The following is a 57,228-nucleotide window of genomic DNA, read 5'->3' on the forward strand; positions in this document are numbered from 1 at the left end:
TGCAGAAAGTCTCCGCGCGCCAGAAAAAAGCCGCCGGCAACGCCGATCAGGAGTCGCAGCGTGGTCAGATGATTCGGGGTAACACGCGTGGGTACAAGCGGGGTAACGAGCCAGCGCGCCGCGCGAGCGTCCCACGTACGTGGCAGCGGCACCGCTTTCGGAGCCATTTTTACAGGTTTATCTTTTTTGGTCATAACCGCGCAATATATACGCCTTCCAGAAATCTTGCAGGTATGGCGACGTTCGCCCCGCTTTTTGCTTTCGATTCTGTAAGGAAAAGCGGCGGATCGGCTCCCACAGGGCCGCCAAGCGAAGTTGTCCGAACACGCGTAGAGTGCAACCCTTCGCGCCAGCCCGGGCGTTGTGCGCCTCGCCGAAACCGGCGCGGCGCACGCACTTTCGCCATTCACGCAATGAAACGCTTTACTTTTGCCGCCCTTTTTCTCGCTGTCCTGACGCTTCTGGCCAGCAATGCCGAGGCCGCCGTCATCGACGATTCGCTGACCTGCAGCGAGTCCGCACACGAGTTCATCTCGGGGCTGATCACGCAAAACCTGATCGATCCGAAGCCCATGAAGGTCGAAAGCAATTCGATCAACGCATTCTGGCCCGCGCATGGCCAGCGCATGACCGCCTATGGCTTCAGCGTGTTCGCCATCGTGGGTTTCCAGAAGGACGACCCGCTCTTCAAGACCGGCGACGGCACGCCCATCGCCCCTTCCGCCTACGGGGCCGTCGTGGTCGGCACCCAGGCCAGGGTGCAGGCGGCCCTCACGGCGGCGGGCAATAACGCCATCGTCCACCATGCCGGACCGCTATTGACTGCGATCTTCTGCAAGCAGGAGTAAGCGGGCAGGCTTTGAGAGTTACTCGATACGCCCGAAACCGCCTTCGGCCCAGGCCTCGGCGCGCGCCTTCGTGAGCTTGAAATTCGGCGCGACGCGCGCCTGGGCAAGCTGCTCGCCGAATGCGTCGATCGCGCTGACGAGCGCGTAGGGCTCGTACTCGTCGGGAACGATGTCGAGCGTCACGTCCACATCGCCTTCGGCGGTGTGCACGCTCACGCGCTTGTGCAGCAGCGCGCGCAATTGCTGCTCGTGCCGGCGCAGCACCTCCGAAGCGGTCTTCACGAGCGTGTTGAACGCCGACGTATCGAGCGGCTTGGGATTCTTCTTGTCACGGCCCATGGTCCAGGGGCCGACGAGTGCAGGCTCCGGCTCGCCGTCCTTGATCATTTGGACGGCCCAGCCGTCGTCGTCCTCGTTCTTGATCACGCGCGCGGTCCAGCCGTCCTTGCGCCACAGGCGCGCTTCCTGGATCACCTCGGCTTCAGCTGCGAGGTCATCGGCGGGGAAATTGGAATCGGTTGCGGGTGAGGAATCGGTCATGGCGGGGTTTTCATCGGGTTCTGCGGGGGGACTTGCCCGTCGCGAGGCAAGGGCAAGATTCTACCCGGATCGCGTCGCGCGTCGGGCGCCACGTCTTCCTATCCCGCCGGCTTGATTATTCCACCGCCAAACCAGAATATCGACTGGCGATTTTAATCGTTGCGTTTTCCGCAACGCACCATTCCGCCTTGCGCATTAATTTAAAATAATTTTCCGCAGGCAAAAAAAACGCGGCCCGAGAGCCGCGTAAAAACAGATGAAAAAAGACCACCCTTGGTCGAGGGCTGAAGAAATTGTACCCCCGCAATATGCATGTGATCAGCCCATGATCTGGAACAGTACCTTTCACCAAACGACAAGAATCGCGCTTGAAAAAGCGTTGAATTCGCGCTAGGCCATCTGCTGAGCGGATTTGTCGCATCGTCGCGGGTGCACAACGGATTATCCGGATGGACCATTTTGTCGCACCTGATAATCCGATAGAAAAACTCTTTACATGCAGTCACTTACGGAGATTAATGCGGATCGCGAAATGAGATGAATGCATTGTTGCGTCGATTTGCGTAAATACATTGCATACCGAGCCTACACTTCGTTGCGAATCATCCGGGCACGAATTCGATTTTTAGAATATTCGGCCTGAGATTCCCCAAGTTCTGACCGGAGAAAAACATGAAAAAAGCACTCATTGCTGCAGGCGCCCTCAGTGCATTTGCCATCAGCGCCCATGCGCAAAGCAGCGTCACCCTTTACGGCTCGCTCGACGCCGGCATCGTCTACGCGAACAACGTCGGCGGCCACAGCCTGTGGGCTCAGGGCAGCGGCGCGCTCTCGAACAACTACTTCGGCTTTCGCGGCGCCGAAGACCTGGGCGGCGGCCTGAAGGCGATCTTCACCCTCGAGAGCGGCTTTAATCTCAATAATGGCGGCTACAAGAACGGCGACAGCGGCTTCAACCGCCAGTCCTGGGTCGGCCTGCAGAGCGACCGGTTCGGCACGCTCACACTCGGCCGGCAGTATGACTCGATGGTCGATTACCTCTCGCCGCTCTCGGAAGCCGGCGCGGGCTTCGGCAACAATCTCGCGGGCCACCCGTTCGACAACGACAATCTCGCGCAAAGCTATTCGATCAAGAACTCGGTCAAGTACGCCAGCGCGAACTACGCAGGCTTCCGGTTCGGCGGCCTGTACGGCTTCAGCAACGACGCGAGCGGCTTCGCGAATGGCCGCGCGTGGAGCGTGGGCGCATCGTACGGCAACGGCCCGCTGAACTTCGCAGCCGCCTACTCGCAACAGAACAACTCCGGCAGCCTCGGCGCCGCCAACAGCGCGGCTTCGGCCGACCAGAACATCTCGGCACGGCTGCAGCGCTCGCTCGGCGCGGGCGTGAACTACACCTACGGCCCGGCACAGTTTGGCTTCGTGTGGACGCACTCGCAAATCGACGGCATGCAGGGTCTCTCGAGTGGCGGCAGCGCGCCGCTGCCGGGCCTCTCGGGCCTGAACCTGCACGTGGACAACTATGAGATCAATGGCGCTTACCATCTCACGCCAGCTCTCGCGTTCGTCGGCTCCTACACGTTCACCGACGGCACGGTCACGGGCAACGGCAGCAACAACAGCCCGAAGTGGCACACCGTGGTCGTCGGCACCGACTACTCGTTGAGCAAGCGCACGGACGTCTATCTCGCCGGCGTCTACCAGCACGCTTCGGGCTCGCTCGGCTATAACGCCGACGGCTCGGGCATCGCGAACGTCGCTGCGATCAATACGCTTTCGCCCTCTTCAACGAACAACCAGGTCGCCGCGACCGTCGGTCTGCGTCACCGCTTCTGATCGCTCCGGGTTGGGCAAATCCGGCGCGACCCGCCACGCTGCCTTGCCTTTGCGAAACGCACATGTGCCACGAGCGCATGTGCGTTTTTCCTGTTAGCTGTTGCATCTTTTTACGTCTGCGTGGGCCTTGATCCAGATCAGGGTGCGTATACTCATTGGCATAATCCGCTGTTCGATATTGTCACTTCGCCTATGAAAACGCTCACGCAACGACTCCTTGCCGCGACTCCGCTCGCGCTCATCGCCGCTTGTGGATCGACGCCGCCGTCCGGCACCGCTTCGAACGGCGAACCGATGATCTATGCTTCGTCGGCGCGTTCGGCGTCGTCGGTCGCGAGCTGCCTCGAAGACCGCTTGCCGCACGTGCACAGTTCGCGCGACGGCAATACGACGGAACTGAGCGTAGGCTCGCGCTCGGACGCGTCGTACTTCGTCACGCTCACGCCGAACGGCCACGGCTCGGTCATTCGCGTGACGCACGGCGCTTCCGCGTCGAACGATCCGCCTGAAGAAGAACTGCGCTTCGACGTGGCGCGCTGCACGACCTGACGCGTGAACGAATGGCGCCGGCACCGCACGCGCCATTCGATGTACCGCATGTCGCCCGCGTGGCACCCCTGTCATAACGGCGACACATCTGCGAAGATTGCGCCCCCTTCGACTTCGCAACACACCGCTTCATGGCATCAGGCACCGCACATCACGCGACGGGTTGGGCCGCCGGCGTCATCGCCGCCGCAATCGTCACGCATCAGGGCGCCGATAGCGCCTGGCATCTCTATGCCGCGCTCGCGTTCGCCGCGGGTGTCGCGGGCGGATCGGCGCCCGACTGGCTGGAGGTCGCATGGTGGCGCAAGAAGCGGCGCCTCTGGATCACGCATCGCACGTTCACGCACTGGGGCATCGGCTGGATCGCGTTGCTCCTGTGGTCGTATCACAAGCTCGGGCACCTGCCGCTTGCGGCGCCCGCGTTCGGCTTCGCTTGCGGAGGCGTGATTCACCTGTTCGCCGACTGGCCCAATCCGCTCGGCGTGCCGTGGATCTTTCAGCGGCACTCGCTGAACTGGTGGCGCAGCGGACGTTGCGATCTGATCGTCGTCGCGGCGTCATGGGTGGCTGCGTGGTTTTTCGCCGTGCATGGCGTGCCACACGACTGGTCGCTCGCGCCGTTGCGTCGGCTCGTCTGATCGATCGGATTTGCCTGGAATCAAGCGCCTGCACGCCGGGCGCCTGGAAGCCGATGAAGCGCCGATTAACAATCGTCGGGACTGATCAGGTGCCACACCGCCCATTAATCAGGGCAATGTTTATTATCGTGTTAGTAAAGCAAAATAAAAACGGCGTCCTTTTAAAAGGACGCCGCCTCTGAATCGCGTCACGCGGTAATCAGGCGTTCTCTTCGCACTCCGCGCGGCCCATGCGGTAGCCGACGATAAGGCCGGCGTCATACGCCGACTCCAGCGCGCGGCCAATGTCCTCCGCGCTCACGAGGTGCGCGTCGGCGGTTGGCTTCCCGGTCAGTTCGAAGCTCTCGATTCCGAGCGTCCTTCGCGAGATTGCCAGCAATAACTCAAGTCGTTCGTCATGCATTTTGCGCCCTCCATTTGATCCACATCATCTGATTACAATGATAAATATCAAAATCCGTGAGAGCCGCGGCGCATGGACGCATATTGAGGCGTCACTCTAATATCAAATCCAGAAAATCTTTAAAGTTTGTTAAATCAGCGACGGATTAATCTTTAAAGATCGTTAAATCGAATCGTTTTAATTCGCAATTGAACAGGGTGTCAATGCATGGCGGCTCGCCGATGGCGCCGAACCGGCGTCGCGGCACGCCTCGGAGCGGAGCGGCCCGGGGCGGCCAGGCGCGGTCAGCGTTTCCCGCGGGCAACCGTTTGATATGATCGGTAAGACATCGCGGGGCCCAACCAGGGCTTTTCGTCAGCATTCGAACGTAGCCCATGGACTCCACGCTCACCCCATCCGCCAGCACGGCGACCACCGAACTCGGCCGCCGCGTGCGCGCCGCGCGCGTCGCCCAAGACCTGACGCTCGATACGGCCAGCCGCCTGTGCGGCGTCTCGCGCTCGACTCTGTCGAAGGTCGAAAACGGGCTCATGTCGCCAACCTTCGACGTGCTCCAGAAGATCGTCGGCGGGCTCAGAATCGACCTGGCCGAGCTGTTCGGCACCCCGCCCCGGCTCAATGCCGGCGGCCGCCGCGCGCTCACGCGCAACGGCGCGGGTCAGCGCCACGCCTATCGCGGCTATCAAATGGAGTTGCTCGCCACGGATCTCGCGCATAAGGCGATGCTGCCGTTTCGCATCCGCATCACCGCACATTCGCTCGACGCGTTCGACGACTGGGGCCGCCACGAAGGCGAAGAATTTCTCTACGTGATCAGCGGCAGCGTGTGCCTGTATTCGGAGCTTTACGCGCCCACCTGTCTGGAAGCCGGCGACAGCCTCTACTTCGACAGCCGCACCGGCCACGCGGCCATTTCGACGAGCGAAGAAGACGCCGAAGTGCTGTGGATGGCCACGAGCGCGCGCCTGCCCGGCGTCGCCCCGGAAGCGTCAGCAACGTCGAAGTCGCGCGCCAGGCCGAAGCTCGCGGCCGGCTGAATCCGGAGCGCGGCGTTGGGACTACAAGATCCGTGTAGCCTCAGCCCCTGGCATCGGGCGAACGCTTCCCAGTGGAAGGGCCTGCAGCACGCGCGCGCCGCGTCCGCGGTGCGCCGGAGACATCCGGCCTCACATCGCGCTCGCGCGCCGCACGCCGCACGGCCTCGATCAACGCGCGACCTACAGGCGTGGGCTGGGTATCGGTGCGCTGAATCACCCCCACGGGCTCCTCGCCGCCCGCGGAAGGCAACGGCAACCGCACCAGCGTCCCGCGCCGCAGGTCGTACTCGACGGCACCGGCGGGCACGAACCACACCGCGTCGTTCTGGAGCGCGAGCGCGCGTCCCACCGAAACCGAAAGCAACTCGACGAACGCCGACAGCGGCGGCGCGCCCCAGGCGGCGAGCAGACTGTCCGCCGCCTGGCGGATCAACGTGCCGAACGGCGGCAGCACAAGCGGAAACGATGCGAGTTGCGCCGGCAACCCTGCCCCCTGCGCGAGCGGATGCCCGGCGCGCACCACGACGGCGAGCGGCTCGTTGTACAACTGCTCGAAGCTCAGGCCCACCATGCGCTCGGGGTCGGCCAGGCGGCCCACCGCAAAGCTGATCGCCCCTGTCTTCAGCCGATCGAGCAGTTCGGTGTTGGCCCCTGTCATCAGCCGCACGCTCACGCGCGGCCATTCCTCGCCGAAGTGACGCAACGCGCCGGGCAGCAGCGCCGTCGCTACAGTAGGCAGCACGCCGATATCTAGCGTGGCGGCCACCGCGCCCTCGTCGCGCGCAAGCAAAGCCACGCCCTGGCGCAGCGCGCTCATGCAGGCGCTCGCGTGCGGCATAAAGAGCTGGCCCTCGCGCGTGGGCACGGCGCCGTGCCGCCCGCGCTCGAACAGCTTCACGCCCAGCACAAGCTCCAGTTCGGCGATCGTCTTCGACACCGCGGGCTGCGTGACCGAAAGACTCTCGGCGGCCTGCTGCACGCTCCCCATCTGCGCTACGGCAAGGAAACACTGGAGATGGCGGAATTTGACGCGTCCGTCCGCGAGCCGGTTTTGCATAACGATTCGTTATACGATGTGCGAAAAAACATCATTTTGCATAACTTTTCGCTTTGGATAAAGTGGCTGCATCGGCTCGTAGCGACAAATCGCTGCAGGCAACGCGCCCTTCGCCCAATAATCCAACCAGGAGACACCCCATGGACGAGTCCATCCTGTCGCCGCGCGACTTCGACTCGCACCCCGCGTACGTTTATCCGCCGTACCGTTCGTCGGTCAAACGCGGCCCCACGCTCCCGCTCATCCCCCTGAAGGAAAAGCTGCGCAACCAGCACGCGCCCGTGTACGGCACCGACGATCTCGGCGCGCTCGATCACGACCTCACGCGCAACGCGGCCAAAAATGGCGCGCCGCTCGGCGAGCGCATCATCGTGACGGGCCGCGTGCTCGACGAAGGCGGCAAGCCGGTGCGCAACACACTCGTGGAAATCTGGCAGGCCAACGCCGCCGGCCGCTATGTCCACAAGCAGGATCAGCACGATGCGCCGCTCGATCCCAACTTTCTCGGCGCCGGCCGCGCGATCACCGATAACGACGGCCGCTATCGCTTCCTCACGATCAAGCCGGGTGCGTATCCCTGGGGCAATCACCCGAATGCGTGGCGTCCGAATCACATTCACTTCTCGCTGTTCGGCGACTACTTCGGCTCGCGTCTCGTCACGCAGATGTATTTCCCCGGCGACCCGCTGCTCGCCTTCGACCCGATCTATCAGGGCACGCCCGAAGACGCACGCGAGCGCATGATTTCGCGCTTCTCGCTCGACACCACCGAAGAAGGCTACGCACTCGGCTACGAATTCGACATCGTGCTGCGCGGCCCGCACCAAACCCCCACGGAGCGTTGAACCATGGCACTCAAGGAAACGCCTTCGCAAACGGTCGGCCCGTACTTCGCTTACGGCCTGTGCCCGCAGCAATACGATTTCGACTTCAAGAGCCTGTTCACGGCCAACGTGGTCGGGCCTGAAACGCCGGGCGAGCACATCACGCTGATCGGCCGCGTGATCGACGGCGACGGCAACGCGGTGTTCGACGCGATGCTCGAGTTCTCGCAGGTCAACGCAAACGGCCGTTATCCGGCTTCGCGCGAGGAAATCGCCAAAGACGGCTTCCGCGGTTTTGCACGCGTGGGCACGGGAACGGATGCGCAGCACCGCTTCATCGTGCACACCGTGAAGCCGGGCGTGGAGAACGCCGGCGAAGCGCCGCATTTGAATGTGATCGTGATGATGCGCGGGATGCTCACGCACACCTTCACGCGCATCTACTTCGAAGACGAAGCCGCCGCCAACGCCGCAGACCCGGTGCTCTCAGCTGTGCCCGCCGCGCGCCGCGACACGCTCATCGCGCGCCGTAGCGAGCGGGCCGGCAGCATCGTCTACACGTTCGATATCCGCATGCAGGGTGAACAGGAAACGGTGTTCTTCGATCTTTGATGCATTGACGGATACGCGAGACGACTCGCGCGAACTTTCACGTGGCTTTCATGAATTGGCCCTATGATCGTGCCGCTGCGATCTGATCGCGGAACTCCGAGCTGTACCTTGTGAAGCCTGCCATGCGCAGGCTTCTTTTTTTGGAGGGCGCCTGCGGCTCGCTGCGTCCTCAGCCGAGCGGCCGCACGCCGATCAGCAAGCCATGCAGCCAAAAGGCGAACACGGCCCAGACCACGAGCCCGACCACGACGACGATCGCATCGCGCGACACCTCTCCCGGCGGATAGACCACTCCGGCTTCGCGATCGCGCCGGTTCTCGCCCCGCAGCTCGAACAACGCCCAGACGAGGAAAACCCCGAAGAGGATGATGTCGTTGAGCGTGCCGTTCGCGAGCAGATGCGCGAACGCCCAAAGCGCGACGCCGCTCACGAACGGCTGGCCGACCGCGCGCTTGAAATGATTACCCGGCACATAGGCCGCGACGATCAGGATGAAGGCAATGGCGGTGAGGAGTGCAGTGACATGCGCCATCCAGAACGGCGGCAGCCAGATCGGCACGGGATAGTGGCGTGACCGACCGTAGCCATAGACGATCAGGACGAAACCCAGGATGGAGAGCAACGCGAACGCGCCTCGCCAGGCACGCGGACCGAGGCGCTCGATCTGCGCGGCGCGCCAGGGCCCTGCCACGATGCGGATCGAATGGACGCCAATGAATATCACAAGGCCCAGCACGAGTATCGCCATGACTACCTCCCTGCCGTAGCAAGAACGCAATGGGCGAGATTGTCGCGCAGCTTGATCGCGCAGCCAACCGGAGTTTTCAAAAAAGCTGACTAATTACGCGCGCAAAAGCCAGCAAAAAAGAATGCGTAAATGATTGCACGCCTAAACCGGGACGGCACATTGGGAGGCGGGATTAATCCCGGCTCACGCCGAAAGATATTTTAAAATTATGCTGAATAATACTGGGCGCCGCGCCAATGCGCGGGCTTTGCGGCATGCGCCGCGAACGGTCTGGCAGTCGAAGGGCAACACCGGCGCGTACTCACGCACCGTCATGGCTAGCAGCGAAAATGCTCGATATCCTGTCCCGCGTGCTTATAGCGCAACAGCCAGGCCGGCATATCGCCCTCGCCATTCCACGTATTCCCGTATGCGTCGCGGTACTTGGGTATTTTTTCGCTTTCAGCAATAGACGCTTCAAGCTCTTCGAACGTAATGCCGTACTCTTCCATGCGGCGTCGAATCCACACGATGAGCCGTTCGCGCGCCTCTCCATCGAGGTCGAACATCGATTAATTCCTCTCGCTTCGTCAAGGGCAAGGCACCGATACAACGATCGGCACAGATGGTCTTCCCTGAAAAGACAAAGGCTTCGCGAACGAACTGCGAAGCCTTGCTGCACTAATGAGGTGGTCCGGGTGTGGAACCCGCGACCGGTTCGGAGGGGATCTGCAGTCCGCTGCTCCGCTCTCAGGTAACGCCGCTACAGGTGAGCGAACGTTTGCTGCAAGCGGAGCCCATGATACCTTGCGCTCGCGGCACAGATCAAGCGGTTTCAAGGCGGAGCGGGCCTTTGCGGCCGGCTCCGTTCCTTCAGCGCGAAGCGGCCGCGCCGGTTGCGCGCCGCTCTGGTGCAGGTTTGCTTTCGGCGGCATTCACGTCGCCTTGGCCACGCGCCAGCACGGGCGCGAGCGCCACACCGGTATGGCTCGCCCGCACCTTCGCGAGCGCTTCGGGATCGGCCGCGGCGACGATCGTGCCGCCGCCCACGCCGCCTTCGGGCCCGAGATCGATGATCCAGTCGGCTTCGGCGATCACGTCGAGGTCGTGCTCGATCACGACGACGCTATGCCCCGCGTCCGCAAGACGATGCAGCACGCTGATGAGGCGAGCCACGTCGGCCATGTGCAGGCCCACCGTGGGCTCGTCGAGCACGTAGAGCGTGTGCGGCGCCTTCTGGCCGCGGCGCGTGATGTCGTCGCGCACTTTCGAGAGCTCGGTCACGAGCTTGATGCGCTGCGCCTCGCCGCCCGAGAGCGTCGGCGAGGGCTGGCCGAGCGTGAGGTAGCCGAGACCCACGTCCTTCATGAGCTGCAGCGGGTGCGAAATACTCGTGATCGAGCCAAAGAACTCCACCGCCTCGTCGATTTCCATCGTCAGCACTTCGCCGATATTCCGGCCGCGCCAGGTCACCGCCAGCGTTTCCGGATTGAAGCGCTGGCCGTGGCACACGTCGCACGGCACCTTCACGTCGGGCAGGAAGCTCATGCCGATGGTGCGCACACCCTGGCCTTCGCACGCGGGACAGCGTCCGTCGCCGGTATTGAACGAGAAACGCGACGCGCTATAGCCGCGGGCGCGCGCCTCGAGCGTATCGGCGAAAAGGCGGCGGATCGCATCCCACACGCCGATATAGGTCGCGGGGCACGAGCGCGGCGTTTTACCGATTGGCGTCTGGTCGACTTCGAGCACGCGGTCGATGCTTTCCCATCCGCTAATCGAATCGCAGCCCTGCCACGTATGCGAAACCTCGAGCTTCGGCTTCGCGCTCGTGCGCGCGAGCACGCTCGACCGGCGCTCCGCCGCGCTCGGCGCTTTGTCCTTCACCGCCTTGCGCGCGCGGCGCTCGGCAGGCGAAGACAGCACCGAACGCCCCACGGCGTCGAGCAGATTGGAAAGCAGCACGTCGCGCGCGAGCGTGGACTTGCCGGAGCCGCTCACGCCCGTAATCGCCACGAGGCGTCCGAGCGGAATCTGCGCGGTGACGTTGCGCAGGTTGTGCAGTTTGCCGCCGTGGACGGTCAGCCATTGGGCCGGCACCGCCTCGCGTCCCGCGCGCGCAGGACGCACTTCGCGGCGCGGCTGCAGGGGGTGCCGGATCGGCTGCGCGAGATAGCGGCCCGTGAGCGAATCGGCCTGCGCCGCGAGATCGGCGACGCTGCCCTGCGCGACCACGCGGCCGCCGCGCTTGCCCGCGCTCGGACCGATGTCGATGATGTGATCGGCGCGCCGGATCGTGTCCTCGTCGTGTTCGACCACGACGAGCGTGTTGCCCTTCTCGCCGAGGCTGCGCAGCGCGTCGAGCAGGATCTGGTTGTCGCGCGGATGCAGGCCGATGGTCGGTTCGTCGAGCACGTAGCACACGCCCTGCAGATTGCTGCCCAGTTGCGCGGCGAGACGAATACGCTGTGCCTCGCCACCCGAAAGGCTGGGCGCGGCGCGATCGAGGCTCAGATAGCCGAGCCCCACTTCTTCCAGGAACTGTAGCCGGCTGCGGATTTCGCTCACCACGTCGCGCGCGATCTGCGCGTCGCGGCCGCCCAGCTTCAGCGCATCGATCCAGCGGCGCGTATCTGCCACGGTCCACTGCGCGACGTCGACGATGGGATGTGCGTCGAACGTCACGGCGCGCGCCACCGGATTCAGGCGCGTGCCGCCGCAATCGTGGCACGGCTCGTCGACCATGCCTTCGGGTTCCTGCTCTTCCGAAGGCAGCGTTTGCTCGCGGCCGCGGCCGTCTTCGGCGACGATCGTGTCGTCGTAGGCGGCGCGCTGCTCGCGCGTGAGCGCGAGGCCCGTGCCCACGCAGGTCGTGCACCAGCCATGCTTGCTGTTGTACGAGAACATACGCGGATCGAGTTCGGGATAGCTCGTGCCGCACACCGGGCAGGCGCGCCGCGTCGACAGCACCTTCACCTCGCCGATGCTCGCCGTCGAACCGCCGTTGCCCAGCACGTGATCGAGGCCGTCGAGCGGCGCGAGCAGATGCACGATGCCCTTGCCCGCTTCGAGCGTCGCGCCGAGCAGCGTCCGCAATTGCGCCTCGTTTTCTGGCTCGATCACGAGGTCGCCCACCGGCAACTCGATCGTATGCTCGCGGAAGCGGTCGAGCTTGGGCCACGGCGCGACGGGCACGAATTCGCCATCTACGCGCAGATGCGTATTGCCGCGCGCCTTCGCCCACTTCGCGAGATCGGTATAGACGCCCTTGCGGTTGACGACGAGCGGCGCGAGCAAGCCGACATGCTGGCCGCGATGCTCGCGCAGCAGTTGCGCGACGATCGCATCGACGCTCTGCGACGTGACGGGCGTGCCGTCATGCACGCAGTGCTGCACGCCGAGCTTCACGTAAAGCAGACGCAGGAAGTGCCACACCTCGGAGGTCGTGGCGACCGTGCTCTTGCGGCCGCCGCGCGAAAGGCGCTGCTCGATCGCGACGGTCGGCGGAATGCCGTACACGGCATCGACTTCGGGGCGGCCCGCGGGCTGCACGATCGAACGCGCATACGCGTTGAGCGATTCGAGATAGCGCCGCTGGCCTTCGTGAAAGAGGATGTCGAACGCGAGCGTGGACTTGCCCGAACCCGAAACGCCCGTGATGACGTTGAAGCGGCCGTGCGGGATATCGACGTCGAGCGCCTTGAGGTTGTGCTCGCGCGCATTCACGATGCGCACCACATCCTCGCCCTGTACCTCGCGGCGCGCCTGCGCGGCACGCAACGCGGTTTGCAGCGCCACGCCCTCTTCTTCTGCCAGCAGTTCGACGCTGCTGCCAAGCGCGGCTTCGTAGCGCTCGAGCGCCGCGCCGGTATGCGAACGCGGACACGCGATCACGTCTTCGGGCGTGCCGACGCACACCACTTCGCCGCCCGCGTCGCCGCCTTCGGGGCCGAGATCGATCAGCCAATCTGCGGCGCGGATGACGTCGAGGTTATGTTCGATCACGAGCAGCGAATGACCGCCCGCGAGCAGCTTGCCGAAGGCGCGCATCAGCTTGGCGATGTCGTCGAAATGCAGGCCCGTAGTCGGTTCGTCGAACATGAAGAGGCGGCCGCCCGCCTCCTTGCCGCGCGACTGCGCGGTTTCCGCGAGATACCCCGCGAGCTTCAGGCGCTGCGCCTCGCCGCCCGAAAGCGTCGGAACGGGCTGGCCGAGCTTCACGTATTCGAGGCCCACGTCCACGATCGGCTGCAGCACGCGCAATACTTCGGCATCCTCAGCGAAGCATTGCACTGCTTCGCTCACCGTGAGGTCGAGTACGTCCGCGACTGAAAGCGCGCGGCCCGCGCGCTCGATCTTCACCTCGAGCACTTCCGCGCGATAACGGCTGCCGTCGCAATCGGGGCAACGCAGGTACACGTCGCTCAGGAACTGCATTTCGATGTGCTCGAATCCCGAGCCGCCGCAGGTCGGGCACCGGCCTTCGCCCGAGTTGAAGCTGAACATGCCCGCCGTGTAGCCGCGCTGCTTCGCAAGCGTCGCCTTGGCGAACAGCTTGCGGATCTCGTCGAACGCGCCGACATAGCTGGCCGGATTCGAGCGCGCCGTCTTGCCGATCGGCGACTGGTCGACGAACACGGCGTCGCTGATCTGCTCCGCGCCGCTCAGCTTGCGGAACGTGCCCGGCGCTTCCGTCGCCTTGCCCAGATGCCGCGCGAGCGCGGGATAAAGCACGTCCTGCACCAACGTCGATTTGCCCGAGCCCGAGACGCCCGTCACGCAAACCAGGCGCTGCAGCGGAATCTGCACGGTCACGTCGCGCAGGTTGTGCTCGCTCGCGCCTTCGAGCAGAAGGTTCGGCGTGGACGCGTCAACCGGGCGTCGCTCCCAGTGCGAAGCATCGGCAACGGCGCGGTGGCCGCCCAGGTACTCGCCCGTCAGGGTGCCCGACGAGCGGATATCGTTCGGCGTGCCGTCGTAGACGATCGAGCCGCCGCGCTCGCCGGGGCCGGGACCCATGTCGATGAGGCGGTCGGCCGCGAGCATCACGGACGGATCGTGCTCGACCACGACGAGCGTATTGCCCGCGTCGCGCAGGCGATGCATCGCTTCGACGATGCGGTTGAGGTCGCGCGGATGCAGGCCGATACTCGGTTCATCGAGCACGAACAGCGTTTTCGTGAGCGACGTGCCGAGCGCCGTGGTCAGGTTGATACGCTGCACTTCTCCGCCCGAAAGCGTGCGGCTCTGGCGGTCGAGCGTCAGATAGCCGAGACCCACGTCGCAGAGATACTTCAGGCGCGTGCGCACTTCCTCGAGCAGTAGCTTCAGCGCGTCGTCGAGCAGTGCTGAGGAAAGCGAAAGATTGTCGAAGAAGCGGCGAATGCGCTCGATCGGCAGCAGCATCACGTCGTGCACGGTGAGGCCCGGCAGCGCTTCGAGCTGCGCGCGTGTCCAGTCCACGCCGTGCGGCAGGAAGCGTCCCGATGGCGCGAGCACGTCGTCCGCGTTCTGCTGCGTGCCGAGGCGCCATTGCAGGGCCTCGGTTTTCAGGCGCGCGCCGCCGCAGGTTTCGCACGGCGTGTAGCTGCGGTACTTCGACAGCAGCACGCGGATGTGCATCTTGTAGGCCTTCGACTCCAGATACTGGAAGAAGCGCTTCACGCCGTACCACTGCGTTTGCCAACTGCCCTTCCAGTCCGGCGCGCCGTTGATGACCCAGTCGCGCTGCGCCTGCGTCAGCTCGGACCATGCGGTATCGCGCGGAATGCCGGCTTTCGCGGCATAGCGCATCAGGTCGTCCTGGCATTCCTTCCACGCCGGCGTTTGCAGCGGCTTGATCGCGCCGCCGCGCAGCGTCTTGCGCTCGTCGGGGATCACAAGGCCCCAATCGACGCCGATCACGCGGCCAAAACCGCGGCACGCGTCGCAGGCGCCGTAGGCCGAGTTGAACGAGAACAGCGCGGGCTGCGGGTCGGAGTAGCGCAGATCGCTGTCCGGGCAATGCAGCCCCGTCGAGAAGCGCCAGATCTGCGGCTCGGCCTGCGCGTCATCGCTGCTGGCCAGCACGTAGACGTTCACGCGCCCCGCGCCGCGCTTGAGCGAGGCTTCGATCGCCTCGATCGCGCGGCTCTTCTCCACGTTCTGCAGGCGGAAACGGTCGGCGACCACGTCGAGCAGCTTGCGCGTGCCTTCGGCCGTCTTCACCTCGCGCTGCGCCTGCACGCGCGTATAGCCGCTCGCGGAGAGCCACTGCGCAACTTCTTCCTCGGTGGTCGTATCGGGCAACTCGACCGGAAACGTGACCACGAGACGCGGATCGCCTGCGGCCGTGCGCGCCATCAATTCGGCGTAAATCGTTTCAGGCGTGTCGTGGCGCACGGGCTGCGCCGTGACGCGGTCGAACAGATTCGCGGCGCGCGCATAGAGCAGCTTCAAGTGGTCGTTCAGCTCCGTCATCGTGCCGACCGTGGAGCGCGAACTGCGCACGGGGTTGGTCTGGTCGATGGCGATGGCGGGCGGCACACCGTCCACGCGATCGACCTGCGGCCGGTCCATGCGGTCGAGAAACTGGCGCGCGTAGGCGCTGAACGTTTCGACGTAGCGGCGCTGGCCTTCCGCGTAGAGCGTGTCGAAGACGAGGCTCGACTTACCCGAGCCCGAAGGCCCGGTGACGACCGTCATTTCGCCGGTGTGCAGGTCGAGGTCGAGGTTCTTGAGGTTGTGCTGGCGGGCACCACGGATTCGGATGGATCGGTTTTCGCTCACTTGCGCTGGCATTCCGGCTGGATCACACGCTTGGGGCCGGACGGCGCGCGAAATTGGGCAAAACGCGGCGCGGCCCGGCAACTTGCAGCGCGGCGCGCGCGGGAAATCGGCGCGCGGCCCTGGCTGTCAGGCTAGGATTCTACTGTATATTTATACAGCACGCTGGATGGCCGGCTGGCTGAGTCTCCGCCGCCGGTTGCCCCTATTTACGCGCCAGATCGCCCTGGTGCGCCGCGGCGCGCCACATGCCTTCGTAGGCCGCCTCGACGCCACGCGCGAAGCATTCGCCGTCCATGAGCGGCGAGTGCGCCATGCGTTCGCGCAGCGCCGCGCGCAGATTCGCGAGGCGCCGCAGGTCGTTTGCGAGACTCACCGCCGTTTCCACGAATGCGTCGTCGGAATCGGCGGCCAATTCGGGAAGGCCGAGATTCGCGAGCTGGCTCAAGCCCGCACGCCCCGCCACGGTCGGCCCGATCCGGGTGACGACGGGCACCCCCATCCACAACGCGTCGAGCGAGGTGGTATGGCCGTTGTACGGCAAGGTGTCGAGCCCGAGGTCGACCTCGTGATAGCTGCGCAGATAATCCGCGCGCGGCCGGAACGGCAGGAAGCGCACGCGCAACGGGTCGATGCCGGCCCGCGCCAGCCGCTGCGCGAGGCGGCGCCTCGCTTCGCCCTCGGCGGCCATGAGCACGAGGCGCGCCGCAGGCAAGCGCGCGAATACACGGGCCCACAGGTTCAGCGTCGTATCGGTGAGCTTGCACGGGTTGTTCAGGCTGCCGAACGTGACGTATCCCCCGCTCGATGCCGGCAGCGCATTCACTTCGGGTTCCGAAGCAAGCGGGGCATAACACCAGAACGTGTGCGGCAAACGCCACGACTTTTCGCTGTAGTGGCGATCGTGCGCAGGCGGATCGAGCCAGGGATCGGTGAGCCGCCAGTCCATCGCGCCGATTCCGGTCGTGCCGGGATAAGCAAGCCACGCGACTTGCACCGGCGCCGGCTTGCGCGCGAACAGCAAAGGCCGGCCATTGGACATGTGCATCGTGAGATCGACGAGGATATCGATGCCATCCGCGCGGATCTGGTCCGCCAGCGCCGCGTCGCGCAACGTCCGTACGTCGTGCCACTCGTCGACGTGCGCGGCAAGTCGCGCAGTCGTCGCATCGGGCCTGACCACGCTCGAATATGCGTGAATCTCAAAGCGCGTGCGGTCGTGGTGAGAGAACAGCGGCGTCATGAACAATGCCTGGCAATGCTCACGAAAATCGCTCGATACGTACCCGATGCGCAAGCGCCGTCCCGCGGCCGGTTCGACAGGCGCCTGCGTGCGCTGCACGCCAAGCGGTGCTTCGTGCTGCGCGGACCAGCGTCTCGCCTCGTCGAGAATCATCCACGGATCTTCGGCCTGGAAAGACAACGCATAAAGAAGATTGCTGTGCGCGATGAGGTTGCCGGGCTCGCTCGCCACGGCCCGGCGAAAGCATTCGATGCCTTCGTCCAGGTCCCCGCGGTCCTTGAGCACGTTGCCGAGATTGTTGAGCGTGGCCGAACGCGACGGATCGAAGTCGAGGGCCTGGCGCAAGAGCGCTTGCGCCTCGTCGAGGCTGCCGAGCGTGCGCATCAGGTTGGCGGCGTTGTTGAACGCGTCGACGAAATCCGGCCGGGCGCGGATAGCCGTTTCGTACGCTTCGCGTGCAGCCGCGTAATCGCCGAGATCGCGGCAGACATTCCCAAGGTTGTTCGCCGCTTCCGCATGCGCCGCGTCGAGCGCCAGCGCTCGGCGATATTGCGCTTCGGCCTCACGCAAACGGCCGCGCGCCTGCAACGCGACGCCGTAGTTGTAGGCCGCGTGCGCGATCTGCGGCTCGATGGCCACCGCGCGTTCGAGCAGGGGCAATGCCTCGTCCAGATGGTCGAGGCGCGTCAACAGCACCCCGAGGTTGATCATCGCGACAGCGCTTTCCGGCGCGGCCGCCAATGCGGAACGCAAGCTTTCGAGCGCCTCCTCGTCCTGCCCCGCTTCCTGCAGCAACGTGCCGAGGTTCGTCAATGCGTTGACATCGCCCGGCTGCAAGGCGAGCGCGCGGCGATAAGCGGCCTCGGCCTCGACGGATTCGCCCAGCAGACGCAGGCAATTGCCGAGGTTGTTCCAGGCGTCGGCGCGGTTCGCCTCGCGCTCCAGCGCCGCCCGCCACGCTGCCACCGCTTCGACCAGCGCACCCTGCGCCTGCAGCGCCGAGCCGAGCCCGAACCAGAGATCGGCGGACGACGCGTCGTCCGTCAGCAGAGCGCGATAGACCTGCGCCGCTTCGGCATGGCGTGCTGCCATGGCATACGCCTGTCCCAACGCTTCGCGATAGCGCCGCTGACCGGGCTCGACGGCGAGCGCGCGCTGCAACCAGCCGATCGCATCACCCGGCGCGCCTTCCTGCAAACCGATCACGCCGAGGCGCAACATCGCACCCGCGTGCGCTGCGTCGGCTTCGAGCAGTTGCATGTACAAATTTCGCGCGCGCGGCAGGTCGCCGGCGAAATGGCGCTCACTGGCGCGCTCGTAAAGGGAGTCGTTCTGCATCGGGCTCACTGGAATTCGTGCAACGAAGTCGTTACCAAACCTTATTCGATCTTAACGGCAGTTTCTTTCGAAACCTTCACAGCCGTTCTGCTACCAACTATTGAGCACATTCATCGCACACGAAAAACCTTTCCTTCAAACTCGAAAGGCAGGCGGACATGCGGCGACACGCGATGCGCGACGCATCCGGCCGCGCGCCGCCACTCAGCTTCGACAGGAGCCCGACGATGAACAAGACGATGCAAGCCGCGGTAGTCCGCGCATTTGGCAAACCCCTCGTGCTGGAGGAAGTGACCGTCCCCGCTCCGGGGCCAGGCGAGCTGCTCGTGAAAATCGAAGCGTGCGGCGTGTGCCACACGGACCTGCACGCCGCGCACGGCGACTGGCCCGTGAAGCCGCAGCCGCCGTTCATTCCCGGTCACGAGGGCGTCGGCTATGTCGTGGGTGTGGGCGCGGGCGTCACGCACGTGAAGGAAGGCGATCGCGTGGGCATTCCGTGGCTCTACTCGGCATGCGGCCATTGCGAACATTGCCTCGGCGGCTGGGAAACGCTTTGCGAGCAGCAGCAGAACACCGGCTATTCGGTCAACGGCGGGTTCGCGCAATACGCGAAAGCCGACGCGACTTACGTCGGTTTGCTGCCGAAAAATATCGACTTCATCGAAATCGCACCCGTGCTCTGCGCCGGCGTGACCGTCTACAAGGGCCTGAAAGTCACCGACACGCGCCCTGGCAACTGGGTCGCGATTTCCGGCGTGGGCGGCCTCGGCCACATGGCCGTGCAATACGCGCGCGCGATGGGGCTCAACGTCGCTGCCGTCGATGTCGACGATACGAAACTCGAACTGGCGAAACGCCTCGGCGCGACCGTGACGGTCAACGCGAAAACCACTGATCCCGCTGCGTATCTGAAGAAGGAAATTGGCGGCGCGCACGGCGTGCTCGTGACCGCGGTCTCCCCCGTTGCGTTTTCGCAGGCGCTCGGCATGGTGCGCCGGGGCGGCACGGTGTCGCTGAATGGGCTGCCGCCCGGCGACTTCCCGCTGCCGATCTTCGACATGGTGCTGGGCGGCGTGACGGTGCGCGGCTCGATCGTCGGCACGCGGCTCGATCTCGAAGAGTCGCTGATGTTCGCGCAGGAAGGCAAGGTCAAGGCGACCGTCTCCACGGAAAAACTGGAGAACATCAACGACGTGTTCGCGCGCATGGAGCGCGGCGCGATCGAAGGCCGCGTCGTGCTCGATATGGCGGGCTGAGCGGCGCGCGGCCGCTCAATGAAAAACGCGCCGGACACCGCTGCAAAGCGAGGTCCGGCGCGTCAACGAATCGCCGCAACGATTGCGGCAGAAACACGGGCTCAGTCGGCGACGTCCACGCCCTTCAGCAGCTTCACCTCAGGCGGCTCCGTCACCCACGCACCAATCTTCGCGCGGTACGCCACGAAGTGCGCGCTATCGCGATGCGCCTGCACCGCGGCGTCGTCGACATAGGTTTCGTAAAGGTAAAAGCCCGGTGCGCCATCGGCGCGGCGCAGCAGGTCGTAGCGCAAATTGCCCGGCTCCTTGCGCGTATGCGAAACCATATCGCGCATCAGCGCCTCCACGTCGGCGACGTGCTCGGACTTCGGCGTGATGCTCGCGAATAGATAGACGGTCATCGGTATTCCCTCATCGTCAACGGTTGAACCGGTCGGCAAATTTCAGCCGACCTTGTAGCGCTCGAGCCAGTGCGCGTACGGCGCGGGCAAGGTCCACGCGGCGCGTTCGACACCGAGTTCCTGAGCCGCGAAATACGGCCAGTGCGGATTCGCGAGATGCGCGCGCCCGACCATCACGACGTCGAGTTGCTCCTTCGCCACCGAGCGCTCGGCCAGTTCCGGCGTGCCGATACCCCATGCCGACGACACCGGCAGACCGCTTGCGCGACGCACCTTTTGTGCGATCGGCGCAAGGAACGCGGGCGCCCACGGAATCTGCGCGGCGGGCGTCGAGAAACCGACGCTCACACCCAGCATGTCGAGGCCTTCGCGCTTGAAGCCCTTGGCCAGTTCGATCGATTCGGCAAGCGTTTCCTCGTCGCGGCCATCGTACTCGATCACGCCAAAGCGCGCCGTCAGCGGCAGATGCTCCGGCCAGACCTTGCGCACCGCGGCCAGCGTTTCCAGCAGGAATCGGCTGCGGTTTTCAAGGCTGCCGCCGTAGATATCGTCGCGCTGGTTCGAATGCGTCGAGAAAAAGCTCTGGCCGAGATAGCCGTGCGCAAAGTGCAGTTCGAGCCATTCGAAGCCGGCTTCGAGCGCGCGCTTCGCCGCGGCCACGAAGTCCTCGCGCACACGTGCAATGTCGTCGATCGTCATCGCCTTCGGCACCTTCGGCAAATGCGCGCCGAACGCCGTTGCCGAGGGCGCGATGGTCTGCCAGCCGCGCGCATCGCCTTCGGCGATGTGGTCGTCGCCTTCCCACGGGCGGTTCGCGCTCGCCTTGCGGCCCGCGTGCGCAATCTGGATGCCGGGCACGGCGCCCGCCGCCTTGATCGCCGCGACGGTCGGCTTGAACGCTTCCATCTGCGCGTCGTTCCACAGGCCCGTGCAACCCGGCGTAATGCGGCCTTCGGGCGAAACCGCCGTCGCCTCGACGATCACGAGGCCCGCGCCGCCCCGCGCGATCTGCGCGTAGTGGACGTGGTGCCAGTCGTTGATCACGCCATCGACGGCCATGTACTGGCACATCGGCGGCACGGCGATGCGGTTGCGCAGGGACACGCCCTTGAGCTTGAACGGTTCGAACAATGCGGACATCTACAGCTCCTTTCTTGGCACAGGTCGCGCGTCGCGCGGCATCTGCGCCGGTTGGCAAAAACGGGATTTCCTTGCGGCAACGCGCAGCCGCACACGCGCTGCGAGCGCGCCTCGCAGCGTTGCCGAAAGGAAATCGAGGGAAGCGAACGCGCTCGCCAAGACGCGCGCGTTCGCGCAACTTCAAGCGCGGCGCAGCGCCGCGAGCAAGGCTTCGGCCACCGGCTCCGACGAAGCCGGGTTCTGGCCCGTGATGAGCAGGCCATCGGTTGCGACGTGCGGCTGCCAGTCGGCGGCCTTTGAGTATTGGCCGCCATTGGCCTTCAGCATGTCTTCTACGAGGAACGGCACGACGTCCGTCAACTGCACGGCGGCTTCTTCGTCATTCGAAAAACCGGTGACCGACTTGCCGGCCACGAGCGGCTTGCCGTCGGCCCCCTTTACGTGACGCAGCACGCCCGGCGCATGGCAGACGGCAGCGACAGGCTTGCCCGCGTCGATCGTCTTTTCGATCAGCGCGATCGAAACCGGATCTTCTGCCAGATCCCAAAGCGGGCCGTGGCCGCCCGGGTAGAACACGGCGTCGAATGCGCTCGCGTCGATATCGGCGAGACGCTGCGTATTGGCAAGCGCCGCTTGCGCCTCGGTGTCGGACGCGAAACGCCGTGTCGCATCGGTCTGCGCCGAGGGATCGCTGCTCTTCGGATCGAGCGGCGGCTGGCCGCCCTTGGGCGATGCGAGCGTGAGCGCAGCGCCAGCGTCGCGCAACGCGTAGTACGGCGCGGCGAATTCCTCGAGCCAGAAGCCGGTCTTCTTGCCCGTGTTGCCGAGGTCCTCGTGCGAGGTCAAAACGATCAGTACCTTCATCGGCGTTCCTTTTTGGGTGAGGTTCGGGCGCTCGCACGCCCTTCGGAAACCGGTATTCATGCATTATTAGACCGGTCGTCTAGTACTTCCGCACACAACGCGACAGTCGCGCGCACGTCGTGCGCCGCCGCAGCTTTCCGTTCGATTAGTTGCGCGGAGGCAGGTTCAACAGGATGCGCGTGGTCGCCATGGCCGCGTCGAGCGGCTTGCGGTCACGGTGGATCTTCTCGAGCAGCGTGGCGCCGAGCCACAGTTCGTAGAGCGTCACCGCCATGGTCGCAGCGTCGTTCACGTCCGCCAGCGAGCCATCCACACGCCCTGCTTCGAGACACGCGGCAATGCGCGAGATCGTCGCATCGGTGCCGAGACGCAGGGCCTCACGCATCGCCTCGGAAAGGTCGCTCACCTCCGCGCCCAGCTTCGCCGCGAGACACTTGCCTACTGGATCGTCGGCGCACTGGATCAAGCGCCAGTCGTCCCAGTAGCGCATCAGCTTCTCCGCCGCCGTGCCCGGCGCGCGCACCAGCAGATCGTCGAGACGCTCCGCATACTCGGCGAAATAGGACGTGAGCAAGGCTTCGCCGAACGCTTCCTTCGAGCCAAAATAGTGATAGAACGACCCTTTAGGCACACCGGCGGCCGCGAGGATCTCATTGAGACCGACTGCGGAAAAGCCCTTGCCCAGCAAAATGGGCATGGCGGTATCGAGGATGTGTTGCCGCACTTCGACGGCTGCCGCTGCATTCATGAGACGACATGGTACAGAGCGATTAGACCAGTCGTCTAGTAATCTCCCATGATGAGTAATGGCATTGCATCGCCCCCAGCAACCAGGCAACCAGGCAACCAGGTAACCAGAAAGAGGCAACCCATGACGTCACGCACCCTGCTCTGTTACGGCGATTCCAATACTCACGGCACGAAGCCGCTGACCGTGCCCGGCGTGTCCGAGCGATTCGGCCCCACCGACCGCTGGCCCGGCGTGCTGCGCGACGCGCTCGGGCCGGGCTGGACGATCATCGAGGAAGGCCTGCCCGCGCGCACCACGGTTCACGACGATCCCATCGAAGGCCGGCACAAGAACGGCCTCGCCTATCTGCGCCCGTGCCTTGAAAGCCAGTTGCCCGTCGATGTGGTCGCGCTGATGCTCGGCACCAACGACCTCAAGACACGCTTTTCCGTCACGCCGACCGACATTGCGAACTCGGTGGACGTGCTGCTCGAAACGCTCGTCGCTTGCCGCGCGGGTCCGGCCGGCTTGACGCCGCACGTGCTGCTCATGGCGCCGGCGCCGATCGAAGAGATTGGCTTCCTCGGCGAGATCTTCACGGGCGGCGCCGCGAAATCGCGCCTGCTTGCCCCGCTCTACGAGCGCGTGGCCGTGAAGTACGGCTCGGCGTTTCTCGACGCCGGCGAATTCGCCACCGTCAGCCCCACCGACGGCATTCACTACGAAGCCTCGCAACACCACCAACTCGGCAAGGCCGTCGCGGAAATCGTGCGCCAGCGCTTCGGCGCATAAACGCCTGTCAGGCCGCAAAAAGAAAAACGCCGCCGGGCCCGAAGGCCTGGCGGCGTTTCCATTTGCGCTTCACCCGAAGCGAGCGAAGCGCAAGTCCAGCAACGATGAACGCTTAACGCGACATCATGTTCATGCTGACGTTGTGCATGACCCACAGAGTACCGACGACCACGATCAGGACCGTCAACACCGTAAAGCCAAATGCCGTCACGTTCCAGCGCTGGCCCGACGACGTGTTCATGTGCAGGAAGAACACGAGGTGAACCACGATCTGCACGACTGCCAGAACGGCGAGGCCGAGCAGCGCGGTTTCGCGCGAAAAGCCGCCATGCAGCACGAGCCAGAACGAAGCGGCCGTGAGCACCACCGCCAGGACGAAACCAACCACGTAGCTGCCTACGCTGCCGTGGCTTTCTTCTTCATGGATAGGATGAGCACTCATTTAGATCACGCTCGCAAGATAAACAAAGGAGAACACGCAGATCCAGACGATGTCCAGAAAGTGCCAGAAAAGGCTAAGGCACGTCAGGCGGCGAATTTCACGCTCGCCCAGAACCGGCGCCTTCAAGGCCTGAACCATCAGGACGACCATCCAGATCATGCCCATCGTCACGTGGATACCGTGGGTGGCAACCAGCGTGAAGAACGACGAGAGGAACGCGCTGCGTTGCGGACCGTTGCCCTCCGCGATCATGTTCGCGAATTCGTGCAGTTCGAAATACAGGAACGTTGCGCCGAGCAGGAAGGTGATCGCCAGCCAGAAGAACACTTGACCCTTGCGCTGCTTGTGCGCGCCGATCATCGCGAAACCGTACGTGATGGACGACAGCAGCAGCACTGCCGTTTCCATCGCGACGCCATTGATGTCGAACAGGTCCTTGCCCGTCGGGCCGCCTGCGAACTGGTTCTGCATCACGGCGAACACTGCGAACAGCGAGCCGAACAGAATACAGTCCGTCATCAGGTACAGCCAGAAGCCGAACACCGAGTGTGACGGCGGGTGATCGTGGTGATCGTGCTCCGCGAGTGCGGCCGCACTAGTTTTCGTCAACATCAGTTGGCCTCCAGTGCTGCTTCAACCTTGCCACGGCGTTGCTTGTCTTCGAACGCCTTGACCAGTGCGCGGCTACGCGCTTCTTCGTCTGCCCGGACCTTGGCGGCCGGGATGTAATAGCCTTCGTTCTTCTGGAAGCTGTAGGCGATGGCCGTGCCGACAATGCCGACGAAGCCAACGATCATGAGCCACCAGATGTGCCAGATGCCAGCGAAGCCGAGCACCAGGCTGAAGAAACCGATGAACACACCTGCGCTCGTGTTCGAGGGCATGTGGATGTCGGTGTACTTCGTGTTCGCGACGTCCACGGTTTCGCGGCCGGTTTCCTTCAGGTGCGCAAACTCGTCGAGCTCGCTCACGTGCGGAATGATCGCGAAGTTATACGACGGCGGCGGCGACGAGATCGCCCACTCCAGCGTACGGCCACCCCACGGATCGCCCGTCAGGTCGCGGTTTTCCGGCAGGTTGCGGTCGCGGATCGACACGTACAGCTGCAGCAGCTGGTGCGCGATACCGAGTGCCACGAGCACGGCGCCAACCCACGCGATGATCATCCACGGATGCCACGCCGGATTGTCGTAGTGGTTCAGACGGCGGGTTGCGCCCATGAAGCCCAGCACGTACAGCGGCGTGAAGGCAACGTAGAAGCCCGAGAGCCACAGCCAGAACGCGCGCTTGCCGAGCTTTTCGTTGAGCTTGAAGCCGAACGCCTTCGGGAACCAGTAGTTGAAGCCGGCGAGGTAGCCGAACAGCACGCCGCCGATGATCACGTTGTGGAAGTGAGCAATCAGGAACAGCGAGTTGTGCAGCACGAAGTCCGCGCCCGGGATCGCCATCATCACGCCGGTCATGCCGCCGATGGTGAAGGTGACCATGAAGCCGATCGTCCACAGCACCGGCGAGGTGAACTCGAGGCGGCCGCGGTAGATCGTGAACAGCCAGTTGAAGATCTTCACGCCCGTCGGGATCGCGATGATCATCGTCATGATGCCGAAGAACGCGTTGACGTTCGCGCCCGAACCCATCGTGAAGAAGTGGTGCAGCCACACGAGGAACGAGAGCACCATGATCGAGCAGGTCGCGTAGACCATGGTCTTGTAGCCGAACAGCGGCTTCTTCGCGTAGGTCGCGACGACTTCCGAGAAAATACCGAACGCCGGCAGGATCAGGATGTACACCTCGGGGTGACCCCAGGCCCAGATCAGGTTCAGGTACAGCATGGCGTTGCCGCCGCCGTCATTCGTGAAGAAGTGCGTGCCGATGTAGCGGTCGAGGCCGAGCAGCGCGAGCGTCACGGTCAGGATCGGGAACGCGGCCATGATCAGCACGTTCGTGCACAGCGCCGTCCACGTGAACACCGGCATCTTCATCATCGTCATGCCGGGGGCACGCATCTTGATGATGGTGACGAAGAAGTTCACGCCGGTCAGCAGCGTGCCGACACCCGAGATCTGCAGCGCCCACAGGTAGTAATCGACCCCTACCCCCGGACTGTACGCAAGCTCCGAAAGCGGCGGATACGCGAGCCAGCCGGTCTGCGCGAACTCACCCACGACGAGCGAGATCATCAGCAGGATGGCGCCGACTGCGGTCATCCAGAACGACAGCGAGTTCAGGAACGGGAACGCGACGTCGCGTGCGCCGATCTGCAGCGGCACGATGATGTTCATCAGGCCGACCATGAAGGCCATGGCCATGAAGAAGATCATGATCACGCCGTGAGCCGTGAAGATCTGGTCGTAGTGGTGCGGCGGGAGGTAGCCCGGCGCGTTGTACGCGAGCGCGAGCTGGGTACGCATCATGATCGCGTCGGCGAAGCCGCGCAGCAGCATGATGAGGGCGAGCACGATGTACATCACGCCCAGACGCTTGTGGTCGACGCTCGTCAGCCACTCCGTCCAAAGATATTTCCACTTACCGAGGTAAGTGATGCCACCGAGCACGAATGCGCCGATGACTGCCATACCGATCATCGTCCCGAGAATAATCGGCTCGTGATACGGAATGGCGTCCAGTGTAAGTTTTCCGAACATGCCTGGTTTACCCCTTGGTCACGCACGACGGGTCACTGAAGTTCGTGACGTGGCCGTTGTTGTACTTCGCGATGATGTTGTTGAAGAGCTTCGGGTCGACCGTCGAGAAGTACTCGACCGGAGCCTTCTCGCTCGGCTGTGCGACCGTCGCGTATTGATCCATGGAAAGCTGCGTCTGCGACGCCTTCACCTTCTGGACCCACGCGTCGAAGTCTTGCTGGCTCGTGGCGAGGGTGCGGAACTTCATGTCCGAGAAGCCCTTGCCGCTGAAGTTCGCCGAAAGGCCGGCGTAGTCGCCAGCGTGGTCGGCGATCAGGTGCAGGCGCGTCTGCATGCCAGCCATCGCATAAACCTGGGTGCCAAGCTGCGGGATGAAGAACGAGTTCATCACCGAATCCGACGTGATGCTGAAATTCACCGGCGTGCCAACGGGCACGGCCAGCTGGTTCACCGTCGCGATACCGAGATCCGGGTAGATGAACAGCCACTTCCAGTCGAGCGCCACAACTTCGACGTTGATCGGCTTGACGTTCGATTCGAGCGGCTTGTAGGGGTCGAGCTCGTGCGTGGTGTTCCACGTGAGCACGCCGAGGAACAGAATGATCAGCGTCGGGATGGTCCAGACGACGATTTCGATCGCCGTCGAGTGCGACCACTTCGGCGCGTAGGTGGCGCTACGGTTCGACGCGCGATAGCGGTACGCAAACCACAGCGTCAGGACGATCACAGGGATCACCACGATCAGCATGGCCCATGTGGAGGTAGCGATCAGCTGCTTTTCCGCCACGCCCACACTTCCCTTGGGGTCAAGGAGCTCCATGTTGCATCCGGAAAGACACAAGGCCAATCCGGCGCTGACGGGAAGCAGTAACCTTTGAAAGGTCGTTCGTTTCATCACGTTTGCCTGAATTTCATTCATTGAATAGTTCCGGACGCGTCCCCTGACATCCGACAAAGGAAGCGCGCCCGCATCATACAGCCGCTTTGATATTTCGCAATCAATGAATGTGGAAAATGACCTTTGTCAAAAGGCGATTGAGACACTTTGTCGCATGTGTTCGCGAGGTTTGTCGCGCCTCGGAAACACACGCACGTCGCGCCCCGCTCTGCCCTTGACAGCGGGCCGCCGCGGCTACTTTTCGAATCTCAAAATTCGAAAACCCTTGGACGCAACAACGCGCCGCAGCGCCGGGAGGCGATGCGGCGCGTTGGTTGCGCCGTCAATCTTCAGTGATCACGTCGGCGAGTGCGAAGCACGAACGTCCGTGCCTGCACGCACTGCGTCAGCAGGCGCTCCTTCGTCGACGGGTTGCTTGCTGCGACCGGCCTGGCTGACGAGGTTCGCCGCCGAGAGCTCGATCGCGTCGGTCATCGGCTTCGGGTAGAGGCCGATTGCGAGCACAAACGCTGCGAGCGAAGCGAAGATCAGCGTTTCGCGGCGGCCGATGTCGGCCAGCTTCGCAACGCCCTTGTTCGCCACAGCGCCGAAGATCACGCGCTTGTACATCCACAGGGTGTACGCAGCGCTCAGAATGACGGTCGTCGCGGCGATCGCGCCGACCCAGAAGTTCACGCGGATCGCGCCCATGATGACCATGAACTCGCCCACGAAGCCCGACGTGCCCGGCAGGCCGAGGTTGGCCATGCAGAACAGCATCATGAAGGTGGCGTAGCGCGGCATCACGTTGACGACGCCGCCGTAAGCCGAGATCGTGCGCGTTTTCGTGCGATCGAACAGCACGCCGATCGAGAGCAGCATGGCGCCCGAGACGAAGCCGTACGAGATCATCTGCACGATCGCGCCTTCGGTGCCGATCTGGTTGAAGAGGAACAGGCCGAGCGTGACGAGGCCCATGTGGGCGACCGTCGAGTACGCAAGCAGCTTGGTCATGTCGGTCTGCGCGAGCGCGAGCAGGCTGGAGTAGACCACGGCCACGAGCGAGAGCGTGATGATGGCCGGCGCGAAGAAGTGTGCAGCGTCGGGCGTGATCGGCAGCGTGAAGCGCAGGAAGCCGTAGCCGCCGAGCTTCAGCATGGCCAGCATCACGGTCGCGCCGGTCGGCGCTTCGAGGTGGACGTCGGGCAGCCAGGTGTGGAACGGCCACATCGGGACCTTCACCGCGAAGGCCGCGAAGAAGCCGATGAATACGAGGATCTGCGGGATGAAACCGAGCGTGAGGCTGTGCCACACCGACATGTCGAAGGTGTGCGACTGGCTGTAGAGGTACAGCATCGACACCAGCATCAGCAGCGAGCCGGCGAGCGAGAAGAAGAAGAACTTGACCGCGGCGTAGGTGCGGCGGGCATTGCCCCACGTGCCGATCAGCAGGTACAGCGGGATCAGCGTGGCTTCGAAGAACACGAAGAACAGCATGCCGTCGGTCGCGGCGAAGGTGCCGACCATCAGGCCCGAGAGAATCAGGAACGCGCCGAAGTACTGGGCGACGCGCACCGTGATCGATTCCCACGAGGCGATCACGATCACGAGCGTCGTGAACGCGGTGAGCACTACGAGCCACATCGAAATGCCATCGATTCCGAGTCGCCACGCCACGCCGAACTCAGGCAGCCAGTCGCGGAATTCGACGAACTGCATGCCGGCCGCGTGGTTGTCGAAGCCGGAGATGAGCGGGAGGGTCAGCAGCAGACCGACGACGGCGCCAACGAGCGACAGCCAGCGGGCACGCTGCGGGTGACGATCCGACCCGAGGCGCAGCACGGCCACGCCGAACAGGATGGGAATCCAGATCGCCAGACTCAGGAATGGAACGGATTGCATTTCAACAGGACCTCAAAAATGCGGAGCAAATAGCTTCCACGGCGCACGTTCAGGTGCGCAAGCAACTTGAAAGATTGACGCGGGGTGAAAATCGAACCAGGCTGGCTGTAATGTATTTGTCAGCGACGAGGCGAAATGCAACACACGTTCAAGGGTTAACGAGGGTAAACGGAATACGGAAGTTTTGCAGCGCAACAACACGGGCCGGATCCACGATTGACGCAAGTCATTGTTTTTATTCAAAAACGTACTAAGAGAAAAAACAACAAATGGCTTGTTACCGCACATTTTTGACCGCGCAAACAGCGGTTTCGACCTCCGGGGCGCCGTGACGCGCGGCAGGCCGTCACGCTGCGCGGCCAGAATAATACCTTACTTGTTTCTTTCGGTTCAATGACTTATGCATCGGAGCATGGCGCCCGGCGGCCTCTAGAACATGTGCCAGGCCCACCCGCGCGCCCTTGCGCGGTGCAAAAAAAAGCCCCGGCCTTCATGGGGCCGGGGCCAACTCTCACGTTGCGCCAGAACACTGGAACACGCATGGCCGGCACTTTAGCGACTTGTATCCTCGAAATTAAGGGCGCTGGCTGGAACAGTCCCTTCCCGACTGCGCGAGATCATCCTGTTCCCGTCAATTCTTTCGCAAATGATAATCATTTGCATTTAGACGAAATCTGTCCCAGAATACAGCCCATGCCGGACGACCCGGCGCCACCCGAATGATTTGTGCGGGACCGGAGGCTCCATGAACTACACCGCCCCTTTCGCGAGAAATGACACGCTGATCGACGACACCTTCGTCCATCATCCCGACACCGCCGAGCAGACCGTCCTGCGCGCGGTGCGCACCTGGCTGCGCCCGCACTGCGACGCCTACGCCAAGGCCGAAAGCTGGCGCGGCGTGCTCGCCGATGCGGGGCTCGGTGCGGAAGGCTTCGGCTATTTCGATCTGCTGATGGGCACCCTGTGCCGCGCCTCGTGCCGCCCGCTCGACACACGCTGCCGCTGCGCCTCCGAACTCGCGAAGGACGAAGGCTCGCTGCTGCAGGTGATCGCGCTTCTGCAGTCCACGCGCAGCGAGGCCGCCGTGCAACTGCTCAACGACTGGCTGCCGACGCCGAGCGTAAGCGGCATGCTCAAGACCGCGCGCTGGTTCGCCATCGCGCTGCTCGACGCGGGAGTGCGGTTGAGCGACCGCTCGCGCCGCGTCACCTACATGCACTGACACAGGCACTGACTGGCCTGCACGGCATGAATCAATCCCGCTTGCCTGAACGCTCACGCAGATAACGCCGCACGGCACGCGCCATCTTTGGATACTGCTCGCCGGGCACGGCGAACAACACGAGCGCGCTGCAGAAAAGAAACGTGCCGCGATAGCCGAACGCCTGCACGAGCATGCCCGAAAGCACGCCCGACAGTATCGAGCCGAGCCGCGACGCGTTGAAAAACAGCGCGGTTGCCCGCCCCGGCGACGACGGCATCAGATCCTGCACGAACGTCATGCCGAGACACGACGTGACGGCCACCACGAAGGCGTTGAGGATCTGCATCGGGATCAACGCGTGCACGCCCGGCGCCAGCGACATGGCGACGAAGTAGACGGCATGCACCACAGCGCACGCGGCCAGCCACCATGGCTTGTCCAGCACCGAGGCGCGCGCGCCGAGCGCGAGCATCATCGGTATCTCCATGAGCGCGCCGAGGCCGAGCATGATCGACACGTCGATGCGCGTGCCCTGCAGGCCATGCACGATGTAGAGCGGCAGCACGATCATCGTCGCGTTGGCGGCCAGCCCGATGAGTGTGAGCGCAACGATCGCGCGCATGATGTCTTTCTGCGAACCCTCCGCGGCGGGCACCGGCGCGCGCGCAGCTTTGGCCTTCGCTTTTGCCGTTGCCGCCGCCGGAAACGTTGCGGGGTCGCGTGGCGCACCTGGCTGCACTTCGGCCTGCGTGAGCGGCTGGCCCTCGTACTGCGCCGCGCTTTGCGCATCGATCTTCTGCGCGACTTCGCCGGAGGTGGGACGCGCCATCAGATGTTGTGTGGCGTGTTCGTCGTGGCGCGGCTCGCGCATGCGCCAGACGATCGTGCCGCAAGCGGCGAAGCTCGCCGCCGCGAACAGGAAGAGCCCGTAGAAGTTCGTGGCGGCCAGCACGAGCGCGCCGACCGCGGGCCCGAACACCCACGCGGCGGACAGGATCGTGCGCAACGTCGCGCTCGCGAAGGTCCGCTCGGCGTCGTCGCGCGCGGGCAGCGCCGCGCGGCTGAACGAGAACACGAGTGAGAGCGCGCAACCGCCCGCGCCGATGAACGCAATGCCCACGAGCAGCAGAAGCCGGTAATCGCGCACGACGCACAAGCAGAGATAGCCGAGCGTGGCGGCACTCAGCGAGACGAGCAGCAGGGTTCGGTGCTTGCCGGTGGCGTCGCTCCAGCGGCCCGCTGCCGTGCTCGCGATGACGCCGCTCGTAGCGATGGCGGTCATGAACACGCCGAGCCGGAACGGTGTCATGCCGGCGCGCTCGACGCCGAACAGCGAGAGATAAGGTGCTGTGAAGGACATCGCGACGCCGAGCATCAGGGTGGCGCCGGCGAGTGGCAGGAAACCAGGAATACGCAGAAGACCGGCAAAGCGCGAGTTTTTGAGCACGGCGCGGCGGGTAATGGCGAGAAGGGAGTTGGCCGTGCACGCGCGGTAACACGACGGCCATATCGACGGCGATTATCGGGCCGAACTCCCACACTGTGCAAGGTTGAGCCCGCAGCGATCAACATCTGGGTGCGCTATCCACAACTTTGGGGGACAGCCTTGTGCGTAACCCTGGGACGACTGCACCAAGTGCTTGATGCGATTCGGATTGTGCGCAGCGTTGCCGTTTGTTGCAGCGGCGGCGTTTTGGGGGGAAACGCGCGGAGGGTTTTCCACAGATTTTGTTGAGAGACCTGTTAGCAAGTTCGGGACATCCGCATCAAGCCATTGAATGGAAACGGGAAGCTCGCAAACGACATGAAAAATGCATGTTTTTTGCGCAGGAAAGTTGTCCACAGTTTTTGGTGACAAACCTGTTGATAACCGCCTGGCGAGCGCGCCAACTCATTGATCGGATAGAGAGTTCGTCGCTTGTGTCGCGGTTGCATCAATTTGCGCTCCGGATGGGCAGCCGGGGCTCCGGCGCAAACGTTTCGCGACGGCCACTGCCGTCTCTTCCCCGATTGCATCAAGACGCGCAGCGCTCAGGCCAGGTCGAGTGCCGCCGTAAGATCGCCCGGCGGCGTTTGCTCCCGTGAGAGGAACGTCTGATCGCGCGCGGCCACGCCGTCGAGCGGGGCGAGCCCATGCACGCGGCTGATGAAGCGAAGGATCGAGACCGTGTCGTAGAACGTGTGATCGACGTAGCCCTTCTTGGCGAACGGCGCGATCACGAGCGCCGGGATGCGCGAGCCCGGACCCCAGCGGTCGCCCAAGGGCGGCGCGACCGGGTCCCACCAGCCGCCGTTCTCGTCGTGCGTCACGACGATCATCGTGTTCGCCCATTGCGGGCCCCGCTGGATGTGCTCGATCACGGTCGCGATGTGGCGGTCGCCCGATTCGACGTCCGCATAGCCGGCGTGCATGTTCAGGTTGCCCTGCGGCTTGTAGAACGTCACGGCAGGCAAGCGCCCTGCGTCGATGTCCGCGAGCAGACGGTTGGTCGACGGATCGTCGCCGAGGCCCGCATCGCGCAGGTGACGCGCGCGCGCGGCCGTGCCCGGCGCGAAGTTGGCAAAGTAGTTGAACGGCTGGTGGTGATACTGGAAGTCCGGCACCGCGCCTGTGTCCTGATGGTCCAGCGCGTACTGCCAGGCGCCGCTGTACCAGGCCCAGTCGACGCCCTTCGCCGAGAGCCGGTCGCCAATCGTCGCATAGGTCTGCGGGCGCAGCACGCGCGGATTGGCCGGATCAGCGAGCGCCGGGTTGCCGTCTTCCGACGGGCGCACGTTGCTCGGCTGATACGGCGGCGCCATCGTGTTGACGGCGTAGCCGTCGGGCGTGAAGAGGCCGTCGTTCACGAACTTCGGCGGCCCGTCGAGCGCCGAGGCCGGCGAGTTCGGCGCGAGCTTCAGGCGCGTGCCGGTGGGATCGTCGCCCTCCACGACGGAGGCGAGATGCTTGGCGGCGCTCGTCTGGATATCGGGGTATTGCGGCACCTGCGCCGAGATCAGGAAGATGTGGTTGAGCCAAGAGCCGCCAAACGCGGCCATGAAGAAGTTGTCGCAGAGCGTGTACTGCTGCGCGATATTCCAGAGCCGCAGCGTCTGCGCGGAGTTCTCGTAAAAGCCCATGACGAGGCCGCCCGAATCGCCCCACGCGGCGAACTGGTCGTTGCGCCCCGCATTGATCTGCATCTGGTTCTGATAGAAACGATGGATCAGGTCCCGCGTGATGATGCCGTTCGGCAGCGGATTGCCGTGCGTATCGACGATACGGAACGGACGGTTGGACAGACCCGTGATCTGATGCTCCGCGATCATGTAGCGCTTGCCATCCAGCTCCTGCGCCTGGGGCACGAGACCGCCCCAGATCTTCGGCAGCTGCCGCAACGGCGTCTTGCCGTCGCGATCGAGTTGCGCGTAGCGCTCGGCGCTCACATTCGCGAGCGGCGTTTGCACGCCGGGATAGTTGCCGTACAGGTTGACGAAGCTGCGATTCTCCGCGTAGATCACGACGATCTGGCGCACCTGGTCGCGCAACGCGGCATCGACGCGCGCGTCCGCGGCGCTGCGCGGCGCGCCCGCCGCGCTCTGCGCCGGCGTCTCGCAGCCGCCGAGCGCGAGGCCCACGCCAACCGCCGCCAGCCCGCCGAGCACACGGCGGCGCGCGGGATCGTCCGGACCGGCGGGAATGGAAGGTTCTTCGGGACGCCCGTTCTTTGGTTCGTCGTTCTGCTTCATCAGCCTGCCTCCGGTGCCATGCCCGTCAGGGCGAGTCGAGGGGACGCGCATTGCGCGCGGCGTACCGCGAATATTACGCAGCAGGATACCGGTTCAGCGGGTGGCATAGCAAAAAGGGAGCGCGCAAGCGCTGCACCGGAGGAGGCCTTTTAGCCGCCGCGCGGCATACGCGGTGCGCTTGCGGCGCCGTGCGGCTGGGCTTGCGCGAGCGTTTGCGCGGGACGCGGTTCGCTCGCGTGCCCCTCATGCGCGGCGCGCGGGGCGCTGGGCAACGTCGTGCGCTCGTGGCGCGGCACATCGCCTTCGTCGGTCCAGAGCGGATCGGGAATCTCACCGAAGACCTGGCGCAGCCGCTCGCCCCACGTCGAATGGATCATCTGGAAATACGCATTCGACTGATCGAGCGACGCATATCGCGTGACACGGAGCGCGTCACGCTCGTACACGAGCAGGTCGAGCGGCAGGCCGACCGAGAGATTCGAGCGCAGCGTCGAGTCCATGGAGATGAGCGCGCACTTCGCGGCCTCGTCGAGCGGCGTGCCCGGCGTCAGGACGCGATCGATGATCGGCTTGCCGTACTTCGACTCGCCGATCTGGAAATACGGATTGACGCTCGACGTCTCGATGAAATTGCCGGCCGCGTAGATCTGGAACAGCCGCATGGCATGGCCGCCGATCTGGCCGCCGAGAATGAAACTGCAGTTGAAGTCGACGTTGAAGGTCTTGAGCGCTTCCGCGTCGCGCCGGTGCACCTCGCGTACGGCTTCGCCCACCACGCGCGCAGCCTCGACCATGGAAGGCGCGTTCCAGAGCGTGGCGCGCCCCGCGTCCTGCGGCTCGGTCAGCACCTGCAGCGTCGCCTGCGTGATGGCCAGATTGCCCGCGACGAGCAGCACAAGCACACGCTCGCCGGCCTCTTCGAACACGGCCATCTTGCGCGACGTGCTGACGTGATCGACACCCGCATTCGTGCGCGTGTCCGCGAGAAACACGAGCCCCTCATCCACTGCCATTGCCACACAGTACGTCATGCGCCTCCCTGACCTCGCCGCTCTTTTTGTTATAGCGGCAAAACTATTGCTGCGACTGTTGCGCGCTCACGTGCACGCTGACATCGAGCGTTTCACCGGCGCCGCCCACGCGGCGGCCGCGAACCGGCGCGGCTGCGTCATAGTCGCGCCCCACCGCGATCCGGCAATATTTTTCGCTTGCGAAACACGCGTGCGTGACGTCCACCGTCACCCAGCCGTTGTCGAGCCACACGTCGACCCATGCGTGGCTCGCCATTTCGGGCACGTCGCCGGGGTCGAGATAGCCGCTCACGTAGCGCGCCGGTACGCCGCGCGCGCGGCAAACCGCCAGCATCACGTGCGCGTGGTCCTGACACACGCCACGGCCTAGCGCAAGCGCATCCGCCGCGGTGTGCGTCACATCCGTGACGCCGGGCTCGTAGCGCACGCGCTCCGTGATGCGCGAGGCCGCGTCGAGTATGGCCGCAGTGTCGTCCAGCGACGGCAGGCTGAACGCGAATTCCGTGAGTGCCTCGTCGGCTTCGGTGAGCCGCGTCGGCGAAGTGAAATGGTGCGTCGGCACCATACCCTCGCCTTCGGGCAGCCGGCCGTCGGGCAGCGCCACGGTCTCGACTTCGCCGCGCACGCGCAGACGAATTTCCCGATGCGGACGCGTGAGCACCAGCGTCATCAGCGCGTTGCCATAGGCGTCGCGGCACGCGTCGAGCTTGCCCGGCGCCTCGACCTGCCATTGCTTGACGATCTGCGTGGGCGTGGTGAGCGGCGACAGCCGCAACTGCTGGATCGAATAGTGCACGGGCGCCTCGTAGCGGTACACCGTGTCGTGCCGGACCGAGAGTTGCATGACGTCAATCCTCCATCGAGACGATTGGGATGTCGATGAGCGCGCAATCGCGCTAACCGACCGGCAACATCAGATAGGTGCGCGCCACCTGGTTGCCCAGCTCGTACACGCGCGCGAGAAATTGCGTGAGAAACGTATGCACGCCCGCGGAGAAGATCTGCCGCAGGTCCGCATAAAGCAGCTCGGCGCGCAGCTTGCCCGCGGTACGCTCGACTTCGCGCGAGCTGTCGGTGCGCAGCATCGCGAGATTCGTGCAGACGCCATCCAGCGACGCCAGCAGCGAGCGCGGCATTTGCTGGTTGAGGATGAGCAGCTCCACCACGCGCGCGGGCGTCACCACGTCGCGGTAAACCTTGCGATAGATTTCGAGCGCGGAAACCGAGCTGAGAATCGAGGTCCAGTAGTAGAAGTCCTCGAGCTGACGCGCGGCCGAGCGCGAGTCGGCATTTTCCACGTCGACGAAACGCACGTCGAGAATGCGCGCCGTGTTGTCCGCGCGTTCGAGGAACGTGCCGAGCTGCGTGAAGAAGAGCGCGTCGTCCTGCAACGCCGTGCCCAGGCGCACGCCGCGCGACAGATGCGAGCGGAACTTGACCCACTCGAACAGCGCATCGGGACGCGCCTCCAGCTCACTGCCGCGCAACAGCTCGACGAATTGAAGCCACGTGTCGTTGATCGTTTCCCACCATTCCGTGGTGAGCGTGCCGCGCACCGCGCGCGCGTTTTCGCGGGCCGCCTGGAGGCACGAGTAGATGCTCGACGGGTTCGTTGGATCCGCAACGAGAAACTCGAGCACGTTGCTGCTCGTCGTTTCCTCGTGGCGCGCATCGAAGGCGGGCTCGAGTTCCGAGATCCGCAGCATCGCACGATGCGTGCGCGCTTCGGCGTCCGCACTGCCGGGCAGCAGGAGCGCCTTCAGATTGATATCCAGCATGCGCGCGGTATTCTCCGCGCGCTCCATGTAGCGGGCCATCCAGAACAGATGATCGGCAGTGCGGCTCAGCATGGTCGAACCTCTTCGTGTGCGTGTGGTATGGCCGGTGAAATCATTCGAGCACCCATGTGTCCTTGGTCCCGCCGCCCTGAGACGAGTTGACGACGAGCGAGCCTTCCTTGAGCGCCACGCGCGTGAGGCCGCCAGCCGCCATCTGGATCGTCTTGCCGGAGAGCACGAAGGGCCGCAAATCGATATGACGCGGCGCGATGCCCGCTTCGACGAAGGTCGGGCAAGCCGACAGCGACAGCGTGGGCTGCGCGATGTAATTGCCTGGCCGCGCGAGCAGCCGGGCGCGAAACGCCTCGATTTCCTCGCGCGTGGAAGCGGGACCGACCAGCATGCCGTAGCCGCCCGCGCCGTGCACCTCTTTCACGACGAGGTCCGGGAGATGTTCGAGCGTCCAGGCGAGATCATCAGGCCGGCGGCATTGCCACGTCGGCACGTTCTTCAGGATCGGCTTTTCGCCGAGATAGAACTCGATCATGTCGGGCACGTACGGGTAGATCGACTTGTCGTCGGCCACGCCCGCGCCCATTGCATTGGCGAGTACGACACGGCCCGCGCGGTACGCCGTGAGCAGCCCCGGCACGCCGAGCGCGGAGTCGGAGCGAAATGCCAGCGGATCGAGGAAGTCGTCGTCCACACGCCGGTAGATCACGTCCACGCGACGCGGTCCCTGCGTCGTGCGCATGAATACATAGTTGTCCTCCACGAAGAGATCCTTGCCCTCCACCAGCTCGACGCCCATTTGCTGCGCGAGGAACGTATGCTCGAAATACGCGGAGTTGTACATTCCAGGCGTGAGCAGCACGACGGTCGGATCGTCCACGCCTTCGGGCGCCACCGAGCGCAGCGTATCGAGCAGCAGATCGGGATAGTGCGCGACCGGCGCCACCTTGTGCTGAACGAACAACTCGGGAAAGAGCCGCATCATCATCTTGCGGTTTTCGAGCATGTACGAGACGCCGGAGGGCACGCGCAGATTGTCTTCGAGCACGTAGAACGCGCCGTCGCGCCCATCGCGCACGATGTCGATGCCCGCGATATGCGCGTACACGCCCAGTGGCAGGTCGATGCCCTGCATCTCCGGCCGGTACTGCGCATTGGTGTAGACCTGCTCGGCCGGAATCACGCCGGCGCGTACGATGTTGCGCTCGTGATAGACATCGTGCAGGAACAGATTGAGCGCCTGCACGCGCTGGCGCAGTCCACGCTCGAGCAGCGCCCATTCGTCTGCGGGAAAGATGCGTGGAATGAGGTCGAAGGGAATGAGCCGTTCGGTGCCGGAGAGGTCGCCGTTCACCGCGAACGTGATGCCGACCCGTCTGAACAACAGGTCCGCCTCGGCGCGCTTGCGCGCCATCGTCTCGCCAGTCTGCCTCTCCAGCCATTGCTGGAAGCGTTCGTAGTGCGGGCGCACCGCGCCCTCGTCGCGCATTTCGTCATGGACTTGCATCGGTTCGTTCTCGCGCGTGAGTGCAATTGCGTCATCGGCGCCGCCGCGTTTCGTCTCATGAATGAGGCGAAATGCGTTGCGCGGTGCGGTACGAACAAAAAGCAAGGCGTATGCCATCGCTTGGGCCATGTTGCATGCGCTCGATTGGTGCAAAGCGGTCGGGCCTGGCAGTGCCGAAACGGGGCAATGACAATGCTGCGCCGCATTTGCGCTCCAAGCTGGTGCAATGCGCTGGCGCGGCACGTCGCATGCAGCCACAGCATGCAACTGGAGGGCCTTGAGTTCCAATGACCGAAGCGACCTGCGTCATCGAGCGTCGTACGAAAAATGCCGCCTCGCAAGCGCTTTGCGTGATCGTGCTCGCGCTTGGCGCATGCACGAACATGGGCGGCCCCTTGCCGGCCGCGATCGAACGAGTGGCCGATGATGGGCCAACGCGGACGTCCGTTGCCGTCGTCCAGCGCGACTGGCACACCGACATCTGCCTGCGTGCGCACGACGCCGATGTCTGGGTCGACGCACTCGCGCGCGGCTTCCACGACGCAAGCGTTCTGTGTTTCGGCTTTGGAGAGAGACAGTTCGTAGTGGAACGCCGCCACGATCCGCTGACGATGATCGGCGCGCTCATACCGAGCCAGGCTACCGTGCTGATGACCGTGCTGCGCGTGGCCCCGGAAGCGGCCTTCGGCTCGCAGAACGTCGTGGAGGTGCCGGTGGACGATGCGGGACTTGCCAGCGTTCAGCGCTATCTGCGCATTTCATTGGAAACCGATGCGGACGGCGCGCCGCATCGCCTCGCCGACGGACCCTATGCGGGCAGCGTCTATTTCGCGGCGTCAGGGACTTACGACGCCTTGCATACCTGCAACACGTGGACGGCGCGAGCATTGCGGTCGGCAGGTCTCCACGATGTACCGGACGTCCTGTTCGCGAGCAGCCTGATGCGCGAAGTGCGGCACGCGCTGGAAACGAAAGCGCCAGACAGTGCGATGCACAACGCTGCCGCAAGTCGGTGAATGGATCAGCAAGGCGCAACACAAGCCGCACCCGGCGGGGGCGGGGGCGGCGGCGGCTCGGTGGCGGGCTCCTGCGGGACGACGACGGTCCGCGGCGGCGGCGGGTTGGGATCGCTGCTGCTGAACGACAGGCACCCTGAAAGTGCGAGCGGCAATAGTAAAGCGAGGACGTTGATTCGATGCATTTGACTCTCCCTGACCGATTTAAAGGCCGGCGCCGCGCGCGTGGCGCGGCCCTTTAACTTCGGAGCAAGTCGAATGCCACGGAAATCAGATCATTGCGACGCCGCGCTCTCGCGGTTGCGCGCCGCCGCCAGCCCGGTGCGGCTTTGCACGCCCCACTTGCGCCGCCCGAGCAGGAAATGCAGCCAGCCGAGCGCCGCGCCGGCGTGGCGCATCAACTGGAAAGAGAACGGCTCGAAGATGGCGGCAAGGAACGCCATGCCGAAACTCGCGTGCGTGCGGTCGCCGCTCCAGCGCCGGTAAAGATGTACGGAGTACAAATGGAACGCGAGGTCGATCGCGATCTTGCCGACTATCACGCCGAGCACCGGCAGCACGATCGTGAAGCGGCCGTCGAACAAGAAGCCGATCAACAGCGCGAACGCCGTCAATCCATAAATGGGCTGCACGGTGTCGAATGCCTTCACGGGCAGCATCATGAGGCCGAGCTTGCCGTACTTGCGGTTGCCCGTCATGTCGCGATACCAGTACTGCGTTTGCAGAAAGCCCGCGAACCAGCGGCGGCGCTGACGCAGGAAGGTCGTGAGCGTACCGGGCGCATCGGTGCGCGCGCGGGCGGTGCCGAGCACGCGCACGTCCCAGCTTAAGCCCTTGCGCGCCGAATAACGGCGCAAGCGGTGAATCAGTTCGTAGTCCTCGACGAGGCAATCCGCGTCGAAGCCGCCCACGGCCATCACCGCATCGCGGCGAAAGCCCGCAAATGCGCCCGAGATGAGCAGCAGGCTGTCGGCGCGCATCCACGCGAAGCGCGAAATGAAATTGCGGATGTATTCGTAGGTCTGGAACCACTGGAAAAAGCGGCCGCTCAACGTATGGTCGCAAACCGGCGTGAGCAGGCCCGCCGCCGCGACCAGTGCCGGCTCGCGGCCAAATGCGTTCGCCATCGCGGCGCAGGCGTCGGGCTCGAGCAGCGTATCGGCGTCCACGGTCATGACCGTTTCCGTTGCGATCGCAAGCAGTGCCGCGTTGAGCGCGCGCGCCTTGCCGCCGTGCGCAAGCTTCAGCCAGCGCAGATTCGGGTACCGCGGCGAAGGCGCGCTCAACTGCCCAACGCCTGGGTCGGCCAGGCCATAACGCTCGGCGAGCAAGGCAGCCGTGCCGTCGCTCGAGCCGTCGTCCGCAATCACGATCTGCTGCGGCGCGCGGGTTTGCGCGAACAGCGCGTCGAGCGTTATCGGCAGCACGGCCGCTTCGTTGTGCGCGGCGACGATCACGCCGAGCGTCGGCAGCTTCGCCGCGGCCGCGGCCGCGGCCGCGCCCGCGGGCGCTGGTGCAAGCAGCACGCGCGCCTTCCAGGCGACGAACAGCAGCAACACCGTGTCGTAGACGACATAGGCAATGCCCGTGGACCACGCGACCACGCCTTGCAGGAAGAACGCGCGCGCGAACAGCACGAACCAGAGCGCCATGACGCCCAGGTGGATGGCGATGCTCGCGAATGGCGTGGGAGGCGGCACTAGCCGCGGCGACGTGCGGGCGAGCGCCTCTTCAAGCGAGTTATTCAAGTCGTACCCTTACCTGTTGCTCACGGCATCATCCGGCGCAGCACCGAATGACGGTCGATCCATTGATGCTTGAGCGCGCCCGCAATATGCAGCGCGAGCACGCCATAGAGCGCATAGCTGCACGCCGTGTGCAGCGCACCGAACTGGTTGTGCAGCTGTTCCTTCGTGGCCGCATCGAGGTCCATGATGAAGCCGATACGCGGCCATTGCACGAGCCCGAAGAGATACATGGGATGCGAGGCCGCTGCGACCCATGCGGAATCGTGCAGCCAGCCGGAAAGCGGCATCGCGAAGATCAGCACGTAGAGCGCGACGTGCGCGGCGTGGGCTGACGCGCGCTCCCAGCCCGGAAATGCGGCGGGCAACTCCGGCGGACGATGCGTGAGACGCCACAGCACGCGCAGGATTGCCAACCCGAGCACGGTAATGCCGATCGACTTGTGCGTATCGATCACGAAGCGGATGGCGGTGTCCGAAAGCGCGCCGTCGGGCAGCAGCGCGGCAGTCAGGCCCAGCGCCACGTTCGTGAGGATCAGTAGCGCGATCAACCAGTGCAATAGCACGGCAACGCGCGTGTACTTCTGCGCGCCGGCGTCGGTACCGACAAACGGGGATTCGGCGGAAAGGGGAGTTTTCACGTGGGCTTGGCCGTTGCGGATCAGTAGGGATAACACCCGGAGCGGCAAATTTATTCCCGCCGCGCGCGGTCCGCCGGCTGGATTGCGCGATGCTGCCCACACGGCGACTCGCGCATTATGCCCCCTCGTCCCTGACGCTGCAGAATCCGCCAGATGACGGTTCCGCCAGTTTGGCGGCGGCCGGCCGTCATGCGACGCCCCTCGAATTGCCGCGCACAAAAGAAAAACCGGAACGGGTCGTGCAACCCATTCCGGCTCTCGCGCGGCTTCGGCGGCTTACTTCCCGCTGCCCGCCTCGTCTTCGATCTGCGCGCCCACTTCGGCGTCGATCTTCTTCCAGTAGTCGAACACGCGCTCGCGCACGGGGCTGCCCACGCCGGTCAGGCTGGCCACGACCTGCTGGATCAGCGCCTCGCGCTGCCTGTCGTTGAAGACGTGGCGCACGAGATCGTGCGCCTGGCCGAAATCGTCGTCCTCGGCATGCAGCGAGTAGGCGCTGCGCACCATGTCGCCGTCCGCTTCCCAGCCGTCGTCCGCCGCGCCCGTCGTATCCGCCCACGGACGGCCGAAGCTGTTCGGCACATAAGTCGGCGCGTTGCCGCTATGTTCGTAGGCCATGTTGCCGTCGAACATGTAGGTCTGCACGGGCACCTTCGGACGATTCACCGGCAGCTGGTTGAAGTTCGTGCCGATACGCGCGCGCTGAGCGTCGTTGTAGGCGAACGCGCGGCCCAGCAGCATCTTGTCCGGCGAGAGGCCGATGCCCGGCACCGTGTTGCCCGGGGAGAACGCGGCCTGCTCGATCTGCGCGAAGAAGTTCTCCGGGTTGCGGTTGAGCGTCATCGTGCCGACCTTGATGAGCGGATAGTCCTTATGCGACCACGTCTTCGTGAGATCGAACGGATTGAAGCGGTACTGCTTCGCTTCCGAATACGGCATGACCTGCACGGAGAGCGTCCACGACGGATATTCGCCGCGCTTGATCGCATCGAACAGATCGCGCCGGTGGAAGTCGGCGTCCTCGCCCACCATCGCCGCGGCTTCGGCGTTGGTGAAGAACTGCATGCCCTGGTTCGTGTGGAAGTGGTACTTGACCCAGAACTTCTCGCCCTTCGCGTTCACCCACATATAGGTGTGCGAGCCGTAGCCGTTCATATGGCGCCACGTTTTCGGCAGGCCGCGCTCGCCCATCAGGTACGAAACCTGGTGCGCCGATTCGGGATTATTGGTCCAGAAGTCCCATTGCATCTGGGCGTCGCGCAGGCCCGAGTCGGGCAGACGCTTCTGGCTGCGGATGAAGTGCGGGAACTTCATCGGGTCGCGCACGAAGAAAACCGGCGTGTTGTTGCCGACGAGATCGTAGTTGCCCTCGGTCGTGTAGAACTTCAGCGAAAAGCCGCGCACGTCGCGCCAGGTGTCGGGGCTGCCCATTTCGCCCGCGACGGTCGAAAAGCGCGCCAGCATTTCCGTGGCCGCGCCCTTCTGGAACAGGGCGGCCTTCGTGTAGCGCGACACATCCTCGGTGGTCTTGAATTCGCCGAACGCGCCGGCGCCCTTCGCGTGCGGCTGGCGCTCGGGCACCTTCTCGCGGTTGAAATGCGCCATCTGCTCGAGGAAATGCACGTCGTGCAGCACGATCGGGCCGTCGGGACCGATCGTGAGAGAGTTGCGGTCGCTGACAGCCGGCGCGCCCGTGCTCGTCGTGGAATGACCGCGAGACTTGTCGTTCGATGCACCCATTACCGCTCTCCTGATGGATTCGCGCATGGCGGCTGCGCGCACCGCGCCTGTTCGACTGCGAAAGCAGGTTCGAGCCGCAGTCGGGGCCGCCACCGCTAGATTGGGGGACCAACCCGGGCTGCGCGCTGGCGTTACCTTCGGCACCGGGCGCTCACCCGAGGGAACGGCCATTTTGCGCGCAGACGCAAAGCGCTGCGCTCAAGCGGTTCACGCATCGTGCAGCCCAACCGAGGCGCCTGCCGGCATGTTGGAAATTTCCACCCCAAATCAAGCGTTTACATAATTGTTGCGACGCACAAAAAGTGCTTGACACATTTTATGAATGGGTTACCATGAACTCGATTGCTGCATCGCACAAAACTTTCTCTGCGCGAACCGGTGATCGAACCGAAGCTTGTTTTCGTAACCGAAACCGACGCGTAGCGTCCCCAAAGGAAAGAGACATGAACCTGCCGACCCCCGAACAATTCGCCGCCAACCAGAAAGCCGGTCTCGAGGCCCTCTTCGGCCTGACGAGCAAGGCATTCGAAGGCGCGATCAAGCTCGCCGAACTCAACATCGAAACGGCCCGCGCGGCGTTCGCCGAAGGTCAGGAACAAGCTCAGCGCGCGCTCTCGGCCAAGGACCCGCAAGGCTTCTTCGCCGCGCAAGCCGGCTTCGCCCAGCCCGCCGCTGAAAAGGTGCTGGCCTATGGCCGCAGCGTCTACGGCATCGTTTCGGCCACGCAAGCCGAATTCGCCACCGCCGCCCAGTCGCAGTACGAAACGCAGCAGCGCGCGCTCGAAACGCTCGTCGACAACGCCGCGAAGAATGCCCCGGCCGGCTCGGAAGCCGCTGTCGCTGCGATCAAGTCGGCGCTGAACGCCGCCAGCAACGCGTACTCGTCGGTGAACAAGGCTGCGAAGCAGGCTGTGGAATTCGCGGAAAGCAATTTCGACGCCGCCGGCAAGGCCGCAACGAAGGCTGTCGCGCAAGCGTCGGCGCGCGCCGCCAAGCAGGCTGCCTAAGCGTTACGCTTCACTTTCCGCTGGCGCGGGCAACAGCAGCCGCCAGCCGGACTGAAGACGGGCGTGGATCTCGTGCAATGCGAGTTCCGCGCCCGTTTGCTATTGGTGAGTCCAGCGCGACGCGGCGCTGACAGTCAAGGCGCGCAGCCTGCCGTATCGAACATCGTCGCCAATGCGCAACTCGACGTGAGCATGCGCGCGCCATCGTGTCCCACGCCGGGGACGATGTGAAACGTCTGGTTCAGGCCGTCCGGGTGACGGGTTTGCAGGTAGCGGTAGAAGCCTTGCGCTCGGGCCACGCGTTGCGGGCCCTGCGCCTGTGCAGCACAACTCTTGTCGAGCGATACAGAGGCCGGGTCGTCGTCGCTGCCGCCCGCGAGGTAGACGATGCGCCGCTTCACGTAGTCCGCTTCGAGCTGTGCGGGCGTGCGCCCGGCGATGGACGCCGGGCGGTTCTCCATCCCGTATTTCCAGCGGTCGAAGTCCGTACAGCGCGAGGCGTCGAATGCCACTGGCGCGCCACTCGCGTCGGGCCGCTGCGCGTCGAAATACGCATACGACGACGGACTTGCCACCACGAAACGCACGTCGATCCCCGCAGCGGTGAGCGCATCCGTGCTCGCGACGATCGCGTAGCGCTGCAGCACCTGGGCGCCGCCCGAGTGCCCCGCGAACACGATCGTTTTCAGATTGGGAAACAGACGCCGGTCGGCGAGATGCCGCGCAATGTCCTCGAGCACGGCGTACGAACTCACCGGCGCGCCGCTCGCGGCATCCGCGCCGGCCATCCACGCGTTGCCGCGCCAGCTCAGCAGATCGCCCGCTGCGTGGTGCGCGCTCACGTCGGCGGTGGCGAGAAACTGCGGTGCGACGAGCAGCGTGCCCGCCGGATCGACGCCCGCCAGCTCGCGCGCATGCTGCGCGGTGCGAAAGTAGGTATCGGCGTTACGCAGCCGTCCATGAACGATGACCACCGCGCGCTGGACGGCGGGCTGCGGCACGTTCCAGTCCGCGCTCAGATAAAGCGGAAGTTGCGCGTGGCCTGCCGGGGTATCGACTGGCATGCGCGCGTCGGCGATCACACTGACGGGACGCAGGGGGCGCGCCTGCGCGAGTGCCGGCGCAACGATCAGCGCGCTCGCCGCGATCGCGGCAGTCACACCAGCCAGCCGGCGCAGAGCGTTTGAACTCATGAAGGCGCGCGCCGCGAAGGCGGGCTCAGGAGCCAAACATCCGGTTCACCGCGCGCTCGAGGTGCGCGCGCATGGCGGTGGAAGCGCGTTCGGCGTCGCGCGCCTGGATCGCCTCGAGCACTTCGAGGTGTTCCTGCTGCACGAGGCGCTGCCGCTCGACCGACTTCACGAGCGAGAGGTTGCGCGACAGGTTCATGCTGAACACCATCTGCTCCTGGATGCCCGAGAGCGCCGTGATGAAGAACTGGTTCTTCGAGGCGCGCGCCACGGCCATATGGAACGCGAAGTCGTCTTTCGCGCCGATGCCCGAGGTCTCGACGATGGTCTGCAGGTTGTCCCACTCGCGCTGGATCGCGGCGATGTCTTCGTCTTCGGCCTTTTGCGCGGCCAGCGAGGCCGCCCCGGCTTCGACGACCACGCGGTATTCGTAGCAGCGGCGAATGTCCGACAGCGTTTCGAGCGGCGCGAAGCGGCGCACGTCCGGATCGGGACGCCGCATGACCGTCGTGCCCGAGCCGTGGCGCGTGGCGATGATGCCGTCCGCGCGCAGCTGGGCAAGCGCCTCGCGCACCGTGGGGCGCGAGGTCGCGAAGCGCTCCGCGAGCATGTGCTCGGTCGGCAGGCGCTCCCCTTCCTTGTATTCGCCCTCGATGATGCGATTGAGGATGTCGCTGTAAATCCGCGCCGGCATATTCGGCGCTTTCTGCTCAGACATGATCGGACGGTGCACTTTGGGTTGTCAGGAGTGTCGTCAATTGTAAGTCATATGGCGGGCCGATAGCGTCCGCCCGCCCCCGGCCAGGCCCCATTTGCGGGAGTTTCCGCTCTTTCCGTCCCGCTTTACCAATTTGCGGCCAATTTATGGCCGTTTGCGCTTTTGCATCGGCTAGCCTGAGCGCAGCGCACTCACGCGGATGCGCAACGCCGCTTTCTCGCTCTCACGAGTAGTCGCGACGCACCGCGTGCGAGTTCGATGACGGCCGGGTTCCGAAACTGCCGCATATCGTGAACGCGTAAAGGGCAAAGGTCAGTCGGGCGCGAGCAGCGCACCCGCGAAAGCGGGCTCGGGCAGGCCGCGCACGCCGGCATCGATGGCGAACACGAGGCCGTCCAGCTCGCCGGTGTGCGGCGGGCAGATCGTCGTGACGTAGAGCACGTCGAGGTTGGCACCGCCGAACGCACACATCGTATCGACCCAGTAAAGCGCGCTTTCCTCCGCGCGCCATACGGGGCACTCGCCAACCGACGAGCACCGCGCATCGTGGGTCTCGAGCGGACGCACCGGCGGCTTCGACACCGCATCGAGCGTCACTTCGTGCTGCATGCTCAACGCTGCTCCTTCTTCCACGCTTCGTACGCGGCAAGCGTCGCCTCGTTCGGCGGATAGGTGCCCGGCAGCGCCGCGCCCGCCTCGATACGTTCGGTGATGAAGCGCTCGAGCGTCTCCTGCTCCGTGGCGTCGCGCGCGACTTCCTCGGCCAGATGGCGCGGAATCACCACCACGCCGTCCGCATCGCCGACGATGATATCGCCTGGAAACACGGCCACGCCGCCGCAGCCGATCGGCACGTTCAGGTCGACCGTATGGTGCTTGCAGAGATTGAGCGGCGCCGAAGCGCCCGCGCAGAACACCGGAATGCCGAGCGCCGCGATAGTCGCGCTGTCGCGCACCGGGCCGTCCGAGACCATGCCGGCCACGCCGCGCACCTTCATGCGCGTGGCGAGTATCGAGCCCATCGACGCGGCGTCCGTCACGCCGCGGCAGTCCTGCACGAGCACCGCGCCCGCGGGCACAGTCTCGACGCCCTTGCGCTGCGGATGCTCAGGGTTCTGGAACGCACTCAGCTGGTCAAGGTCCTCGCGCGCCGGGATATTGCGCATCGTGAAGGCCGGCCCGACCAGGTTGGGAGCGCCGGGCGCCGGCACGGCGAGCGGCTTCACGCCCTGCAGGAAGACGTTGCGCAGGCCGCGCTTGAAAAGTTGCGTGGTGAGCGTGGCGTTGGAAACGTGGCGCAGTTGTTCGAGCGCGGCATCGCTCACGGGGATGGCGGGGGAAGTCATCGTGTCTCGTCCGTTGTCGTGTTTCGTGGTGCGCGTGGCGCGGCGGCGGCTCGAAAAAGTGTCGAGCGGATGGGTCGCATTGTTGTAATACAACACGGAAATTGTCAACCCGCGATTGTGTTGCGGGTCACTCCAGGATGTATGACGACTGGCCTTCCCATTGGCGCGAAGGACATCGAAAGATTCACAAGCGGCGGCGCCCGTCCGATGCCGATCCGGCATGAGGGAAATCCCCAGCACCACATTATTTGCTTTACAACTTGGCTCCAAATAGAATGATGTCTTACATGAAGAGCACGATGCGCAGCGGCACCGCCCTTCATCCCGGCCAGGCACAGCTTCGTGTCAGAGCCCGCCAACAGCAGGAGACGAGCAGTGCAACGCAAGATAATCAAGGGGGTGCGGTGGTGGATCATCGGCCTCATCATGATCGGCACCATCTTCAACTACCTCGCGCGCAGCTCGCTCGCGGTGGCCGCACCTACGCTGACTGAAACGCTTCACATGACCACGCAGCAGTACTCGTACGTGGTCACCGCCTTCCAGGCCTGCTATGCCCTCGCGCAGCCCATCGCCGGCTTCGTGCTCGACTCCGTGGGCATCAAGATCGGCTTCGCGATCTTTGCGTTCGGCTGGGCCATCGCCAACATGCTCCACGGCCTCGCCGGCAGCTGGCCCGCACTCGCGGCTTTCCGCGGCATGCTCGGCATGACCGAAGCCGCGATCTTCCCGGCCGGCATGAAGGCCATCAGCGCATGGTTCCCGGCGAAGGAGCGCTCGGTCGCGACCGGCTGGCTCAACACCGGCACCTCGATTGGCGCGATGCTCGCGCCGCCGCTCGTCGTGTGGTGCATTCTCAAGTTCAACTGGCAGTTCGCGTTCGTGCTCACCGGCGGCGTCGCGCTGATCTGGGTGGCGCTGTGGCTCGTGTTCTTCAAAATGCCCGCGGAGCACCCGCGGCTCTCGCAGGAAGAGGCCGACTACATCGGCGAAGGCCAGACCGAAGCGCAGAAGTCGACCCGCGGCCGCCGCGCCTCATTCAAGGAAGTGCTGAAGACTCGCCGGTTCTGGGGCATCGGCATTCCGCGCATGCTCGCGGAACCGGCATGGCAGACCTTCGGCGCGTGGATTCCGCTGTACATGGTCACCGTGCGTCACATGAACCTGAAGGAAATCGCGCTGTTCGCGTGGATGCCGTTCCTCGCCGCCGACCTCGGCTGCCTCGTGGGCGGTTACCTCGCGCCGCTCTTCATCCGCTGGTTCGGCTGCTCGCTCATCACTTCGCGCAAGCTCGTCATCACGACCGGCGCGCTGCTGATGGTCGGGCCGGCCTGCGTGGGCCTCGTTGCGAGCCCCTACGCCGCGATCGCCCTCTTCTGTGTCGGCACGTTCGCACACCAGACGATTTCGGGCGCGCTGTTCACGCTGGCATCGGACGTGTTCGGCCAGCACGAAGTCGCCACGGCCACGGGACTCTCCGGCATGTTCGGCTACCTCGGCGCGACGGTGTTCTCGCTCATCGTCGGCGCAGTCGCGAGCACCATCGGTTATAACCCGTTGTTTGTGTGCCTCATGCTGTTCGACATCATCGGCGCCTGCGTGGCATGGCGACTGATTTCGAACGAGCAGAAAGACAACGCGGACAACCTCGCGCTTCAGTCCTCGCATAAAGTGAAGGCCTGATCGCCCCGTTCACCGGCCGGCGCCCGCGAGGGCGCCGGCTTTCGGCATTTCTACCGTGAGGACATTCACAGTGAAGAAAGTTGCATTGACCGGCGCGGCCGGCCAGCTCGGCACCGTGTTGCGCAAGGGCCTGCTCGAACGCGGCGTGAACCTGCGTTCCGCCGCCGGCTCGAAGCCGCTCGTACCGCTCGTCGCAAGCGAAGACGTGATGCACGGCGATCTGCGCGACCCCGCCGTGGTCGACCGCCTGCTCGACGGCGTGGACGTGCTGATCCACATGGCCGGCACGAGCGTCGAGCGTCCCCTGGCCGAGATCATCGAGAACAACCTGCGCGGTCTCGTCGAAGTCTACGAAGGCATGCGCCGCCACGGCACGAAGCGCATCCTGTTTGCGAGTTCGAATCACGCGATCGGCATGTACCCGGTGGAAGAGAAGCTCACGCTCGACTGCGCGTTTCGCCCGGACGGTTTCTATGGACTTTCCAAGGCATGGGGCGAATCGCTCGCGCGCCTGTACTGGGACAAGCACGGCATCGAAACCGTGAACGTGCGCATCGGCAGCTGCCTGCCGAGGCCCACCGAGTTCCGTCAATTGAGCACGTGGTTCGGCCACGAGGATCTGTTCCATCTCGTCGATCGTGTGATCAACGTCGATGAGATCGGCTTTGCCGTGGTGTGGGGCGTGTCGAACAACACGCGCAGCTACTGGATTCAGGAAGGCGCGCACGACGACGCGAAACGGCTTGGCTATGAGCCGAAGCAGAATTCGGAAGACTGGGCCGCTGAAATTCTGGCGCAACAGAACCCGCTCGACGCGACGGCTCAGCGGTATCAGGGCGGCAGTTTTGCCAGCTTCGATTTCACGCCGTTGGAGCAGCGCGGCAAGCGGTCGTGATTCGCGGCTTCCCCGGTGTTTGCGTTTGAGCGCCCCTGGGGGCGCTTTTTTTTGTACTGGAGCACGGCGGGGCGATGGCGCCAACGCTGCCGGGAGCGCACTGGCACGATTTCAGCCGAAGCGAAAAATCTTGCATTGCAGCAAAATCCATCCTATAACCATCCATATGGATGGTACATGGATGGGAAAATGATAAAAGCTGCGATTCCCGAGACACCTCGCGCCAAAGGCGGAGAGTCCGAAAAAATCACGATCAATCTTGTCCCGGTAGACCTTGGTCAGATCGATCTTCTCGTTGAAGAAGGGTTCTATTCGAACCGTACCGACCTGATACGGACGGCCATCCGCAACCAGCTTGCACTGCACGCTCAGGTCGTTCAGGAGACGGTCACACGCCGCGCGCTGGTGCTCGGCATGCAGCATTTTTCCAGACAGGATCTTGAGGCAGTACGCGCGGCGCGCGAGCGCCTCGACATCCAGGTGCTCGGGCTGGCAAGCATTGCGGCTGACGTCTCACCGGAACTTGCGCGCGCAACGATTGGAAGTATCGCGGTGCTGGGGGCATATCACGCCACGCCTGCCGTCAAGGCAGCGCTCGCCGACCGTATCCGGTAGCCCACGCCGCCCCACCCGACATCTACTCTGCTCACCGGACGACCATGAAACTGAATGAAGGCTTTCTGAATTCGATGCACGAAGCGATGACCTTGCTGCGTACACGGGGCCCCGCCGAAGCGACGGCGGCAATACAACGCGCGTTGCGCGGCGAAGGCAATCCGGGGGCGAACGACGTGTCGGATGTAACGGTATCCAGTCCCGTGGACGCCCCGCTTTACCGGACGAAGAGGTACGACGTCCCTCCGCGTGCGACGGAACGGGTACGCACAGATGTCGAAGATCGCGGGCATTCCAGCGTCCACCTGTATTCGAATGCCGCGGGCGGCCGGCAATATCGGCTCTATGTGCCCGCAGAGACCGCGAGCACACCGATGCCGCTCGTTGTAATGCTGCACGGCTGTACCCAGGACGCTGACGACTTTGCAGCCGGTACTCAGATGGATGCGCTCGCCGAGCGTCACCGGTTTCTCGTTGCGTATCCGGTGCAGCCGAAGCAGGCGAATCCGTCAAAGTGCTGGAACTGGTTCAGGCCAAGTGATCAGTCGCGCGAACGCGGCGAGCCGTCCCTGATCGCGGGAATCACGCGGGAGATTATTGCCACGCACAATGTCGACCCTTCACGTGTGTATGTGGCGGGCCTGTCCGCGGGCGGTGCAATGGCGGCAATCATGATTAGCGAGTATCCCGAACTGTACGCCGCGGCCGGCGTACATTCCGGTCTCGCTGCGCGTTGCGCGCATAACTTACCCACTGCGCTCGCCGCGATGAAAGGCGGCACGCATCCCGCAGAGGCGCGACGCGCGCAACGCCATTCGTTTGTGCCGCAACGGCCCATGATCGTTTTTCATGGTGATGCCGATGCCACGGTTCACCCGTCGAATGCGGCGCGAATCGTACGCGGCTTCGAACGACAACACGATGGCATCGACGAAGAGCGTCGTAGCGGGGCGGGCCGGCGTGACTGCACGGTAGTGCGGCTGGTTTCCCGCGACGGCGTGGATGCCGAGTTATGGACCATTCACGGCGCGCCGCACGCTTGGGCAGGCGGCAGTGCGCGCGGGAGCTATACGGACGCGAGCGGGCCGGACGCGAGCGGTGAAATGCTCCGTTTTTTCCTTGAACATCCGCAACATCCATAGTGCAAGGTAACGCGAGGTCATGCCGTGCATCATTTAAGTCAGTCGAGTCGATACTTCTACTACCTCTGCCCGCAAAAAAACGGCGGTGCCGGTTATCAACCCGGCACCGCCTGACATACTGCTTTCGGAGCGTGAAGACTTCGATATGTTCCTAGAAGCGGTGAATGATGCCGATCGCGCCCGCAACCTGGCTGCGCGACGAAGACGGCGCGCTGTTCTGGCCGTCGCCGATGTCGGCGGTTGCGTTGATGATCTGGCTTGCGCCGGTCGTGCCAGGCGTGCCGAGCGTCTGGCCGCCCGCACGCTGGTACGCTTCGACGAAGTAGATACCCGTGCGCTTCGACAGCGTGTAGTACTGCGACAGGTTGTACTGTGCGTACGAAGCCGCGCTCTGGATACCGTTGGCCTTGGTCGCGCGCGTGTAGGCGAAACCAGCCGCCAGGTCGAGCACCGTGATTGGCTTGTAGTGCAGCACGACGCCGCCCGTGTTCCAGATCTGCGTGTCGACGAAGCGCGAGTTCACGCCCGGAATGTACTGGACGTTCGAGTAGGCCACCGAGATGTCCCACTGCGAGTTGAACTGGTAGCCGGCCGTCACGGCGAGGCGCTGTTGCGTCTGCGCCCACTGGAAGCCGTTGGTCAGCGCCGAAACGCCCGGCTCGCCGGCGCTGTTGGCCGTCGAGTTCGCATCCCATGGGCCGCCGCCGTTCGCCGCGTTGCTCAGGCGCTCGAAGCCCACCGCGATGCCTGCCGGACCATGCAGATACTGCGCGGCCACGCTCCACGTCTGGCCAGCGCCGGTGCTGCCTGCCACACCGCCCAGCGCGTACATGCCGCTCACGGTCAGGCCCGCGATGTTCGGCGACGTATAGAGCAGCGAATTGTTGATGCGATAGATCGTGTCCATCGAATCGATGTCGCCGGGGTGGGCGCCGTATGCGCCGGTCAGCCACGTGGTCGGGCTGTACGGCGAGAGCAGCGTGTAGTACGGAGCGTACTGGCGGCCAGCCGTCAGCGTGCCGTAGTTCGCGTTCGTGACGCCCACGAAGGCCTGGCGACTGAACATCAGATTCGTGGTCTGCTGCGCGCCGGTTGCCGAGTTAAAGCCCTCTTCGAGGGTGAAGATCGCGCGCGTGCCGCCGCCCAGATCTTCACCGCCCTTCAGGCCGAAGCGCGAGCCTGCCCAGATGCCCTGTGCCATCTTGACGACCGAACGGCCGCCCGATGTCTTGCCAAGCGATGTCGAGCTGCTCTGATAACCGATACCGTTGTCGACGATACCGTATAGCGTGACGCTGCTTTGCGCGTGTGCGCCCAGCGCGGCGAGTCCAAGCGTAGATGCGAGGATAGTTTTTTTCATCGGTAGTCCTATCTTTAGTCGTTGTGGTTTGATACTCGTTAAAACCCTGGTTGCTGCATTGCCTCCTGTCCGGCAGGGAGCGCATCACCCCTGAAGCGCTCCTCGCCGAATTGCTCTCCTCAGTGAATCTCGGGTTCGCCGCCCGCGCTGGCGCACGAGCCGCCCACGCCGTCACGCTGCATGAAGTCGAACTCGCAGCCGTTGTTGGCCTGCATGACGTGCATCTGGTACATCGCGCCGTAGCCGCGCTTGAAGCGAGGTTCCGGTGCGACCCACGCGGCCTTGCGGCGCGCCATTTCCTCGTCCGAAATCAGCACGTTCAGGCGGCGCTCCGGCACGTTCAGCTCGATCAGGTCGCCGTCCTGCACGAGGGCGAGCGGACCGCCGACGAACGATTCCGGCGCCACGTGCAAGACGCATGCGCCGTAGCTCGTGCCGCTCATGCGCGCGTCGGAAATACGCAACATGTCGCGCACGCCCTTCTGCAGAATCTTTTGCGGAATCGGCAGCTGGCCCCACTCGGGCATGCCAGGCGCGCCAACCGGACCCGCGTGCTGGAGCACGATCACGCTGTTCTCGTCGCAGTCGAGCTCTTCGCTGTCGATGCGCGCAGCCATGTCGTTGTAGTCCTTGAACACCACGGCCTTGCCCGTGTGCACGTGCAGGTGCTTTTCCGCCGCGCCCGGCTTGATCACGGCGCCGTCCGGCGCGAGATTACCGCGCAGCACAGCGAGGCCCGTATCCGGCATGAGCGGCTTCGCACGGCGATAGATCACCTCTTCGCTGTAGATTTCCGCATCGGCGATGTTCTCGCCTAGCGTCTTGCCGTTCACGGTCATCTGCGTGCCGTCGATCAGCTCGCCGAGTTCCTTGAGCATCGCGCGCAGGCCGCCAGCGTAGTAGAAGTCCTCCATGAGGTACTTGCCGGTCGGGCGGATGTTCGCGAGCACCGGCGTGCGACGTGCGATTTCATCGTACTGCGCGAGCGTGAGATCGACACCGGCGCGGCGCGCCAGCGCGATCATGTGGACGATCGCGTTGGTCGATCCCGAGAGCGCGAGACACGTGGTCACGGCGTTGTCGACTGCCTTGCGCGTGATGATGTCCGAAGGCTTCAGGTCTTCCCACACCATCTCGACGATGCGCATGCCCGTCTTCGCCGACATCTGCGCGTGGCGCGAGTCCGGCGCGGGAATCGAGGCGAAGCCCGGCAGCGTGAAGCCCAAGGCTTCCGCGGCGCTCGTCATCGTCGATGCCGTGCCCATCGTCATGCAGTGGCCCGGCGAGCGTGCGATGCCGCCTTCCACGCCCTTCCAGTCCTCTTCGGTGATCTTGCCCGCGCGCAGGTCGGCCCAGTACTTCCAGGTATCCGAGCCCGAACCGAGCGTCACGCCATTCCAGTTGCCGTTGAGCATCGGGCCCGCGGGCAGGAAGATCGTGGGCAGATCCATCGAGATCGCGCCCATCAGCAGCGCGGGCGTGGTCTTGTCGCACCCGCCCATCAGCACGACGCCGTCGGCCGGGTACGAACGGATCGTCTCTTCTGCTTCCATGGCGAGGAAGTTGCGATAGAGCATCGTGGTGGGCTTCTGGAACGGCTCGGAAAGCGTCTGCACCGGCAGCTCGATCGGGAAACCTCCTGCCTGCCAGATGCCGCGCTTGACCTCTTCCACGCGCTGCTTGAAGTGCGTATGGCAAGGGTTGATCTCACTCCACGTATTGAGGATGGCGATCACCGGTTTGCCCGCGTACTCCTCGCGGCTGTAGCCCATCTGCGCGGTGCGCGAGCGATGGCCGAACGACCGCAGGTCGTTCACGCCATACCAGCGGTGGCTGCGCAGTTCTTCGGGGGTCTTTCGCTTCTTGCTCATCTTGCGTTGCTCCAGGTGTTTCCAGTAAAGCCGCCGGCGTTGGCCTAGCGCTGCTCCTTCACGCGCGACACGAGCTGTGTCGGGCTGACGAACTGCAGTGCCACCAGCACCCACGCAAGCGTGATGGCCATGTAGATCATGGCCATCGCGTCGATGGATTGCGGCGCACGCACGCCCGTCGAGAAGACGGCGTAGTACAGCGCAACCACCAGCGTTTGCGTGTCGGGTCCGGCGGTAAAGAAAGTGAGTTCAAACATGCCGATCGTGCGCACCAGCACGAGCAGCCCCGCCGCCAGCATCCCCGGCACGAGGAGCGGCAGCAGTACATAACGGAAATAGCGGAACGTGTTCGCGCCGAAAATCCGCGCGGCGGACTCGAGATTCGGATCGATCTGCTCGATGAACGGCGTCATCACGAGGATCACGAACGGCAGCGCGGGCACCAGGTTCGCGAGGATCACGCCGGGCAACGTGCCCGCGAGGCCGATCTGGTACATCGCAGTGGCCATCGGAATACCGTACGTGACGGGCGGCACCATGAGCGGCAGCAGAAACACGAGCATGGCAATGCGCTTGCCTGGGAACTGCGCGCGCGCCAGAGCGTAGGCCGCGGGCACGCCCAGCGCGATGGACAGCAGCACGACCGAGCCGACCACTTCGAACGTCACCCACAGCACGCTCGAAAGCTGGAAGTCGCGCCACGCCTGCGCATACCAGTGCAGCGTGAAGCCCTGCGGCAGCGGCGTGCCGAACCAGCGTGTGGCGATCGAGTTCACGCCCACCGTGGCGATCAGCAGCACAACATTGAGCAGGAAGAAAACCACGCCGCCCCAGACGAACACTTTCCAGAGCACGTCGGGCAGGCGCGAAGCGGGCCTGGCCTGCTCGACGTTAGCGGCGGGAGCGCTACGCTCCTCGCCCGCCTGCGCACCCGTGCCGAGGCCGGCCGCGTTGCGTTGATGGGCGGTCATCAGCCTTTCCCTCCGCTCACCGGCCCCGAGTAGAAGAAGCGCTTGGCGCTCAACATCGCGGCCACGACGATCAACTGCACGAAGCCCATCACGATGGCGATGGTCGAGGCGAGCGAGTAGTCATAGCTCTCGAACGCCGCCTCCGCTGCTGCAATGGAGATCACGCGCGTGGGACCCGCGGGCGCACCGAGCAGCACCGCCGAAGGAAACACCGAATACGCCTGCACGAACGACAGGCACGCGGCCATCGTGAGACCGGGCGCCAGCAGCGGCAGATAGATTTGCCGGAACTGCTGCCACGGGCCTGCGCCAAGCGTGGCCGCCGCGCGCGCGAGCGTCGGGTCGATGCCGGTGACGTACGAGAGCGTGAGCAGAAACGCGAACGGGAAACCCGAAACGATCAACGAAATCAGCACGCCCCAATAGTTATGCGTGAGCCGAATCTCTTCGTTCGTGTACAGATGCAGCGCGTGCAGCGCCTGCGGGAACCAGCCGTTCGGGCCGAAGTAGCTGAGCATGCCGTCGGCGATCAGCACGGTGCCGAGCGTCACGGGAATC

The 57,228-nt window shown here is 64.3% G+C and carries 50 protein-coding genes (2 of these 50 only partly in view); 16 read left to right on the forward strand and 34 right to left on the reverse strand.

Features of this window, described 5'->3' with window-relative positions:
* On the reverse strand, positions 1-194 hold the 5' end (the start) of the coding sequence (locus tag M3I53_RS09170) for a CDP-alcohol phosphatidyltransferase family protein (RefSeq protein ID WP_254315687.1). It extends 508 nt beyond the left edge of the window; the window shows 194 of its 702 coding nt (coding positions 1-194); its start codon is at positions 192-194; its stop codon lies beyond the left edge, outside the window.
* 378 nt (positions 195-572) lie between these two features.
* Between M3I53_RS09170 and M3I53_RS09175 the strand changes: the two genes are divergently transcribed.
* Positions 573-848: a hypothetical protein gene (locus M3I53_RS09175; RefSeq protein WP_254315624.1), complete on the forward strand. Its 276-nt coding sequence runs from the start codon at positions 573-575 to the stop codon at positions 846-848.
* Positions 849-866: 18 nt separating this feature from the next.
* Here M3I53_RS09175 and M3I53_RS09180 read toward each other — a convergent pair whose 3' ends face one another.
* The gene (locus M3I53_RS09180) at positions 867-1,388 is read right to left on the reverse strand and encodes a hypothetical protein (RefSeq protein WP_254315625.1); all 522 of its coding nucleotides are present in this window, start codon (positions 1,386-1,388) and stop codon (positions 867-869) included.
* A gap of 672 nt (positions 1,389-2,060) precedes the next feature.
* On the opposite strand from M3I53_RS09180, the gene M3I53_RS09185 reads away from it, so the two are divergent.
* The 3 genes from M3I53_RS09185 to M3I53_RS09195 all read left to right on the forward strand — a co-directional run bounded on the left by M3I53_RS09185 (position 2,061) and on the right by M3I53_RS09195 (position 4,411).
* Positions 2,061-3,224 (forward strand): porin, encoded by a 1,164-nt coding sequence (locus M3I53_RS09185; RefSeq protein ID WP_254315626.1) that lies wholly within the window; start codon positions 2,061-2,063, stop codon positions 3,222-3,224.
* Between the two features lie 192 nt (positions 3,225-3,416).
* Positions 3,417-3,773 carry a sugar ABC transporter ATPase gene (locus M3I53_RS09190; protein ID WP_069267449.1) on the forward strand — a complete coding sequence of 119 codons (357 nt, stop codon included), beginning with the start codon at positions 3,417-3,419 and terminating at the stop codon, positions 3,771-3,773.
* A 131-nt stretch (positions 3,774-3,904) separates the two neighbouring features.
* Entirely contained in the window at positions 3,905-4,411 is a 507-nt protein-coding gene (locus M3I53_RS09195; protein ID WP_254315627.1) for a metal-dependent hydrolase, read from the forward strand.
* A gap of 199 nt (positions 4,412-4,610) precedes the next feature.
* Here the strand turns inward: M3I53_RS09195 and M3I53_RS09200 are convergent, their stop codons facing one another.
* Positions 4,611-4,814, reverse strand: a complete 204-nt coding sequence (locus tag M3I53_RS09200) for a DUF6900 domain-containing protein (protein WP_254315628.1) — start codon at positions 4,812-4,814, stop codon at positions 4,611-4,613.
* 374 nt (positions 4,815-5,188) lie between these two features.
* Between M3I53_RS09200 and M3I53_RS09205 the strand changes: the two genes are divergently transcribed.
* Entirely contained in the window at positions 5,189-5,851 is a 663-nt protein-coding gene (locus tag M3I53_RS09205) for a helix-turn-helix domain-containing protein (RefSeq protein WP_254315629.1), read from the forward strand.
* A 40-nt stretch (positions 5,852-5,891) separates the two neighbouring features.
* Here the strand turns inward: M3I53_RS09205 and pcaQ are convergent, their stop codons facing one another.
* The gene (gene pcaQ, locus M3I53_RS09210) at positions 5,892-6,908 is read right to left on the reverse strand and encodes a pca operon transcription factor PcaQ (protein ID WP_254315630.1); all 1,017 of its coding nucleotides are present in this window, start codon (positions 6,906-6,908) and stop codon (positions 5,892-5,894) included.
* 140 nt (positions 6,909-7,048) lie between these two features.
* Here pcaQ and pcaH point away from each other — a divergent pair, with 140 nt between their 5' ends.
* Both pcaH and pcaG read left to right on the forward strand, forming a co-directional pair.
* Positions 7,049-7,753, forward strand: a complete 705-nt coding sequence (pcaH, locus tag M3I53_RS09215) for a protocatechuate 3,4-dioxygenase subunit beta (RefSeq protein ID WP_254315631.1) — start codon at positions 7,049-7,051, stop codon at positions 7,751-7,753.
* A gap of 3 nt (positions 7,754-7,756) precedes the next feature.
* A complete protein-coding gene (gene pcaG, locus M3I53_RS09220; protein ID WP_254315632.1) occupies positions 7,757-8,344 on the forward strand; it encodes a protocatechuate 3,4-dioxygenase subunit alpha in 588 nt (195 codons plus the stop codon).
* A 169-nt stretch (positions 8,345-8,513) separates the two neighbouring features.
* Here the strand turns inward: pcaG and M3I53_RS09225 are convergent, their stop codons facing one another.
* From M3I53_RS09225 to M3I53_RS09240, 4 genes are all read right to left on the reverse strand, one after another.
* Positions 8,514-9,092 (reverse strand): NnrU family protein, encoded by a 579-nt coding sequence (locus M3I53_RS09225; RefSeq protein WP_254315633.1) that lies wholly within the window; start codon positions 9,090-9,092, stop codon positions 8,514-8,516.
* A 317-nt stretch (positions 9,093-9,409) separates the two neighbouring features.
* Complete coding sequence (locus tag M3I53_RS09230) at positions 9,410-9,640, reverse strand: H-NS histone family protein (RefSeq protein WP_254315634.1); 231 nt, start codon at positions 9,638-9,640, stop codon at positions 9,410-9,412.
* Between the two features lie 304 nt (positions 9,641-9,944).
* A complete protein-coding gene (gene uvrA / locus M3I53_RS09235; RefSeq protein WP_254315635.1) occupies positions 9,945-15,839 on the reverse strand; it encodes an excinuclease ABC subunit UvrA in 5,895 nt (1,964 codons plus the stop codon).
* Between the two features lie 202 nt (positions 15,840-16,041).
* Positions 16,042-18,417 carry a tetratricopeptide repeat protein gene (locus tag M3I53_RS09240; RefSeq protein ID WP_254315636.1) on the reverse strand — a complete coding sequence of 792 codons (2,376 nt, stop codon included), beginning with the start codon at positions 18,415-18,417 and terminating at the stop codon, positions 16,042-16,044.
* Positions 18,418-18,644: 227 nt separating this feature from the next.
* Between M3I53_RS09240 and adhP the strand changes: the two genes are divergently transcribed.
* A complete protein-coding gene (adhP, locus tag M3I53_RS09245; protein WP_254315637.1) occupies positions 18,645-19,673 on the forward strand; it encodes an alcohol dehydrogenase AdhP in 1,029 nt (342 codons plus the stop codon).
* A 101-nt stretch (positions 19,674-19,774) separates the two neighbouring features.
* Here the strand turns inward: adhP and M3I53_RS09250 are convergent, their stop codons facing one another.
* The 4 genes from M3I53_RS09250 to M3I53_RS09265 form a co-directional block, all read right to left on the reverse strand.
* Positions 19,775-20,074, reverse strand: coding sequence for a putative quinol monooxygenase (locus tag M3I53_RS09250; protein WP_254315638.1), 300 nt, complete (start codon positions 20,072-20,074; stop codon positions 19,775-19,777).
* Between the two features lie 42 nt (positions 20,075-20,116).
* Positions 20,117-21,214, reverse strand: coding sequence for an NADH:flavin oxidoreductase/NADH oxidase (locus tag M3I53_RS09255; RefSeq protein WP_254315639.1), 1,098 nt, complete (start codon positions 21,212-21,214; stop codon positions 20,117-20,119).
* A gap of 180 nt (positions 21,215-21,394) precedes the next feature.
* On the reverse strand, positions 21,395-22,078 hold the full coding sequence (locus tag M3I53_RS09260; RefSeq protein WP_254315640.1) for a type 1 glutamine amidotransferase domain-containing protein: 684 nt from the start codon (positions 22,076-22,078) through the stop codon (positions 21,395-21,397).
* A 145-nt stretch (positions 22,079-22,223) separates the two neighbouring features.
* Positions 22,224-22,826: a TetR/AcrR family transcriptional regulator gene (locus M3I53_RS09265; protein WP_254315641.1), complete on the reverse strand. Its 603-nt coding sequence runs from the start codon at positions 22,824-22,826 to the stop codon at positions 22,224-22,226.
* A gap of 123 nt (positions 22,827-22,949) precedes the next feature.
* On the opposite strand from M3I53_RS09265, the gene M3I53_RS09270 reads away from it, so the two are divergent.
* A complete protein-coding gene (locus M3I53_RS09270) occupies positions 22,950-23,600 on the forward strand; it encodes an SGNH/GDSL hydrolase family protein (RefSeq protein WP_254315642.1) in 651 nt (216 codons plus the stop codon).
* Between the two features lie 112 nt (positions 23,601-23,712).
* Here M3I53_RS09270 and cyoD read toward each other — a convergent pair whose 3' ends face one another.
* The 5 genes from cyoD to M3I53_RS09295 form a co-directional block, all read right to left on the reverse strand.
* Positions 23,713-24,042: a cytochrome o ubiquinol oxidase subunit IV gene (gene cyoD / locus M3I53_RS09275; RefSeq protein ID WP_254315643.1), complete on the reverse strand. Its 330-nt coding sequence runs from the start codon at positions 24,040-24,042 to the stop codon at positions 23,713-23,715.
* A complete protein-coding gene (gene cyoC / locus M3I53_RS09280; protein WP_254315644.1) occupies positions 24,043-24,654 on the reverse strand; it encodes a cytochrome o ubiquinol oxidase subunit III in 612 nt (203 codons plus the stop codon).
* Positions 24,654-26,687, reverse strand: a complete 2,034-nt coding sequence (gene cyoB / locus M3I53_RS09285) for a cytochrome o ubiquinol oxidase subunit I (RefSeq protein ID WP_254315645.1) — start codon at positions 26,685-26,687, stop codon at positions 24,654-24,656. Before cyoB ends, cyoC begins: the two co-directional genes overlap by 1 nt.
* A gap of 7 nt (positions 26,688-26,694) precedes the next feature.
* Positions 26,695-27,582 carry a ubiquinol oxidase subunit II gene (cyoA, locus tag M3I53_RS09290; RefSeq protein ID WP_254315646.1) on the reverse strand — a complete coding sequence of 296 codons (888 nt, stop codon included), beginning with the start codon at positions 27,580-27,582 and terminating at the stop codon, positions 26,695-26,697.
* A gap of 339 nt (positions 27,583-27,921) precedes the next feature.
* The gene (locus M3I53_RS09295) at positions 27,922-29,466 is read right to left on the reverse strand and encodes an NADH-quinone oxidoreductase subunit M (RefSeq protein WP_254315647.1); all 1,545 of its coding nucleotides are present in this window, start codon (positions 29,464-29,466) and stop codon (positions 27,922-27,924) included.
* Positions 29,467-30,211: 745 nt separating this feature from the next.
* Here M3I53_RS09295 and M3I53_RS09300 point away from each other — a divergent pair.
* A complete protein-coding gene (locus tag M3I53_RS09300; protein ID WP_254315648.1) occupies positions 30,212-30,691 on the forward strand; it encodes a hypothetical protein in 480 nt (159 codons plus the stop codon).
* Positions 30,692-30,722: 31 nt separating this feature from the next.
* Here the strand turns inward: M3I53_RS09300 and M3I53_RS09305 are convergent, their stop codons facing one another.
* The 6 genes from M3I53_RS09305 to M3I53_RS09330 all read right to left on the reverse strand — a co-directional run bounded on the left by M3I53_RS09305 (position 30,723) and on the right by M3I53_RS09330 (position 38,730).
* Positions 30,723-32,120 (reverse strand): sugar efflux transporter, encoded by a 1,398-nt coding sequence (locus M3I53_RS09305; RefSeq protein WP_254315649.1) that lies wholly within the window; start codon positions 32,118-32,120, stop codon positions 30,723-30,725.
* A 584-nt stretch (positions 32,121-32,704) separates the two neighbouring features.
* On the reverse strand, positions 32,705-34,402 hold the full coding sequence (locus tag M3I53_RS09310) for an acid phosphatase (protein WP_254315650.1): 1,698 nt from the start codon (positions 34,400-34,402) through the stop codon (positions 32,705-32,707).
* 149 nt (positions 34,403-34,551) lie between these two features.
* The gene (locus M3I53_RS09315; RefSeq protein WP_254315651.1) at positions 34,552-35,433 is read right to left on the reverse strand and encodes a proteasome-type protease; all 882 of its coding nucleotides are present in this window, start codon (positions 35,431-35,433) and stop codon (positions 34,552-34,554) included.
* A 43-nt stretch (positions 35,434-35,476) separates the two neighbouring features.
* Positions 35,477-36,277 carry a transglutaminase family protein gene (locus M3I53_RS09320; RefSeq protein ID WP_254315652.1) on the reverse strand — a complete coding sequence of 267 codons (801 nt, stop codon included), beginning with the start codon at positions 36,275-36,277 and terminating at the stop codon, positions 35,477-35,479.
* A gap of 52 nt (positions 36,278-36,329) precedes the next feature.
* Complete coding sequence (locus M3I53_RS09325) at positions 36,330-37,283, reverse strand: alpha-E domain-containing protein (RefSeq protein WP_254315653.1); 954 nt, start codon at positions 37,281-37,283, stop codon at positions 36,330-36,332.
* A gap of 40 nt (positions 37,284-37,323) precedes the next feature.
* Positions 37,324-38,730, reverse strand: coding sequence for a circularly permuted type 2 ATP-grasp protein (locus tag M3I53_RS09330; RefSeq protein WP_254315654.1), 1,407 nt, complete (start codon positions 38,728-38,730; stop codon positions 37,324-37,326).
* 287 nt (positions 38,731-39,017) lie between these two features.
* On the opposite strand from M3I53_RS09330, the gene M3I53_RS09335 reads away from it, so the two are divergent.
* Positions 39,018-39,746 (forward strand): DUF2459 domain-containing protein, encoded by a 729-nt coding sequence (locus tag M3I53_RS09335; protein WP_254315655.1) that lies wholly within the window; start codon positions 39,018-39,020, stop codon positions 39,744-39,746.
* 275 nt (positions 39,747-40,021) lie between these two features.
* Here the strand turns inward: M3I53_RS09335 and M3I53_RS09340 are convergent, their stop codons facing one another.
* From M3I53_RS09340 to M3I53_RS09350, 3 genes are all read right to left on the reverse strand, one after another.
* Positions 40,022-41,494: a glycosyltransferase gene (locus tag M3I53_RS09340; protein WP_254315656.1), complete on the reverse strand. Its 1,473-nt coding sequence runs from the start codon at positions 41,492-41,494 to the stop codon at positions 40,022-40,024.
* 20 nt (positions 41,495-41,514) lie between these two features.
* Positions 41,515-42,132 (reverse strand): cytochrome b, encoded by a 618-nt coding sequence (locus tag M3I53_RS09345; protein ID WP_254315657.1) that lies wholly within the window; start codon positions 42,130-42,132, stop codon positions 41,515-41,517.
* Positions 42,133-42,408: 276 nt separating this feature from the next.
* Positions 42,409-43,872: a catalase gene (locus M3I53_RS09350; RefSeq protein ID WP_254315658.1), complete on the reverse strand. Its 1,464-nt coding sequence runs from the start codon at positions 43,870-43,872 to the stop codon at positions 42,409-42,411.
* A 443-nt stretch (positions 43,873-44,315) separates the two neighbouring features.
* Between M3I53_RS09350 and phaP the strand changes: the two genes are divergently transcribed.
* The gene (gene phaP / locus M3I53_RS09355; RefSeq protein ID WP_254315659.1) at positions 44,316-44,879 is read left to right on the forward strand and encodes a TIGR01841 family phasin; all 564 of its coding nucleotides are present in this window, start codon (positions 44,316-44,318) and stop codon (positions 44,877-44,879) included.
* 134 nt (positions 44,880-45,013) lie between these two features.
* Here phaP and M3I53_RS09360 read toward each other — a convergent pair whose 3' ends face one another.
* The 4 genes from M3I53_RS09360 to M3I53_RS09375 all read right to left on the reverse strand — a co-directional run bounded on the left by M3I53_RS09360 (position 45,014) and on the right by M3I53_RS09375 (position 48,133).
* A complete protein-coding gene (locus M3I53_RS09360; RefSeq protein WP_254315660.1) occupies positions 45,014-46,072 on the reverse strand; it encodes an alpha/beta hydrolase in 1,059 nt (352 codons plus the stop codon).
* 25 nt (positions 46,073-46,097) lie between these two features.
* Positions 46,098-46,787 (reverse strand): FadR/GntR family transcriptional regulator, encoded by a 690-nt coding sequence (locus M3I53_RS09365; RefSeq protein ID WP_254315661.1) that lies wholly within the window; start codon positions 46,785-46,787, stop codon positions 46,098-46,100.
* 312 nt (positions 46,788-47,099) lie between these two features.
* Positions 47,100-47,396 (reverse strand): hypothetical protein, encoded by a 297-nt coding sequence (locus M3I53_RS38425; RefSeq protein WP_309249497.1) that lies wholly within the window; start codon positions 47,394-47,396, stop codon positions 47,100-47,102.
* A gap of 2 nt (positions 47,397-47,398) precedes the next feature.
* Positions 47,399-48,133 (reverse strand): ribonuclease activity regulator RraA, encoded by a 735-nt coding sequence (locus M3I53_RS09375; RefSeq protein WP_254315662.1) that lies wholly within the window; start codon positions 48,131-48,133, stop codon positions 47,399-47,401.
* Between the two features lie 426 nt (positions 48,134-48,559).
* Here M3I53_RS09375 and M3I53_RS09380 point away from each other — a divergent pair, with 426 nt between their 5' ends.
* From M3I53_RS09380 to M3I53_RS09395, 4 genes are all read left to right on the forward strand, one after another.
* Positions 48,560-49,816, forward strand: a complete 1,257-nt coding sequence (locus M3I53_RS09380; protein ID WP_254315688.1) for an MFS transporter — start codon at positions 48,560-48,562, stop codon at positions 49,814-49,816.
* Positions 49,817-49,886: 70 nt separating this feature from the next.
* A complete protein-coding gene (locus M3I53_RS09385; RefSeq protein ID WP_254315663.1) occupies positions 49,887-50,711 on the forward strand; it encodes an NAD(P)-dependent oxidoreductase in 825 nt (274 codons plus the stop codon).
* A 177-nt stretch (positions 50,712-50,888) separates the two neighbouring features.
* Positions 50,889-51,326: a CopG family transcriptional regulator gene (locus tag M3I53_RS09390; RefSeq protein ID WP_375542485.1), complete on the forward strand. Its 438-nt coding sequence runs from the start codon at positions 50,889-50,891 to the stop codon at positions 51,324-51,326.
* 44 nt (positions 51,327-51,370) lie between these two features.
* Positions 51,371-52,468: a PHB depolymerase family esterase gene (locus tag M3I53_RS09395; RefSeq protein WP_254315664.1), complete on the forward strand. Its 1,098-nt coding sequence runs from the start codon at positions 51,371-51,373 to the stop codon at positions 52,466-52,468.
* Positions 52,469-52,619: 151 nt separating this feature from the next.
* Here M3I53_RS09395 and M3I53_RS09400 read toward each other — a convergent pair whose 3' ends face one another.
* The 4 genes from M3I53_RS09400 to M3I53_RS09415 form a co-directional block, all read right to left on the reverse strand.
* A complete protein-coding gene (locus M3I53_RS09400) occupies positions 52,620-53,828 on the reverse strand; it encodes a porin (RefSeq protein ID WP_254315665.1) in 1,209 nt (402 codons plus the stop codon).
* Between the two features lie 119 nt (positions 53,829-53,947).
* Entirely contained in the window at positions 53,948-55,699 is a 1,752-nt protein-coding gene (gene araD / locus M3I53_RS09405; protein ID WP_254315666.1) for an L-arabinonate dehydratase, read from the reverse strand.
* Between the two features lie 44 nt (positions 55,700-55,743).
* Positions 55,744-56,670, reverse strand: coding sequence for an ABC transporter permease (locus tag M3I53_RS09410; protein ID WP_309249498.1), 927 nt, complete (start codon positions 56,668-56,670; stop codon positions 55,744-55,746).
* A protein-coding gene (locus tag M3I53_RS09415; protein ID WP_254315667.1) for an ABC transporter permease crosses the window boundary here: on the reverse strand, positions 56,670-57,228 show its 3' portion. The gene runs 323 nt beyond the window's last position; only the last 559 of its 882 coding nucleotides appear in the window; its start codon lies off the right edge, out of view; its stop codon occupies positions 56,670-56,672. The genes M3I53_RS09410 and M3I53_RS09415 overlap by 1 nt, the downstream gene beginning before the upstream one ends.

Origin of the sequence: Paraburkholderia sp. CNPSo 3272 (assembly GCF_024206495.1) — a bacterium.
Lineage (GTDB): Bacteria > Pseudomonadota > Gammaproteobacteria > Burkholderiales > Burkholderiaceae > Paraburkholderia.

Excerpts from the sequence above, each read along its gene's own strand:
- M3I53_RS09175 (WP_254315624.1), top strand. The coding sequence starts at position 573 with ATGAAGGTCGAAAGCAATTCGATCAACGCATTCTGGCCCGCGCATGGC.
- M3I53_RS09180 (WP_254315625.1), bottom strand. The coding sequence starts at position 1,388 with ATGACCGATTCCTCACCCGCAACCGATTCCAATTTCCCCGCCGATGAC.
- M3I53_RS09185 (WP_254315626.1), top strand. The coding sequence starts at position 2,061 with ATGAAAAAAGCACTCATTGCTGCAGGCGCCCTCAGTGCATTTGCCATC.
- M3I53_RS09190 (WP_069267449.1), top strand. The coding sequence starts at position 3,417 with ATGAAAACGCTCACGCAACGACTCCTTGCCGCGACTCCGCTCGCGCTC.
- M3I53_RS09195 (WP_254315627.1), top strand. The coding sequence starts at position 3,905 with ATGGCATCAGGCACCGCACATCACGCGACGGGTTGGGCCGCCGGCGTC.
- M3I53_RS09200 (WP_254315628.1), bottom strand. The coding sequence starts at position 4,814 with ATGCATGACGAACGACTTGAGTTATTGCTGGCAATCTCGCGAAGGACG.
- M3I53_RS09205 (WP_254315629.1), top strand. The coding sequence starts at position 5,189 with ATGGACTCCACGCTCACCCCATCCGCCAGCACGGCGACCACCGAACTC.
- pcaQ (WP_254315630.1), bottom strand. The coding sequence starts at position 6,908 with ATGCAAAACCGGCTCGCGGACGGACGCGTCAAATTCCGCCATCTCCAG.
- pcaH (WP_254315631.1), top strand. The coding sequence starts at position 7,049 with ATGGACGAGTCCATCCTGTCGCCGCGCGACTTCGACTCGCACCCCGCG.
- pcaG (WP_254315632.1), top strand. The coding sequence starts at position 7,757 with ATGGCACTCAAGGAAACGCCTTCGCAAACGGTCGGCCCGTACTTCGCT.
- M3I53_RS09225 (WP_254315633.1), bottom strand. The coding sequence starts at position 9,092 with ATGGCGATACTCGTGCTGGGCCTTGTGATATTCATTGGCGTCCATTCG.
- M3I53_RS09230 (WP_254315634.1), bottom strand. The coding sequence starts at position 9,640 with ATGTTCGACCTCGATGGAGAGGCGCGCGAACGGCTCATCGTGTGGATT.
- M3I53_RS09240 (WP_254315636.1), bottom strand. The coding sequence starts at position 18,417 with ATGCAGAACGACTCCCTTTACGAGCGCGCCAGTGAGCGCCATTTCGCC.
- adhP (WP_254315637.1), top strand. The coding sequence starts at position 18,645 with ATGAACAAGACGATGCAAGCCGCGGTAGTCCGCGCATTTGGCAAACCC.
- M3I53_RS09250 (WP_254315638.1), bottom strand. The coding sequence starts at position 20,074 with ATGACCGTCTATCTATTCGCGAGCATCACGCCGAAGTCCGAGCACGTC.
- M3I53_RS09255 (WP_254315639.1), bottom strand. The coding sequence starts at position 21,214 with ATGTCCGCATTGTTCGAACCGTTCAAGCTCAAGGGCGTGTCCCTGCGC.
- M3I53_RS09260 (WP_254315640.1), bottom strand. The coding sequence starts at position 22,078 with ATGAAGGTACTGATCGTTTTGACCTCGCACGAGGACCTCGGCAACACG.
- M3I53_RS09265 (WP_254315641.1), bottom strand. The coding sequence starts at position 22,826 with ATGAATGCAGCGGCAGCCGTCGAAGTGCGGCAACACATCCTCGATACC.
- M3I53_RS09270 (WP_254315642.1), top strand. The coding sequence starts at position 22,950 with ATGACGTCACGCACCCTGCTCTGTTACGGCGATTCCAATACTCACGGC.
- cyoD (WP_254315643.1), bottom strand. The coding sequence starts at position 24,042 with ATGAGTGCTCATCCTATCCATGAAGAAGAAAGCCACGGCAGCGTAGGC.
- cyoC (WP_254315644.1), bottom strand. The coding sequence starts at position 24,654 with ATGTTGACGAAAACTAGTGCGGCCGCACTCGCGGAGCACGATCACCAC.
- cyoB (WP_254315645.1), bottom strand. The coding sequence starts at position 26,687 with ATGTTCGGAAAACTTACACTGGACGCCATTCCGTATCACGAGCCGATT.
- cyoA (WP_254315646.1), bottom strand. The coding sequence starts at position 27,582 with ATGAAACGAACGACCTTTCAAAGGTTACTGCTTCCCGTCAGCGCCGGA.
- M3I53_RS09295 (WP_254315647.1), bottom strand. The coding sequence starts at position 29,466 with ATGCAATCCGTTCCATTCCTGAGTCTGGCGATCTGGATTCCCATCCTG.
- M3I53_RS09300 (WP_254315648.1), top strand. The coding sequence starts at position 30,212 with ATGAACTACACCGCCCCTTTCGCGAGAAATGACACGCTGATCGACGAC.
- M3I53_RS09310 (WP_254315650.1), bottom strand. The coding sequence starts at position 34,402 with ATGAAGCAGAACGACGAACCAAAGAACGGGCGTCCCGAAGAACCTTCC.
- M3I53_RS09315 (WP_254315651.1), bottom strand. The coding sequence starts at position 35,433 with ATGACGTACTGTGTGGCAATGGCAGTGGATGAGGGGCTCGTGTTTCTC.
- M3I53_RS09320 (WP_254315652.1), bottom strand. The coding sequence starts at position 36,277 with ATGCAACTCTCGGTCCGGCACGACACGGTGTACCGCTACGAGGCGCCC.
- M3I53_RS09325 (WP_254315653.1), bottom strand. The coding sequence starts at position 37,283 with ATGCTGAGCCGCACTGCCGATCATCTGTTCTGGATGGCCCGCTACATG.
- M3I53_RS09330 (WP_254315654.1), bottom strand. The coding sequence starts at position 38,730 with ATGCAAGTCCATGACGAAATGCGCGACGAGGGCGCGGTGCGCCCGCAC.
- M3I53_RS09335 (WP_254315655.1), top strand. The coding sequence starts at position 39,018 with ATGACCGAAGCGACCTGCGTCATCGAGCGTCGTACGAAAAATGCCGCC.
- M3I53_RS09350 (WP_254315658.1), bottom strand. The coding sequence starts at position 43,872 with ATGGGTGCATCGAACGACAAGTCTCGCGGTCATTCCACGACGAGCACG.
- phaP (WP_254315659.1), top strand. The coding sequence starts at position 44,316 with ATGAACCTGCCGACCCCCGAACAATTCGCCGCCAACCAGAAAGCCGGT.
- M3I53_RS09360 (WP_254315660.1), bottom strand. The coding sequence starts at position 46,072 with ATGAGTTCAAACGCTCTGCGCCGGCTGGCTGGTGTGACTGCCGCGATC.
- M3I53_RS09365 (WP_254315661.1), bottom strand. The coding sequence starts at position 46,787 with ATGTCTGAGCAGAAAGCGCCGAATATGCCGGCGCGGATTTACAGCGAC.
- M3I53_RS38425 (WP_309249497.1), bottom strand. The coding sequence starts at position 47,396 with ATGCAGCACGAAGTGACGCTCGATGCGGTGTCGAAGCCGCCGGTGCGT.
- M3I53_RS09375 (WP_254315662.1), bottom strand. The coding sequence starts at position 48,133 with ATGACTTCCCCCGCCATCCCCGTGAGCGATGCCGCGCTCGAACAACTG.
- M3I53_RS09380 (WP_254315688.1), top strand. The coding sequence starts at position 48,560 with ATGATCGGCACCATCTTCAACTACCTCGCGCGCAGCTCGCTCGCGGTG.
- M3I53_RS09390 (WP_375542485.1), top strand. The coding sequence starts at position 50,889 with ATGGATGGGAAAATGATAAAAGCTGCGATTCCCGAGACACCTCGCGCC.
- M3I53_RS09395 (WP_254315664.1), top strand. The coding sequence starts at position 51,371 with ATGAAACTGAATGAAGGCTTTCTGAATTCGATGCACGAAGCGATGACC.
- M3I53_RS09400 (WP_254315665.1), bottom strand. The coding sequence starts at position 53,828 with ATGAAAAAAACTATCCTCGCATCTACGCTTGGACTCGCCGCGCTGGGC.
- araD (WP_254315666.1), bottom strand. The coding sequence starts at position 55,699 with ATGAGCAAGAAGCGAAAGACCCCCGAAGAACTGCGCAGCCACCGCTGG.
- M3I53_RS09410 (WP_309249498.1), bottom strand. The coding sequence starts at position 56,670 with ATGACCGCCCATCAACGCAACGCGGCCGGCCTCGGCACGGGTGCGCAG.